The 57,351-nt window shown below is 72.5% G+C and carries 48 protein-coding genes and 1 tRNA gene; 33 read left to right on the top strand and 16 right to left on the bottom strand.

Features of this window, described 5'->3' with window-relative positions; all coding sequences use genetic code 11:
• The first annotated feature begins 22 nt into the window (after window positions 1–22).
• The 11 genes from rplQ to MNZ27_RS07550 all read left to right on the top strand — a co-directional run bounded on the left by rplQ (window position 23) and on the right by MNZ27_RS07550 (window position 8,021).
• Window positions 23–478: a 50S ribosomal protein L17 gene (gene rplQ, locus MNZ27_RS07600; RefSeq protein WP_242393440.1), complete on the top strand. Its 456-nt coding sequence runs from the start codon at window positions 23–25 to the stop codon at window positions 476–478.
• 141 nt (window positions 479–619) lie between these two features.
• Window positions 620–1,222, top strand: a complete 603-nt coding sequence (locus MNZ27_RS07595; RefSeq protein ID WP_242393439.1) for a hypothetical protein — start codon at window positions 620–622, stop codon at window positions 1,220–1,222.
• Window positions 1,223–1,335: 113 nt separating this feature from the next.
• A complete protein-coding gene (gene rpsP, locus MNZ27_RS07590) occupies window positions 1,336–1,602 on the top strand; it encodes a 30S ribosomal protein S16 (protein ID WP_242393438.1) in 267 nt (88 codons plus the stop codon).
• A 7-nt stretch (window positions 1,603–1,609) separates the two neighbouring features.
• A complete protein-coding gene (locus tag MNZ27_RS07585) occupies window positions 1,610–1,840 on the top strand; it encodes a KH domain-containing protein (RefSeq protein WP_242393437.1) in 231 nt (76 codons plus the stop codon).
• 2 nt (window positions 1,841–1,842) lie between these two features.
• Complete coding sequence (rimM, locus tag MNZ27_RS07580; RefSeq protein ID WP_242393436.1) at window positions 1,843–2,334, top strand: ribosome maturation factor RimM; 492 nt, start codon at window positions 1,843–1,845, stop codon at window positions 2,332–2,334.
• A gap of 114 nt (window positions 2,335–2,448) precedes the next feature.
• Entirely contained in the window at window positions 2,449–3,195 is a 747-nt protein-coding gene (gene trmD, locus MNZ27_RS07575; protein WP_242393435.1) for a tRNA (guanosine(37)-N1)-methyltransferase TrmD, read from the top strand.
• Window positions 3,196–3,210: 15 nt separating this feature from the next.
• On the top strand, window positions 3,211–3,612 hold the full coding sequence (gene rplS / locus MNZ27_RS07570) for a 50S ribosomal protein L19 (RefSeq protein ID WP_242393434.1): 402 nt from the start codon (window positions 3,211–3,213) through the stop codon (window positions 3,610–3,612).
• A gap of 155 nt (window positions 3,613–3,767) precedes the next feature.
• Window positions 3,768–5,633 carry a hypothetical protein gene (locus MNZ27_RS07565; protein WP_242393433.1) on the top strand — a complete coding sequence of 622 codons (1,866 nt, stop codon included), beginning with the start codon at window positions 3,768–3,770 and terminating at the stop codon, window positions 5,631–5,633.
• Between the two features lie 3 nt (window positions 5,634–5,636).
• Window positions 5,637–6,041, top strand: a complete 405-nt coding sequence (locus MNZ27_RS07560; protein WP_242393432.1) for a YraN family protein — start codon at window positions 5,637–5,639, stop codon at window positions 6,039–6,041.
• A gap of 3 nt (window positions 6,042–6,044) precedes the next feature.
• Window positions 6,045–6,926 (top strand): 16S rRNA (cytidine(1402)-2'-O)-methyltransferase, encoded by an 882-nt coding sequence (gene rsmI / locus MNZ27_RS07555; protein ID WP_242393431.1) that lies wholly within the window; start codon window positions 6,045–6,047, stop codon window positions 6,924–6,926.
• 198 nt (window positions 6,927–7,124) lie between these two features.
• On the top strand, window positions 7,125–8,021 hold the full coding sequence (locus MNZ27_RS07550) for a transposase (protein WP_242393430.1): 897 nt from the start codon (window positions 7,125–7,127) through the stop codon (window positions 8,019–8,021).
• 265 nt (window positions 8,022–8,286) lie between these two features.
• On the opposite strand, the gene MNZ27_RS07545 is transcribed toward MNZ27_RS07550, so the two are convergent.
• The 3 genes from MNZ27_RS07545 to MNZ27_RS07535 all read right to left on the bottom strand — a co-directional run bounded on the left by MNZ27_RS07545 (window position 8,287) and on the right by MNZ27_RS07535 (window position 13,785).
• Complete coding sequence (locus MNZ27_RS07545; protein WP_242393429.1) at window positions 8,287–9,642, bottom strand: hypothetical protein; 1,356 nt, start codon at window positions 9,640–9,642, stop codon at window positions 8,287–8,289.
• A gap of 370 nt (window positions 9,643–10,012) precedes the next feature.
• Complete coding sequence (locus MNZ27_RS07540) at window positions 10,013–11,425, bottom strand: sigma-54-dependent transcriptional regulator (RefSeq protein WP_242393428.1); 1,413 nt, start codon at window positions 11,423–11,425, stop codon at window positions 10,013–10,015.
• 107 nt (window positions 11,426–11,532) lie between these two features.
• The gene (locus tag MNZ27_RS07535) at window positions 11,533–13,785 is read right to left on the bottom strand and encodes an ATP-binding protein (RefSeq protein WP_242393427.1); all 2,253 of its coding nucleotides are present in this window, start codon (window positions 13,783–13,785) and stop codon (window positions 11,533–11,535) included.
• A 171-nt stretch (window positions 13,786–13,956) separates the two neighbouring features.
• On the opposite strand from MNZ27_RS07535, the gene MNZ27_RS07530 reads away from it, so the two are divergent.
• The 6 genes from MNZ27_RS07530 to MNZ27_RS07500 all read left to right on the top strand — a co-directional run bounded on the left by MNZ27_RS07530 (window position 13,957) and on the right by MNZ27_RS07500 (window position 20,386).
• A complete protein-coding gene (locus MNZ27_RS07530) occupies window positions 13,957–16,299 on the top strand; it encodes a transglycosylase SLT domain-containing protein (RefSeq protein WP_242393426.1) in 2,343 nt (780 codons plus the stop codon).
• A gap of 114 nt (window positions 16,300–16,413) precedes the next feature.
• Window positions 16,414–17,007 carry an HNH endonuclease gene (locus MNZ27_RS07525; protein WP_242393425.1) on the top strand — a complete coding sequence of 198 codons (594 nt, stop codon included), beginning with the start codon at window positions 16,414–16,416 and terminating at the stop codon, window positions 17,005–17,007.
• 30 nt (window positions 17,008–17,037) lie between these two features.
• Window positions 17,038–18,042 (top strand): P-loop NTPase, encoded by a 1,005-nt coding sequence (locus MNZ27_RS07520; protein WP_242393424.1) that lies wholly within the window; start codon window positions 17,038–17,040, stop codon window positions 18,040–18,042.
• On the top strand, window positions 18,039–18,995 hold the full coding sequence (locus MNZ27_RS23470) for a helix-turn-helix domain-containing protein (RefSeq protein ID WP_308197924.1): 957 nt from the start codon (window positions 18,039–18,041) through the stop codon (window positions 18,993–18,995). Before MNZ27_RS07520 ends, MNZ27_RS23470 begins: the two co-directional genes overlap by 4 nt.
• A 93-nt stretch (window positions 18,996–19,088) precedes the next feature.
• Window positions 19,089–19,355 (top strand): hypothetical protein, encoded by a 267-nt coding sequence (locus MNZ27_RS07505; protein WP_242393422.1) that lies wholly within the window; start codon window positions 19,089–19,091, stop codon window positions 19,353–19,355.
• Window positions 19,349–20,386 (top strand): RluA family pseudouridine synthase, encoded by a 1,038-nt coding sequence (locus tag MNZ27_RS07500; protein WP_308197925.1) that lies wholly within the window; start codon window positions 19,349–19,351, stop codon window positions 20,384–20,386. Before MNZ27_RS07505 ends, MNZ27_RS07500 begins: the two co-directional genes overlap by 7 nt.
• Window positions 20,387–20,568: 182 nt before the next feature.
• Here MNZ27_RS07500 and MNZ27_RS07495 read toward each other — a convergent pair whose 3' ends face one another.
• The 4 genes from MNZ27_RS07495 to MNZ27_RS07480 all read right to left on the bottom strand — a co-directional run bounded on the left by MNZ27_RS07495 (window position 20,569) and on the right by MNZ27_RS07480 (window position 25,609).
• The gene (locus MNZ27_RS07495; protein ID WP_242393421.1) at window positions 20,569–21,933 is read right to left on the bottom strand and encodes a YML083C domain-containing protein; all 1,365 of its coding nucleotides are present in this window, start codon (window positions 21,931–21,933) and stop codon (window positions 20,569–20,571) included.
• A 128-nt stretch (window positions 21,934–22,061) separates the two neighbouring features.
• Window positions 22,062–22,925, bottom strand: a complete 864-nt coding sequence (locus MNZ27_RS07490) for a hypothetical protein (RefSeq protein ID WP_242393420.1) — start codon at window positions 22,923–22,925, stop codon at window positions 22,062–22,064.
• 228 nt (window positions 22,926–23,153) lie between these two features.
• Entirely contained in the window at window positions 23,154–23,732 is a 579-nt protein-coding gene (locus MNZ27_RS07485; protein ID WP_242393419.1) for a class I SAM-dependent methyltransferase, read from the bottom strand.
• Window positions 23,733–23,740: 8 nt separating this feature from the next.
• Complete coding sequence (locus MNZ27_RS07480; RefSeq protein WP_242393418.1) at window positions 23,741–25,609, bottom strand: ABC transporter ATP-binding protein; 1,869 nt, start codon at window positions 25,607–25,609, stop codon at window positions 23,741–23,743.
• Window positions 25,610–25,699: 90 nt separating this feature from the next.
• Between MNZ27_RS07480 and speA the strand changes: the two genes are divergently transcribed.
• Entirely contained in the window at window positions 25,700–27,679 is a 1,980-nt protein-coding gene (gene speA, locus MNZ27_RS07475) for a biosynthetic arginine decarboxylase (protein ID WP_242393417.1), read from the top strand.
• Between the two features lie 135 nt (window positions 27,680–27,814).
• Window positions 27,815–28,018: a dodecin gene (locus MNZ27_RS07470; RefSeq protein WP_242393416.1), complete on the top strand. Its 204-nt coding sequence runs from the start codon at window positions 27,815–27,817 to the stop codon at window positions 28,016–28,018.
• A gap of 46 nt (window positions 28,019–28,064) precedes the next feature.
• Here MNZ27_RS07470 and MNZ27_RS07465 read toward each other — a convergent pair whose 3' ends face one another.
• Window positions 28,065–28,505 (bottom strand): GNAT family N-acetyltransferase, encoded by a 441-nt coding sequence (locus MNZ27_RS07465; RefSeq protein ID WP_242393415.1) that lies wholly within the window; start codon window positions 28,503–28,505, stop codon window positions 28,065–28,067.
• A 10-nt stretch (window positions 28,506–28,515) separates the two neighbouring features.
• On the bottom strand, window positions 28,516–29,061 hold the full coding sequence (locus MNZ27_RS07460) for a metal-dependent hydrolase (RefSeq protein WP_242393414.1): 546 nt from the start codon (window positions 29,059–29,061) through the stop codon (window positions 28,516–28,518).
• Window positions 29,062–29,375: 314 nt separating this feature from the next.
• On the opposite strand from MNZ27_RS07460, the gene MNZ27_RS07455 reads away from it, so the two are divergent.
• From MNZ27_RS07455 to MNZ27_RS07440, 4 genes are all read left to right on the top strand, one after another.
• Window positions 29,376–29,999 carry an MBL fold metallo-hydrolase gene (locus tag MNZ27_RS07455; RefSeq protein ID WP_242393413.1) on the top strand — a complete coding sequence of 208 codons (624 nt, stop codon included), beginning with the start codon at window positions 29,376–29,378 and terminating at the stop codon, window positions 29,997–29,999.
• 218 nt (window positions 30,000–30,217) lie between these two features.
• Window positions 30,218–31,240, top strand: a complete 1,023-nt coding sequence (locus MNZ27_RS07450) for an SDR family oxidoreductase (protein WP_242393412.1) — start codon at window positions 30,218–30,220, stop codon at window positions 31,238–31,240.
• Window positions 31,241–31,476: 236 nt separating this feature from the next.
• Complete coding sequence (locus tag MNZ27_RS07445; RefSeq protein ID WP_242393411.1) at window positions 31,477–31,884, top strand: cupin domain-containing protein; 408 nt, start codon at window positions 31,477–31,479, stop codon at window positions 31,882–31,884.
• 655 nt (window positions 31,885–32,539) lie between these two features.
• Window positions 32,540–32,857: a hypothetical protein gene (locus MNZ27_RS07440; protein ID WP_242393410.1), complete on the top strand. Its 318-nt coding sequence runs from the start codon at window positions 32,540–32,542 to the stop codon at window positions 32,855–32,857.
• 162 nt (window positions 32,858–33,019) lie between these two features.
• Here MNZ27_RS07440 and MNZ27_RS23465 read toward each other — a convergent pair whose 3' ends face one another.
• On the bottom strand, window positions 33,020–33,142 hold the full coding sequence (locus MNZ27_RS23465; RefSeq protein ID WP_277957700.1) for a hypothetical protein: 123 nt from the start codon (window positions 33,140–33,142) through the stop codon (window positions 33,020–33,022).
• A gap of 150 nt (window positions 33,143–33,292) precedes the next feature.
• On the opposite strand from MNZ27_RS23465, the gene MNZ27_RS07435 reads away from it, so the two are divergent.
• On the top strand, window positions 33,293–37,741 hold the full coding sequence (locus MNZ27_RS07435) for an RHS repeat domain-containing protein (RefSeq protein ID WP_242393409.1): 4,449 nt from the start codon (window positions 33,293–33,295) through the stop codon (window positions 37,739–37,741).
• A 666-nt stretch (window positions 37,742–38,407) separates the two neighbouring features.
• Here MNZ27_RS07435 and MNZ27_RS07430 read toward each other — a convergent pair.
• Window positions 38,408–39,307 carry a transposase gene (locus MNZ27_RS07430; protein ID WP_242393408.1) on the bottom strand — a complete coding sequence of 300 codons (900 nt, stop codon included), beginning with the start codon at window positions 39,305–39,307 and terminating at the stop codon, window positions 38,408–38,410.
• Window positions 39,308–40,179: 872 nt separating this feature from the next.
• On the opposite strand from MNZ27_RS07430, the gene MNZ27_RS07425 reads away from it, so the two are divergent.
• Both MNZ27_RS07425 and MNZ27_RS07420 read left to right on the top strand, forming a co-directional pair.
• Window positions 40,180–41,145, top strand: coding sequence for a peptidylprolyl isomerase (locus MNZ27_RS07425; RefSeq protein WP_242393407.1), 966 nt, complete (start codon window positions 40,180–40,182; stop codon window positions 41,143–41,145).
• A 62-nt stretch (window positions 41,146–41,207) separates the two neighbouring features.
• On the top strand, window positions 41,208–46,544 hold the full coding sequence (locus MNZ27_RS07420; protein ID WP_242393406.1) for an Ig-like domain-containing protein: 5,337 nt from the start codon (window positions 41,208–41,210) through the stop codon (window positions 46,542–46,544).
• 253 nt (window positions 46,545–46,797) lie between these two features.
• On the opposite strand, the gene MNZ27_RS07415 is transcribed toward MNZ27_RS07420, so the two are convergent.
• Window positions 46,798–46,893: transfer RNA gene (locus MNZ27_RS07415), tRNA-Sec, on the bottom strand.
• Window positions 46,894–47,014: 121 nt separating this feature from the next.
• Window positions 47,015–48,679, bottom strand: a complete 1,665-nt coding sequence (locus tag MNZ27_RS07410; RefSeq protein WP_242393405.1) for an HAD-IG family 5'-nucleotidase — start codon at window positions 48,677–48,679, stop codon at window positions 47,015–47,017.
• A gap of 124 nt (window positions 48,680–48,803) precedes the next feature.
• Between MNZ27_RS07410 and MNZ27_RS07405 the strand changes: the two genes are divergently transcribed.
• Window positions 48,804–49,004: a hypothetical protein gene (locus MNZ27_RS07405; protein WP_242393404.1), complete on the top strand. Its 201-nt coding sequence runs from the start codon at window positions 48,804–48,806 to the stop codon at window positions 49,002–49,004.
• 233 nt (window positions 49,005–49,237) lie between these two features.
• Here MNZ27_RS07405 and MNZ27_RS07400 read toward each other — a convergent pair whose 3' ends face one another.
• Window positions 49,238–49,483: a helix-turn-helix domain-containing protein gene (locus MNZ27_RS07400; protein WP_242393403.1), complete on the bottom strand. Its 246-nt coding sequence runs from the start codon at window positions 49,481–49,483 to the stop codon at window positions 49,238–49,240.
• Between the two features lie 262 nt (window positions 49,484–49,745).
• On the opposite strand from MNZ27_RS07400, the gene MNZ27_RS07395 reads away from it, so the two are divergent.
• From MNZ27_RS07395 to MNZ27_RS07385, 3 genes are all read left to right on the top strand, one after another.
• Window positions 49,746–51,032 carry a M16 family metallopeptidase gene (locus MNZ27_RS07395; protein ID WP_242393402.1) on the top strand — a complete coding sequence of 429 codons (1,287 nt, stop codon included), beginning with the start codon at window positions 49,746–49,748 and terminating at the stop codon, window positions 51,030–51,032.
• Window positions 51,029–52,348, top strand: a complete 1,320-nt coding sequence (locus MNZ27_RS07390; RefSeq protein WP_242393401.1) for a M16 family metallopeptidase — start codon at window positions 51,029–51,031, stop codon at window positions 52,346–52,348. Before MNZ27_RS07395 ends, MNZ27_RS07390 begins: the two co-directional genes overlap by 4 nt.
• Before the next feature lie 187 nt (window positions 52,349–52,535).
• A complete protein-coding gene (locus MNZ27_RS07385) occupies window positions 52,536–53,231 on the top strand; it encodes an RluA family pseudouridine synthase (protein ID WP_242393400.1) in 696 nt (231 codons plus the stop codon).
• 148 nt (window positions 53,232–53,379) lie between these two features.
• Here the strand turns inward: MNZ27_RS07385 and MNZ27_RS07380 are convergent, their stop codons facing one another.
• Window positions 53,380–54,159 carry an SH3 domain-containing protein gene (locus MNZ27_RS07380; protein WP_242393399.1) on the bottom strand — a complete coding sequence of 260 codons (780 nt, stop codon included), beginning with the start codon at window positions 54,157–54,159 and terminating at the stop codon, window positions 53,380–53,382.
• 117 nt (window positions 54,160–54,276) lie between these two features.
• A complete protein-coding gene (locus tag MNZ27_RS07375; protein WP_242393398.1) occupies window positions 54,277–54,705 on the bottom strand; it encodes a hypothetical protein in 429 nt (142 codons plus the stop codon).
• A 288-nt stretch (window positions 54,706–54,993) separates the two neighbouring features.
• On the opposite strand from MNZ27_RS07375, the gene MNZ27_RS07370 reads away from it, so the two are divergent.
• From MNZ27_RS07370 to MNZ27_RS07360, 3 genes are all read left to right on the top strand, one after another.
• Entirely contained in the window at window positions 54,994–55,746 is a 753-nt protein-coding gene (locus MNZ27_RS07370; RefSeq protein ID WP_242393397.1) for an MlaE family ABC transporter permease, read from the top strand.
• 4 nt (window positions 55,747–55,750) lie between these two features.
• Window positions 55,751–56,503: an ABC transporter ATP-binding protein gene (locus MNZ27_RS07365; RefSeq protein WP_242393396.1), complete on the top strand. Its 753-nt coding sequence runs from the start codon at window positions 55,751–55,753 to the stop codon at window positions 56,501–56,503.
• Window positions 56,504–56,528: 25 nt separating this feature from the next.
• On the top strand, window positions 56,529–57,351 hold an 823-nt coding region (locus tag MNZ27_RS07360), incomplete at its 3' end, for an MlaD family protein (protein WP_242393395.1).

The raw sequence follows: 57,351 nt of genomic DNA, 5'->3' as shown, positions 1-57,351 counted from the left end.
GCAGGGACAGGAGACCAACCAGATGAAGCACCGCGTCGTCGGCCGCCGGCTCGATCGCACCACCGAGCACCGCACGGCCATGTTCAGGAACATGGTGACCAGCCTCTTCCGTCACGAGCGGATCGAGACCACCACGCCCAAGGCGAAGGAGCTGAAGCGCTTCGCGGACAAGGTGATCACGCTCGCGAAGCAGGGGACCCCGCACTCCCGTCGCCGGGCGAACCGCGACGTGCGCGACGTCGAGGTGCTGAACAAGCTCTTCGGCGATCTCGCTGGCCGCTTCCAGAAGCGGTCGGGCGGCTACACCCGGATCGTCCGCGTCGGCCGCCGCGCCGGCGACAACGCCGAGATGTCGATCATCGAGCTCGTCGAGCGCGCCGCTCCCGCCGCCGAGGTCGAGGGCGAGGGGAAGGCGGCCGGGAAGAAGGGCAAGGCCGCCGAGAAGGCCGCCCCGGAGAAGGCCGAGAAGGCCGGGTAGCCGTTCGAGCCGGGCGTCTCATCGGGGGCCGCGTGCGCGACCGCACGCGGCCTCCGTTCGTTTCGGCGCTCGCTCGCCCGCGCACCTGGGGGCCGCGCACCCTTTCCGCCCCCCGGGGGGCGCTGGTACAAGAGGGCCGCGATGCCGCCTTTCTACCCGGAGCCACCGCTCGACGCGCTCGCCGCGGCGGGCGCGTCGCGCTGGCTCGACGTCGCGCTCGTCGTGGCGACGGTGGCCTGTGAGCCGTGGGCGCTCGCGCTCATCGCGCTCGCGATCTACTCGTGGCTCGAGCGGGAGGTCCCCGCGGTGCTCAAGGCCTCCGCGCCCCTCTTCGCGGCGCTCGCCGCGGGCGGCGGCATGGCGCTGCTGGCGCACGCCTCCTGGACCGCGCCGCACCTCGCCGGCGCGGGGACGGTGGTCGGTCCGTTCCTGCACCGCGTGCTCCCGGGCGCGCAGACCATCGCGCTCGGCGCGTTCGCGGCGTACTCGCTCCTCGCCTACGGACGCCGCGCGGCGCCGCCGGTGTTGTTGCTGGCCGTGGTCGGCGGGGCGGCCCGGATCTGGGCCGGTCCGCACTGGATCTCGGATCTCGCGGGGGGAGGCGCCGCGGGCGTGCTCCTCGGAGCGCTCGCCCACCTGGTCGCCCTCCGGCTCTTCCCGGGGGGGCACCTCGCGCAGCTCCGTGCCTCCCGGCGCGGAACCCGGGCGGACGCGGACGGCGGCGCGGAGCATCCAGTGCCTTGACACGGTTGCTAAGGTAGCGTAAAGGAACCCACTTTTCGTGGTGGGCTTCCGGCGCGTCGCGCCGAGAGAAGTCACCACGTTTCAAGGGTTTGGTTTTCGAGGAGGCAGACTTCATGGCGGTGGTTCTTCGGCTGTCGCGCGCGGGCACGCACAAGGCGCCCTTCTATCACCTGGTGGCGACCGACTCCCGCAACCCGCGGGACGGCAAGTACATCGAGGACGTCGGCCTCTACGATCCGACCCTGCGGCCGGAGCGCATCGAGCTCAAGACCGAGCGCATCGAGCACTGGCTGAAGGCCGGCGCCCGCCCGAGCCAGACGGTGGCGATGCTCCTGAAGCGGGCCGCCAAGGCCCAGCCGGCGGCCGAGAAGAAGGCCTAGGCGTCCCGTGCGCGACCTCGTCCTCTGGCTCGCCCGCGAGCTCGTCGAGAACAAGGACGCCGTGAAGGTGGACGCCCTCGAGCGCGATCGCTCGAGCGTCTACGAGCTCACGGTGGCCCCCGACGATCTCGGGCGCGTCATCGGGCGGGGCGGCAAGACCGCCAAGGCGCTCCGCACCGTCCTCGACTTCGCCGCCCGTCGCGACGGCAAGCGCGCGGTGCTCGACATCCTCGACTAGCCGTGGCGCTCGTCCGGATCGGCAAGGTGGTCCGGGCCGTCGGGCTCAAGGGCCACCTCGGGGTGGCCGGCTCGGAGGGGACGCTCGGGGCGCTCGAGGTCGTCTCGCTGCGGACAGGGACCGGCGAGCCGGTCGCGCGGCGGGTGCTCGAGGCGAGGCCGCAGGGCCGGCTCTGGGCGATCCGGGTCGAAGGGATCGTCGATCGGAGCGCGGCGGAGGCGGCGGTCGGGGCGGAGGTCCTCGCCGAGCGCGAGGCCCTCGGCGACGCGGGCGAGGCGGCTCACTGGTGGTCCGACCTCGAGGGCTTGCCGGTGGTGACGGTGACGGGCGAGGTGGTCGGGACGGTGACCGGCCTGTACGACACCGGCGGGGTGGACGTGCTGGTGGTGACCGGCGAGCGGGGCGAGAAGCTGGTGCCGCTCGCGCCGTACGTCGAGGTGGATCGCGCGGCGGGTCGGATCGTGGTGGATCCGCCGGAAGGGCTCTTGGACTGAACGGGTGCTGGATCAGGGAGACGGAGGAGACCGCGACAGGACGGACGGGCCGAGGGGCCGACGGGCGCGCGTGACCCGGGCAGGCTCGGGCGCGCGGGCGATGGGTGTGCGGACATGAGCGGCAAGCTCGAGGTGGACATCCTGACGCTGTTCCCGCGGATGGTCGCGGGGTACCTCGAGGAGAGCATCCTCGGGAAGGCGCGGGAGAGCGGGCTGCTCGAGGCGCGGGTCACGGACATCCGGGCCTACGCCGCGGGGAAGCACAAGGTGGCGGATGACGCCCCCTACGGCGGCGGCGCCGGGATGGTGATGAAGCCGGAGCCGCTCACCGAGGCCATCGAGGCCGCGAAGGCGCGGATGCCCGGCGGGCTGGTGGTGCTGGCGAGCCCGCGGGGCGAGCGGCTCGACCAGCGGCTCGCCCGGCGGCTGTCGGAGCACGGGAAGCTGATCCTGGTGTGCGGTCGGTACGAGGGAGTGGACGAGCGGGTGATGGCGGTGGTGGACACAGAGGTCTCGCTGGGAGACTTCGTCCTCACGGGCGGTGAGCTGGCGGCGCTCTGCGTCGTCGACGCGGCCGCGCGGCTGGTGCCCGGCGTCCTCGGCAACACGGCCTCGGCTGAGGCCGAGAGCTTCGCGGGCGAGGACGGGCTCCTCGAGCACCCGCAGTACACCAGGCCCCCGGAGTACCGGGGGATGAAGGTTCCGGAGGTCCTCACGTCCGGGGACCACCGGCGGATCAACCGGTGGCGGCGCCGCGAGGCGCTCCGCGCCACGCGGGACCGGAGGCCGGATCTCTTCGCGAAGCTCGCGCTTCCGGAGAGCGACCTCCGGCTCATCGACGCCGGAGACGACGAGCTGTAAAAGAGAGGAAGACCCATGCTGCGCAAGGCGATTGCCGATATCCAGGCGAAGTACGTCCGCAACGACATCCCCGAGATGCGGTCGGGCGACTCGGTGCGCGTCCACACCAAGATCAAGGAAGGCGACAAGGAGCGCATCCAGCTCTTCGAGGGGGTGGTGATCGCCTACCGGAAGGGCCAGCCGGGCTCCTCGATGTTCACGGTCCGGAAGGTGAGCTACGGCGTGGGCGTCGAGCGCATGTTCCCGGTCCACAGCCCCAAGATCGAGAAGATCGAGGTGCTCGGCCACGGCGAGGTCCGGCGCTCCCGCCTGTTCTACCTGCGCGAGCTGCAGGGGAAGGCCGCCCGCCTCCAGCAGGAGGAGCACGTCGCGGCCGAGGTCCCCGCCGCCCCGGCGGCTACGCCGACCCCGGCGTAGCGCCGCGCCGCGCGGCGCGCGATCCGGACGACTGGTGGCGGTGGCGGGCGCTTCGCCCGTCCCGCCATCGGTGCGTCCGGGCTCCGCTTTCGACCGCACTCTTCTTCCAGTCTCCGGTTCCCCCCGCGCGGGGGGTCCGGTAAGATCCCGTCGCCGTGATTCTCCTCGAGCTCGCAGCGCAGGGGGTCCGTGGCGTGGCGCCTGCTGGCGGCCGCGCGACGCTCCGCCCGGGCTACAACGTCGTCGCCGCGGACGGCGCGGCGCTCCGGCGGCTGCTCGAGGCGATGCTCTACCCGGCGCAGGGCGACGCCGAGGCGCTCCCGCGGGGCGCGGGCGCGCCAGCCGGCGGGCCGCTCCGCGCGGGCCTCACGCTCGTGGGGAACGACCGGGTCACGTACCGTCTCGTCCGCGACTTCGCGGCGGGGGCGATCCTCCAGCGGTTCGACGCGGAGAAGCGCTCCTTCGCCCCGGTCGCGCAGGATCTCGCGGCCATCGGGGCGTTCCTCCAGAAGGCCGCCGGCGCGCCGCCGGCAGAGCGCCTCTCCACGCTGCTCTCGATCTCCGCGGCCGAGCTGCCGTCGCGGCACGGGGGGATGAGCGCGGTCGCTGCGCTCGCGCCCGCGCGGCAGGCGCTCGCCCCCGAGCAGGCGCGGCAGCGGCTCGCGCAGCTCCGCGACGAGCTCGAGAAGGCGAAGATCGCCGAGCGGCTCCAGGCCCAGGCGGACGCCCTGGCGGCGCGGGCCTCCCGGCTCGACGAGACGCTCCGCGGCGGCGCGAAGCTCCCGGACGGCCTCGCCACCGCGGAGGCGGCGCGGGCCGAGCTCGCCAAGACCGCCGAGGCGGCCGCCCTCCTCGGCGACGATCCCGCGGCCCGGCTCGCCCGGCTCGCAAGGTACGAGCGGGCGAGCGGCAAGCACGAGCAGGCGGTGGCGAAGGTCGCCGCGGAGCGCGAGGCGCTCGACGGGGCCGAGTCGCGCGGCGCGCCCGTCCCGTTCTGGCAGGACCCCGTGTTCTGGGGCGGGGTGGGCGCCGGCGTGGTCGTCGCCCTCGGCGGTGCGCTCCTCGCGGGGGGGACCCCCGGGGCGCGTTACCTGGCCCTCCTCGACATCCCCGCCTTCGGCGCGTCCGCGTGGGTCGCGCTCCGCTGGGTGGGCGCCCTCGAGGCCTGGGAGCGCGTCGCGCGGCGGCGCCGGGTCGTGGACGATTGGGAGCGTAAGGTCGAGGGTCAGTACGAGCGCGACGCGGCCGACGTGCGCGTCGCGCTCGAGCTCGCCGCCGTCCGCAGCGTCGCGGAGCTCCGGGACGCGCTCGGCCGGCTCGCGGACGCCGACGCGGTGGTCGCGGAGTGGCGGCGTCGGCTCGAGGAGTGGCAGCGCGACGCCCAGGTCCGGGCGGCCGCCCAGGAGCGTGCGAAGGTCGAGGAGGAGCGGCGCGCCATCGACGCGCGCCTCACGGAAGAGGTTGGCGGGTTCGTGCGCGACGTCCGCTCGGTCGAGCAGGACATCCAGCGGCTCGAGGCCGAGCTCGCCGCCACGCCCCCCGCGGCGCCCGCCCCGACCCCCTGCCCGACCCCGGTGCCCGGCGGCACCATCGAGCCGCTGCGCGGGCTCCTGGAGCGCGCGGCGGCGGAGCTCGGGGGGAGCGCGGCGGGCGTGGGGCGGGGGCTGGCGCAGAAGGCGTCGCAGCTCGCGACCGGGCTCACGTTTCAGCGGATCACCGCGGTGCAGGTGGACGACCGGGGAGGGATCCACGCCGTCATCGGGGGCCGCCCGGCGCCGGCGATGACCCTGGCTCCCGCCGATCGGGACCTGATCTTCCTCTCGCTGAAGCTCGCGCTCGTCGAGCAGACGCTCGCCTCGGGCAAGCTCGTCGCCGTCCTCGATCACGAGGCCTTCGCGGCGCTCTCCGACGGCGCGCGGCGGTTCGCGGCGCGGTACCTGAAGCAGATCGCCCGCCCGGGGCAGATCGTGCACGCGACCACCGATCCGGCGTTCCGCGCCGCGGCGGATCACGCCGCCTGAGCCATGGCCGGCCCCGGCGACGACGCGGCGCGCAAGGCCCGCGGGCGGGCGGCGGAGCGGCTCGCGGCGGAGTACCTGGAGGAGCGTGGGCTGCGGGTCGTGGACCGGAACCACGCCATCCCGCGCGGCGAGGTGGATCTCGTCTGCGAGGAGGGCGACGGCGACGTCCTCTGCTTCGTGGAGGTGCGGAGCCGCTCGTCGGAGGCGCAGGGCGGCCCGGAGGAGACCGTGGACCGCCGGAAGCGGCGGCGCGTCGTGGCCGCAGCGGTGGACTGGGCGATGCGGCATGACGCGGCCGAGCGCACGATCCGGTTCGACGTGGTGGCGGTGACGTTCGGGGATGGCGCCCCGCGGATCGAGCACTTCCCGGCGGCGTTCGACGCCGACGCGGAGCCGTGGCACGGGTGAGCGATGACGACGAACGGGGGGACGGCGAGCGGCGGGGCGGGTGGGGTGGGGACCCTCTACGTCCTCTCGACGCCCATCGGGAACCTCTCCGACCTGTCGCCCCGCGCGGCGGAGGTGCTCCGGGGCGTGCAGGCGGTCGCCGCGGAGGACACCCGCCGGACGATCAAGCTGTACGCGCACCTCGGGGCGCCGGCGCCGGCCCTCGTGTCGCTCCCCGCGTTCGACGAGCGCGGCCGGGTCGAGGCGATCGTCGAGCGGCTGCGGGCCGGTGAGGCGATCGCCCTCTGCACGGACGCCGGCACCCCGGGCGTGTCCGACCCCGGCGCCGCCCTCGTCGCGGCGGCGTGGGAGGCCGGCGCGCAGGTGGTGCCCATCCCCGGGCCGAGCGCGGCGCTGGCCGCGCTGGCCGCGTCCGGGTTCTCCGCGGATCGGTTCGTGTTCGCCGGATTCCTCCCGCGCAAGGGCGGTGGGCGCGTCGAGACGCTCGCCTGGCTCGCGGCGACGCCCGCGACCCTCGTCCTCTACGAGGCGGGGAACCGGACCCACGACACGCTCCTGGACCTCGCCGAGGCGCTCGGAGACCGCCCCGCGCTCGTCGCCCGCGAGCTCACCAAGCTCCACGAGGAGCTCGCGCGCGGGCCGCTCACCGCGCTCGCAGCGCGGTTCGCCGGCGAGGTGCGCGGCGAGGTGACGCTGGTCGTCTCGAGCCCGCCCCCCGGCGCGCCGCCCCCGCGGGCCGCCGAGGCGGAGCCGGTCGAGGAGGAGCTCCGCCGCCGGAGCGCCGCCGGCGAGCCCCCGTCCGCGCTCGCCCGTGAGGTCGCGCGCGCGCGCGGCCTCAAGCGCGCCGACGTCTACGCGCTCCTGGAGCGCCTGCGCCGCCGCTGAACCCGACCGAGAGAAGTTTTCCCGGACCGGGCGTCCGCCGCGCGGACGGCGAGCTCGCGCCGAGGTCCCGGATTTCCGTGAACCCGACCGAGAGAAGTTTTCCCGGACCGGGCGTCCGCCGCGCGGACGGCGAGCTCGCGCCGAGGTCCCGGATTTCCGACGATCCTCCTCGGCACGCCGGTTGCCCAGTGCGCTGGCATGACCGCACCGCGGCAGATTCTCGAGGGCGTCACCTACCTCGTCACGCGCCGCTGCTCGGAGCGCCGCTTCTTCCTCCGGCCCTCGAAGGACACGGACGCGATCTTCCGGTACGTCCTGGCCGTGGCGGCGAACCGGTACGGCATCCAGGTGCACGCGTACTGCGTGCTCTCGAACCACTTCCACCTGGTCGTGACCGACCCGCAGGCCCGGCTCCCCGAGTTCCACCGGTACCTCGATGGCCTGGTCGCCCGGGCGATGAACTGCTCCCTCGGCCGGTGGGACGGCTTCTGGGAGCGCAACAGCTACAGCGCGGTGAAGCTCGAGACCGACGACGCGGTGCTCGAGAAGATGGTCTACGTCCTCGCGAACCCGGTGGCCGCTGGCCTCGTTCGTCGTGGGCGGGAGTGGCCGGGGCTCTGGTCCGATCCAGGCTTGATCGGCGGAGAGCCCATCGTTGCCGAGCGGCCGACGGTGTTCTTCCGCAACCTCGGCCGAATGCCGGCGTCGGCCAGCCTCCGGCTTTGCAGCCCTCCCGGCTTCAGCTCCGATGACGTCTTCGCGGCGCGTCTCCGCGAGGCGCTGAACGAGGCCGAGGACCGTGCCGCGTCGGAGCTCGAGCAGGGAGGGCGGTCCTTCCTCGGAGTGGCGCGCGTCCTCGCCCAGAAGCCCCGCGCGCACCCGTCCTCCGGCGAGCCGCGGCGGGGGATCAACCCTCGGGTCGCGTGCAGGAGCAGGTGGAAGCGAATCGAGGCGCTGCAGCAGCTGAAGGAGTTCGGGCGGGCGTACGCGAGCGCCTTGGCGAAATGGAGAGCTGGCCTCCGGAACACCATCTTCCCGCCCGGCACCTGGCTGATGCGCGTCCAGCACCGGGCGCGCTGCGAAGCGGCGGGGTGACATCCGTCAAAGCTCGGTCACGTCGGACCGCCCCGTCGAACGCTCTCCGGGCGACGCACACGCGCGCGCTCGGTCCGGCCTGGCCGGTCCGCCGCACGCCAGTGATGATGGTTCGCCCGGTTGCGGTCCAGCACCGTGCGTCATTTCGAGGGCGCTTGCGTCGCAGCGCCGCACCCGGACGATCCTGACGACGCTCTCGGTACATGCCGCAGGCGCCATGACGAGCCAGCTGCGCGCCGCACGGCGAAACGACTCTCGGTCGGGTTCAGAACGTCAGCACGCCGGCGACGCCGACCGAGAACACGCTCACCTCGGAGATCCGGAACCGGTTGCCGGGCGCGTCGTAGCGCCAGTCGAAGTTCGGGTTCAGGTCGGCGCACGCGCTGGCGCCGGAGAGGTCCGAGCACGCAGGGACGCTGCCCTTGCCCTTGCCGAGGGACTCGCCGGACAGCCAGTGCGAGGTCTTGGTCGCGAGCGAGGCGGTCGCCTGGAGCGACACCCAGCGCGAGGCCTTGAGGTAGACGCCGGCGAAGCCGCCCATCGTCAAGTACGCGTCGGTGTAGTGCAGCTTGCCGGAGGCGTCGGTCAGCTCGTTGTAGAAGCGGCTGCTCGAGGTGTAGTCGGCGAACGCCCGGAAGTCGAAGGAGACCTTCTGCCCCTCGGCCGTGTCCTCGAAGGGCACCAGCTCGGTGCCGAAGGTGAGGCCCGCGACGAACGGGAGCTTCGCCTTGGCGTCGTCCTTCCACTTGGAGGACGAGCAGTTCGTGATGGCGGCGAGCGTCATCTGCGCGGGGGCGCCGTTCGCGGGGATCGCGAGGTCGCCGACGTGATCGCAGTTCGAGTAGGTCGAGGACGAGGGCAGGACGGCGGTGACGTGCGCCTTCACGTAGGGGTCCACCGGGCCGATCCGCTTGGACAGCGCGGTGTAGAAGTCGTACCGCCACACCTTCTCGCCAGAAGGCGCGCGGTTCGAATCCACGGCGTTCGGCGACTGCCACAGCCCGTTCCGCCCCGTCGCGGGGTCGTAGAGGGTCGCGGTGGGGAAGGTCACGTCGAGGCCGACGAGCCAGGTGGGCTTCGTGTCATCGCGCCGGTCGTTGAAGATGGCCCAGGCGAGGCCGGCGCGGAGGTCGCCGAGCTTGCCGCCGTGGAAGACGGTGGTGTCCTTCCCGCTCACCGGGAAGAGCGGGCAGGGGGACACCGCGCAGGCCTGCCCCATGGCGTCGATGCCGTTCGTGGCGATCGAGGACGTCGACGCGCTCACCGGCATCCCGTTGCGCGTCCCGAAACGCCACGCCACGTCGTCCGTGAAGGAGTAGGGCAGCTCGGCGTGCAGCTCGACGTCCGTGTAGAGCGCGAGCGCGACGCGCGTGACGAAGTCGTTCTGGACGCGCGAGTAGCGGAGCTCGTTCAGGTCCTCGGTCGTCGCGGCCGGCGCGTAGGCCTGCTCGCGGGAGATCGTCGCCCGCTCCTGCGTGTGATCCCAGCGCACCGAGATCTGGAGCGCGAAGGGGTCGTCGGGCTCGGCGCTCTGGATGCGCGTCAGCTCGGCCGCCCCGGCCGGGCCGGTCATCGCTGCGAACAGGATCGCGGTGGTCAGGCCCTGGCGAAGCCGCCCCATGCTTTTTCTCCGACGTGGGCGAAGGGTGCGAAAACGCGGCAAAAGAACGAGCCGACGCTAGCAGCGCCCCCCGGATCGGTCAAGCGAGCGGCCCCCTGCCAGGTAGTCAGGCGTACGCCTCCCGAGAAGCGGATCGCTCCGGCGCGAGGGAAGCCCCGGTCGGGGGGACCGGAGGCCGGGAAACTTCTCTCGGTCAGGCCCGGCGCCGGTCGGGCAGGCCGGAGGCCGGAAAAACTTCTCTCGGTCAGGCCCGGTGGGCCCGGTGGGCGCTCGGTCAGGCCCGGAAAAACTTCTCTCGGTCAGGCCTGGTGGTCAGGCCTGGTGCGGCGGCTCACCGCGCCACCGCCTCGTCATCGGGCGGCGGACGGCCTCATGACTCGTCCTCGGCGGATCCCCGGAGGCCGAGCTCCTTCATCTTCACCTGGAGCGACTTCCGGGAGATCTGGAGCCGCTTCGCGGCGCGCGTGACGTTCCCGCCCGTCTCCTCGAGGGCGCGGCCGATGAGCTCCTTCTCGAGCTCGGCCTGCGCGTGGCGGACGATCTCCTTCATGGAGGCGCCGCTCGGGGCGGCGATGGCGCCGAGCGGACCGACCGCCGCGATCGGGAGCGGCGGCTGGGGCCCCTGCTCCCGGAGCGAGTCGGGGAGGGCGCTCGCCTGGATGAGCGGTCCATCCGCGAACAGCACCGAGCGCTCCATGAGGTTCTCGAGCTCCCGGATGTTCCCCGGCCACGAGTAGCTCATGAGCAGCTCGAGGGCCTCGTCCTCGATCCCCTCGACCTTCTTCCCGAGCCGTTGGTCGTACTTCTCGATGAAGTGCCGGACGAGGGCGGGGATGTCGTCGCGCCGCTCGTGGAGGGGCGGCAGGGCGATCGGCACGACGGCGAGCCGGTAGTAGAGATCCTCGCGGAACTTCCCCTCGGCGATGAGCTGCTTGAGGTCGCGGTTGGTCGCCGCGATGAGCCGCACGTCCACGCGCAGCGTCTTGATCCCGCCGACCCGCTCGAACTCGGACTCCTGGATCGCGCGCAGGAGCTTCACCTGCATCTCGACCGGCACCTCGCCGATCTCGTCCAGGAAGAGCGTGCCGCCGTCCGCGAGCTCGAACCGCCCCGGCTTCGACCCGACCGCGCCGGTGAAGGCGCCGCGCTCGTAGCCGAAGAGCTCGCTCTCCACGAGGTCCTTCGGGATCGCCGCGCAGTTCACCTTGATGAGCGGCTTGTCCCGCCGGGAGGAGCCGCGGTGGAGCGCCTTGGCGATGAGCTCCTTGCCGGTCCCGCTCTCGCCCGTGATGAGCACCGTCGAGGGCGAGTCCGCCACCCGCGCGATCATGTCGTAGATCGCGCGCATCGCGGGGGAGTCGCCGACGAGGAACGGGCGGTCGCCCTCGCTCAGGAGCCCGTGCAGGTTCTGGCGCTCGAGATCGTGGGCGCGGGCGGCCTTCGCGATGACCTTCTTGAGCTCGTCCTGCTCGAAGGGCTTGGTGATGTAGTCGAAGGCGCCGGCCTTGAGCGCCGCGACGGCGCTGTCCACCGAGCCGTGGGCGGTGATGACGATCACCGGGATGTCCGGGAGGTCGGCCGAGACGCGGCGGAGCAGCTCCATCCCGCCGAGCTTCGGCATGACGAGGTCCGTGACCACCACGTGCACGGGCGTCTTCGACAGCGCGGCGAGCGCCTGCTCGCCGTCCGCGGCGGTGGTGACCTCGTACCCCTCCCGCTTCAGCATGGCGGCGAGGACCCGCCGGATGTTCACCTCGTCGTCTACGATGAGGACGTGGGCCACGGAGCCTCCTTAGCACGCCGGCACGCTCCATGGGGCCGCCGCGTCGAGGCCGGCGCCCCGCGCGGTGCTCGGCCTCGCTCGCCTCGCCACGGCGCACACGCACATGGTCAGACCTCGTGCTTCTTCTTCCGCCGCCGGCGGCGGAGCCGCGCCGCGGCGCTGGCCCGCCGGCGCGCGCGGGCCCGGGCGCGCTCCTCGTCGTCCACCGGCGGCGGCGTCACCGCCTCGGGCGGCCGCTCCTCGTGCATGCCGGGCAGCGAGATCAGGAACTCCGCGCCCGCCCCCTGGGGCGGTGAGTGGACGACGATCGTCCCCGCGTGCGCCTTCACGATCCGCTGGCAGATGGCGAGCCCGAGGCCCGTGCCCTTCTCCTTGGTCGTGTAGAAGGGCACGAAGATCGAGTCGCGCACCTCCTCGGGGATGCCGGGGCCGGAGTCCGCGAACCGGATCTCGACCACGTCGGCGCGGCGCGCGCCCTCGCGCCAGAAGGCGAGCTCGTCGCGGGCGAGGCGCGTCGAGACGGCGAGCCGTCCGCCGCGCGGCATCGCCTGGAACGCGTTCAGCGCCAGGTTCAGGAACACCTGCTTGAGCTGCTCGGCGTCCGCCTGCACGTGCGGCAGCCACGCGGCCAGGTCCAGCTCGAGCGCGACGCCCTCGGGCACCTCCGGCTGGAGCAGCCGGAACGTCTTCTGGAGCACCTCGTTCACGTCGGTCGGGGCCAGGGACGGCTTGAGCGGGCGCGAGTAGTCGAGGAACTGGGTGACGACGCCGTTCAGGCGGTTCACCTCCTCGATCATGATCTCGAGGAACTCGCGGTCGTCCTCGGGGAGCTTCCCGGGGTCGAGGTACTGGATGGCCCCCTTGATCGCGGCGAGGGGGTTGCGGATCTCGTGGGCGAGGCCGGCGGACATCTCGCCGATCGCCGCGAGCCGGTCGCGCTCCTTCATCCGCTGGTAGAGCTTCGAGTTCTCGATGACGAGCGCGCAGCGATCCGCCACCTCGAGGAGGGCGGCGATCTCGTCGGACGCGAACGCCTCGGTGACGCGCTCGTCCCAGCACGCGAGGAAGCCGACGACGCGGTCGCCCGCCAGCAGGGGCATCGTGATGCCCGCCTTCATGAGCGCCATCACGCCCCGCGCGTCCGAGAGCCGCTTCAGCTCCTCGGCGATCGCCGCCGGCGCGCCGCGCCCGGGGCCGCCGGTGCCCGGGCCGGCCGGCAGCAGCGCGCGCACCTCGGAGACGCGCCGGTCGATGTTCTCGAGCAGGATCGCCTTCTGGCCGGACGAGGCCGCGGCGAGGAGGGCGCGCGCGGTGGCCGGCTCGAGGAAGGGCGCGGGGGGCGGCCCGCGGAAGTCGAGGAGGCGGTAGCCGGGGCGGTCGTCGGCGAGGAGCCAGAGCGCGCAGTGGGTCACCCGCCGCGTCTCGACCAGCCCGTCGAGCACCACCGCCGCCAGCCCGGCGGGCTCGATGACGTTGCCGGTGCGGTCCCGCAGCGCCTCGAGGCGCCGCACCAGCTCGTACCGTTCGTGGAAGAGCGTCGCGACGACCCACTCCTCGACCCGCTCGCGCATCGGCTCGAACAGCGAGAGGATCACGAACGAGGCCACGACGGTGTTGAAGTAGAAGAGCTCGGTCCGGGTGCCGACCCAGGACACGAGCCCGCCGTAGATCGCGACGAGGACGAGCCCGAGCGCGGTGACCACGACGATCTTCCCGAGGAACTCGTGCAGATCGAGCAGCCGGTGCCGCTGCAGGGTCTGCGACAGGAAGAACATGAAGATGGTGAGGCTGATCGAGCCGAGCCCCTCCGGCGGGTAGGGCAGGCCGAGGCGCGGCGTCATGTCGAGGGTCGAGAGGGAGACCGCGACGAGCGCGCCGATGAAGAGGTACTGGAGGCGCGCCCGCTCGACCTTGGTCTGCGAGGCGTGCATCTTTCCCCAGAGGGTGGAGAGCACCACCACCAGGCCGCCGAGCACGTAGGCCGTCACGAGCAGCTTGGCCGGCTTCACGTTCACGAGGGGCGTGACCGCCACCACGAGGCCGGTCAGCGAGCCGGCGAGCATGGTGTTCCGGGCGCGGCGGGCAGGGCGGCGCGCGACGCCGAGGAACTCGAGGAAGAAGGCGAGGGACGAGGCGGGCACGAGCGCGCCGGAGGCCACCGCGAGCCGCTCCCACCAGACGACGCCGAACGCCCTCGACCAGCGCAGGAAGAACAGCGCGAGCGAGAAGAGGAACAGGTCCGCCGCGAACAGGGCGAACAGCGTGAAGACGCGTGGCCGGTTGTCGCGCAGGAGCGCGGCGACCGACAGGGCGAGGGTCACGATCGCGGCGAGCAGGGCCGCCTGGGTCCGGATGTCCACCGGGGCCGATCCTAAACCGTTTCGGGGCCGGGTACCGCACGGGAGCGCCCCCGGGAATCGGGGCGGCGGGCCGACGGTTCTCCGCAGCGCCCCTTCTTCGAGGGCCTCCCGCCGGGCGAGCGGGCGGACCTTGACCTGGCGAGCGCCCCGGCCCCAACCTGCTCCCGTCCCATGCGTTCCGCAGCGCTCGCCGTCATCCTCGCAGCCCCCCTCGCCGCCGTCGCGGCGCCCGCCGGCGTCGGACCGGGGCTCCTGCAGCCCGCTTCCCTCGCGAAGCCGCTCCACCCGAAGCCGCCCACGCTGGCCCCGGACGACCCGGCGCGGCTCGTCCGCGAGGCGGATCTCGCCCCCCTGTTCGCACGCGGCCCGGCCGCCGAGGGGAAGGCCGCGTACGACGCCGGCCGCTTCGACGAGGCCGCCGCGCGGCTGGCGAGGAGCCGGCTGCCGGAGGCGCGGTACCTGCGCGCGCTCGCGCTCCTCGCGCGCTCGCGGGCCGGCGAGGCGCTCACCGCCCTCGCGGGGCTCGAGGCGAAGCTCCCGGACCTCGCCGACCGCGTCGTCTTCGCCCGCGCCGAGGCCCTCGCCGGCGCGCGCCGCCCGCAGGAGGCGCTCGCCGCCTGGGCGTCGGTCCCGGACAGCTCGCTCCTCGCCCCGGACGCGCGGCTCGCCCGCGCGCGCCTGGCGCAGTCGCTGGGCGAGCGCGAGGCCGCCCTCGACGCGATCGCGCCGCTCCTGTCGGCCTCGCCGTCGGCGCTGCCGAGCCACGCGGATCTCTCCCCGACCGCGCTGCTCCTCGCGGGGCGGCTGCGCGCCGAGGGCTCGCCGCCGGACGCGGCCGCGGCGCGCCGGGAGCTGCTCGCCTGCTGGACCGATCACCCGCTCGCGCCGGAGTCCGCCGACTGCCTCGCCGCGCTGCGCGCGCTGCCCGGCGACGCGGGGGCCGCGCCGGAGCCCCCCGCCGTGCTCCGCCGCGCGGAGCGGCTCCTCGACGCGAACCGGAATGGGCAGGCGCTCGTCCTGCTCGAGCCGCTCCTCGAGGCGGTGCCCCCCGCCGCCGCGCGATCGCCGTTCGCGTGCGAGGTGCAGGCGGCGGTCGGGCGGGCGCAGCGGAAGGAGCGCAACTTCGCGCAGGCGATCGCCGCGCTGCGCCCCGTGGTGGACGGGTGCGCCGATCCGGACGTGCGGGTCCGGTCGCTCTACCTGCTCGCGAGCGCGACGTCGATCGGCGGCGACCGGGACGAGGCGGTGAACCTGTACCGGCGGCTGGCGCGGGAGTTCCCGGCGCACTCGTTCGCCGATGACGCGCTGTTCTTCGAGGCGGACCTCCTCGCCCGCGACGGGCGCGTCGCGGAGGCTCGCGAGGCGCTCTCCACGCTCGTGCGGGAGCAGCCGCGCGGGGACTACCGCGACGAGGCGCGCTTCAGGCTCGCCTGGCTCGCGAAGCAGGCGGGGCAGACGGACGACGCGATCGCGCAGCTCCGCGCGATCGAGCAGGAGAAGGACGGCCGCGATCCCTTCGAGCACGCGCGGGCGGCGTACTGGCGCGCGAGGCTCCTCTCGGAGAGCGGCGACGCCGGGCGCGCCATCGCGCTGGCGACGTGGGCCGATCTCGCGGCGCGCTACCCGACCGATTACTACGGCCTGCTCGCCCGCGCGCGGCTCGCGGCCGCGGGGCGGAGCGTGCCGGCGCCCGCCTCCGTCGTCCCGGCGGCCGTCTCCGCGGCGTACGATCCGGGCCCGCTCCGCGCCGACCCGCACTTCCGGGCCGGCGTGCTGCTCCTGCGCATGGGGCTCGCCCGCGCGGCGGCCGACGAGCTCACCGCGTCGTTGCCCGCGCTGCGCGGCGCCGGCGACGCGGCCGATCCGATCCTGCTCGTCGCCGATCTTCTGGACCGCGCGGGGGACCACCGGATGGCGCACGGCCTGCTCCGGACGCGTGCCCGGAACGCGCTCCGCACCCCACCGGCGGCGGACAACGTGCGCGTCTGGCGGATCGCCTTCCCGCCGGCGTACCGCGACGACGTGAAGCGCTGGGCGCCCCCCGCGCACGTCCCCGTCGATCTGGTCCAGGCGCTGATGCGCGAGGAGAGCGCGCTCGACCCGCGGGTGATCTCGCCCGCGGGCGCGATCGGGCTCACCCAGCTCATGCTCCCGACGGCGCAGTCGGTCGCCCGCGAGCTGCGGCTCGGCCGCCCCTCGCGCGGCGACCTCATGGGGGCCTCGCTCAACATCCGCCTCGGCGCCCGCTACCTCGGGTCGCTCGTCCGCCGCTTCGACGGCTCCGTCGCGCTCGCGGTCGCCGCGTACAACGCCGGGGGCAACGCGGTGAGCCGCTGGCTGCAGGCGCGCGGCGATCTCGACGTGGACGAGTTCGTCGAGGAGATCCCGTTCCAGGAGACCCGCGGGTACGTGAAGCGCGTCCTCCGGTCCTACGCGACGTACCGGCTCCTCTACGGGGGACCGTCGGAGTCGCCGTCCTCCGGCCTGCTTCGGCGCGAGAGCGAAAAGACCTGATCGCGGCTCCCGCCCGCGTCGCCCACGTCGAGCCCCCGGCGCCGACGACCGAGCGACGCAGCCCAGCCTCCGACGTGCGACGGAGGGACGCTGGCTCTATGATCAATCACCTCGATGCTCGACACCGGCGTCCTCGTCCTCAACAGGGTCTACCAGCCCGTCCACGTGACGTCCGTCCGCCGGGCCTTCTCCTTGCTGTACCAGGGGATGGTCAAGGCGATCGACGAGCAGTTCCAGCTCTTCGACTTCGCGAGCTGGGCCGAGCTGGCCGCGGCGGAGCACGACTCGATCGGGACCCCGAGCCGGCGGATCCGGGTCCCGCGGGTCATCGTGCTGCTGGCGTACGAGCACCTGCCCAAGACGCGGGTGAGGTTCTCCCGCTTCAACATCTACGCTCGGGACGACAACACCTGCCAGTACTGCGGCCGGCGGTTCCGCCGCTCGGAGCTGAACCTGGACCACGTGGTCCCGCGCTCGCGCGGGGGCTCGACGAGCTGGGCCAACGTCGTCTGCTCGTGCATCCGCTGCAATCTGCGGAAAGGTGGGCGCACGCCGGAGGAGGCGGGGATGCGGCTTCTCCGCGCACCTGCGCGGCCGCGGTGGACGCCCCTGTTCCGCAGCGCCACCCGTCGCGCGTTCTACAGCGAGTGGCGGCCATTCCTGTCGCTCGCGGACGCCGCCTACTGGAACGTCGAGCTTTTGGAGTGAGCGCTCGTTCGGTCTAGGATGCGTCCCGCGATGGGTGACGTTCCGACGCTCAAGCTCGTGAGGCCCCCCCCGGCGGAGCCGCGCTCGCCCGCGCGGCCGGTCCTCGCCCGCAAGGTGGCCCGGGCGCGTCGCGTGGTGTCGATCGGAGGCGGGAAGGGCGGGATCGGCAAGAGCCTCGTCTCGGCCAACCTCGGGATCGAGCTCGCGCGCCGCGGCAAGCGGGTGGTGCTCGTGGACGCCGACCTCGGCGGCGCGAACCTCCACACGACCCTCGGCCTCGACGTCCCCAAGCGGACGCTCTCCGACTTCATCGAGCGCAAGGTCGCCACCATCGACGACGTGGTGACGCCGACGGGGATCCAGAACCTCGGGCTCATCTCCGGCGCCCTCGACCACCTCGACGCCGCCAACCCGCGCCACGCCCAGAAGATGCGCCTGCTCCGCCACGTGCAGCAGATGGACGTGGACTACGCCATCCTCGACCTCGGGGCGGGCACGCACGCGAACGTCCTCGACTTCTTCCTGGTCTCGGATCACGGCGTGCTCGTGCTGGTCCCGGAGCCCACCGCCGTCGAGAACGCCTACCGGTTCGTGAAGGCCGCGTTCTGGCGCCGGATGAGGAACATCGCGCAGGTGTACGGGTACGAGGGGCTGCTCCGGTCGGTCATGGACGGCGGCACCTTCCGGAGCCCCGTCGAGCTGGTGTCCACGGTGTCGGAGCGCGATCCGGAGGCGGGGGCGAACCTCGCCCGCCAGCTCGCGACGTTCCGCCCGCGGCTGGTCGTGAACCAGGCGCGCACGGCCCAGGACGCCGAGATCGGGCGCGCGGTGGTGGCGGCCTGGCGGAAGTACTTCGGGCTCGAGATGGACTATCTCGGGTACATTCATTACGACGACGCGATGTGGCGCACCCTCAGGGCGCGGAAGCCGCTTCTCGTCGAGCGGCCGGACGCCCCGGCCGCGAGGGCCTTCGCCGGCGTGGCCGACGCGCTCCTGGCGCTCGACCTGGTGGCGGAGGCCGGGGAAAACCGGTGAAGCGGCTCGCAGACCAGACCCTGTACGAGATCCTCGAGGTCCCACCCGACGCGAGCTCGGCGGCGATCGCCGCCGCGGTCGATCGCGCCCAGGCGCTCTTCGGGCCGGGCTCGCTCGCGACGTACACGCTGATGTCCTCCGAGGAGGCCGAGCTGCTCGCGCGACGGATCGAGGACGCGCGGACGACGCTCCTCGATCCGGCCGCCCGACGGCGCTACGACGAGCAGCTCGCCGGCGCCCGGGCCGAGGCGCGCGCGTCGCGCGCGGCGACGCCCGTGCCGCGGGCCGAGGTCCCGCCGGTGATCCCCGCGCGGCCGCTGGCGCTCCGCGAGGCGACCGGAGAGCAGGGGGCCGGCGGGCGCTCGCCGACGCCACCGCCCGTGCCTCCGCCCGTGCCTCCGCCCGCGCCGGCCGCCGTCCCCGCGGCGCCGCAGCCCATCCTCCTGGACCACGCGGTCGCCGCGCCGTCCGCACCCGGGGCGGTCCCGCCGTCTCCACCCGACGCGCCGATCCCGCTCACGGTCTCGCCCGCCGTCGCGCCCCCGCCGCCCCCCGCGGCGGCGGCGCCCCCCGCTGCGACGCCCCCCCCGATCCCAGCGGCGGCGTCGACCGCGACCCCGGTGCCGATGAACCCGCCGCCGGCGCCTCCGGCTCCGCCCCCGCTGCCCGACGCGACCGCCTGGACGGGCGAGGTGCTCCGCCAGCTCCGGGAGGCCCGCGGCATCACGCTCCAGCAGCTCTCCGAGCGCACCAAGGTGACGCGGCACCACATCGAGAACATCGAGGCGGACCGGTACGCGCTGCTCCCGGCGCCGGTCTACCTCCGCGGCATCCTGCTCTCGCTCGCCCGCGAGCTCCGGCTGGACGGCCAGAAGGTGGCGCGTTCGTACCTCGAGCGCTTCGCGGCGGGGACGGGGCAGTCGTCCGCGACGCCGACGCCGAAGCCGCGCTGAACGGCCCCCCTCGGCGAGGGTGCGGCGAGCGGGGCCGGTCCGGGCGGCCGGTTCATTGACCGACCGCACGTCCCGCCGTAGGATTTGCCGCGTATGCCGCTCATCGAAGCACCCGAGGCCGCGATGCGCCTCGCCCGGGCGATCTGCTCCGACGTCTCCCTCTACAACGAGGAGAAGATCGTCCGAGGGATCGAGCATGACAACTTCTTCGACTCGCTCCAGGAGGAGCTCGAGGAGGGGCGTGAGCTCTACCGGTCGCGAGTCTCTCCGGAGCTGTACGCGCAGACGAACTTCTACGACCGCGCCATCGTGGACGTGATCCTCCGGTCGAAGGGTCACGTGAAGTCCCGCATCTGGTAGCCGCGTCGCCGCGTCCGGAGGCGGCCCTGCCCGATCGCCTCGCGTTCGTCGCCCCCGTCGAGCTCGCCGGCTGCCGGCTCGACGTCGCGCTGGCGCGCCTCGCACCGGAGCTGTCGCGGGCGCGGGTCCGGCGCCTCGTGGACGACGGGCGCGTCACCGTCGCCGGCCACGCCGCGAAGGCCTCGGCGCGGCTCCACGGCGGCGAGGAGATCGAGGTCGAGCTCCCGCCCCCCGAGCCGTCGGGCCTCGTCCCCCAGGCGCTCCCGCTCTCGGTGCTGCTCGACGATCCCGAGCTGCTCGTCCTCGACAAAGCGGCCGGGATGGCGGTCCACCCGGCGCGCGGCACGCCGCACTCGACGGTGGTGAACGCGCTGCTCCATCGCCTCACCGTCGAGCCGGGGTCGGCGCCGCGCTCGCGGCGGGCGCCCGCGCCGCCCGTCCCGGCGCTCCCCCGCATCGGCCTCGTCCACCGCCTCGACAAGGACACCTCCGGCTGCCTCGTCGTCGCGAAGACGGAGGCCGCCCTCGCGTCGCTCCAGGCGCAGTGGAAGGGGCGGACCGTCGAGAAGGTCTACCTCGCGCTCTGCCACGGGGCGCTGCCGGACGAGGGGCGGCTCGACACGCCGTACGGCCGCCACCCGCGCGACCGCACGCGCTTCACCGGGCGCGTGAGGGCGGGCCGCCGCGCGATCACCGAGTGGCGCGTGGTCGAGCGCTTCGGGACCTCGGCCACGCTCGCGGAGGTGACGCTCCACACCGGCCGGACCCACCAGATCCGGGTCCACCTAGCCGAGGCGGGCCATCCGCTCCTCGGCGACGCCGTGTACGGCGGGACGCGCCGCGAGGCCCGCCTCCCCGCGGACGATCCCGCCCGGCGCGCCGGGGCGGCCGTCGGGCGGCAGGCGCTGCACGCCGTCCGGCTCGCCTTCGATCATCCACGCACGGGACGGCGGATCACGGTGGAGGCGCCCATCCCGGAGGATCTCGGCCGCGCCCTCGCGGTGCTGCGCGCGGCGCGGTCCGGGCGCTGACGCGCTGCCCGGTCGTCGTGTGCCCGCTCGGCGAGGGCCGGGACAGGTAGGTGTGGGCGACCGCGGACGATGAGGGTCAGCCCGTCGTACGCCATGAAGCCGAGCTGCCCCAGGCCAGAGTCCTCCGCCTCGCCACGCTCGACGCAGGCTGGTGGCGCCGTGCCGTCCCCGGGCGTACGGCTTCAGGGTGATAGGCCGGACGCGAGCGGCTCGGCCGATCGAGACGGCGTGGCCCGGGCCGCGGTGGCCGTGGAGACGGCCGGGGAGGGGGCCGGCGCCCTGGTGAGCACGGGGTTCTCGTTGCCCTGGAACTGGACCTCGAGCCTCAGCGTGACCCCGAACGCGCGGTACCGGCCCGTGTCCACCGTCCAGGGCCACGCGACCTCCGGCTCGAGCTCCACGAACAGCCAGCGGCGCCACACCTCCCGGCGCAGGCGCGTGTAGATCCGGTACCTCGACACCGTGACCGGGTCGCTGGTGGCGCCCTGCATCGCGGCCCCCACCGAGATGGCGCGGCGCGGGCCGATCGTGCGCAGGAACGCGAGCTCGGAGCCCCACTCGCCGCCGTGGCTCCGCTCCGACAGCTCCACCCGCCCGCTGACGCGCGCGAGCGACATGGGGCCGAGCGGCCGCTCGACGGCGGCCTCGCCCGACGTCCCGAACCCCGTGTCCGTTCGCCAGAAGCCCGTGGCGGCGTAGCGGGTCAGGAACCAGCCGTCCACCGGGATCGTGAGGCGGTACCTCACCCGGGTGAACGCGCCCGGCGGGATCTTCACGAGCACGCCGGCGCCGAGATCGACGTGGGTGAGGACGCTGTCCCAGAGCCTGTAGCGGAGCTCGGCGTTCACCCGCCGCGAGCCCGGGAGCGGCGACGCGGTGGGATCGTTCGGGAAGAGCGGGGTCTGGGTCTCCTCGCTCTCGCCGGCGATGACGAGCCGGAACCGCTCGAGCCGCTTGCCGAGGCCGGGGAACCGCAGGTCCGCGCGGAGGCTCACGCCGAACTGCGGCGCGCCGTCCTCGCGGAACTTGACCTCGCTCCGGAGGCGCATGAACGACCGCGAGCGCTCCGCCTCGAGCTCGCGCTCGTCCGAGAAGAACCGGTCCAGGCGGTTCACCGGCGCGAACATCTTCTCCTCGAGGAACGCGTGCGTGGCGTCCCACCAGGTCTCCTCGGGCTTGAACGGGGATGGCGGCCCGGCGGGCGTGGCCTGCGACGGGGAGGGGGGACCCCGCGGGAGGCCGGCCGGCGGCGGCTGACCCTGCTCCGGTGGCCGCGCGAGGGTGGCGGGCGGGGTCGGTTGCGACGGCGCCTGCGAGGGCGGCGGCGACGGCTCGCCCGGCCGCTCGGGCTGCGCCTCTCCGGGCGGGACGAAGCAGGGAGGCGCGAAGCAGGGCGGGACGAAGGCGGGGGCCTCGCCCGGCGGGCGCTCGTCCTCCTGCCGTGGCTCCTCTTCTGGATCGCGGCCCTCGGAGGTCGGCTGCGCCAGCGGAGTCGCCGGCGCGGCGGCTGCGAGGAGAGCGGCGAGAAGGGCGATCGACCGGGGCACGGACGCCAGGACGTTAACCCGTGCGGTTGCGGCAGGACAGCGGCGGCGCTCCTGCTCCCGTGCGCCGCCGGGGACCGCGGCGCCCCGCCAGAGAGAGAGGCGGGGGCGCCGCGGCGGATCAGCGCGACCTAGAAGAACTTCCGGAGGAAGACGGTGAGCTCCCGCTCGTCGGCGGTGTTCTCGTCGCCGAGGAGGTTGTCGAAGGTGAACTCGGCGCCGAGGTCGAGCTTCGGGGCCGGCTCGTACTCGACGCCGAACGTGACCGGGATGAGGTAGTCGGGGAGGAAGGCGAAGTTCTCGTCGATCGGCTTCGTGAAGCCGATGCGCGCGAACATGGCGAGCCCCTCGGCGGCCTGGAGCTGACCCTCGGCGGCGAGGGCGAGCTGCTCGTTGAAGGGCCGGACGTCGCGCTTGTTCAGCCCGATGTCGAGATCGGCCTCGAGGACGAAGGCGGCGTTGCCGACCGTGCGCTTGTACGCGGCGCCCACCGACGCGTTGTAGAGATCCTCCGAGAAGCTCTCCGCGAAGAGGGACGCGCGCACGGCGAGCTGGCTCGCCTGGTCGCGGAAGAGGCCGAGGGTCGCCCGGGCGCCGAGATCGTCGTACACCTCGCGGCAGCCGTGGCTCGACCCGGCGAGGCAGATGCCGTGGACCGGGTGGAAGAGGCCGACGGTGAGATCGTCGGTGAGTCCGAGGTCGATGGAGGGCGTGATGAACCACGGCTCGCCGACCTGGTCCTTCGAGAGGTTGATCCCGACGGGCACGTCGAGCTGGAAGAGGCCGGCCGAGAGGGTGAGCGGACGCTTCACCAGCTCTGCGTACGGATACTGCTCCTTCGGGTAGACCGTGCCGGCGGTGCCGCCCGCGACGGCGGCGCCCTCTGCTGCGGCGCCAGCGGCGTTCTCCTCCGCGGCGCGCGCGGAGAGCGCTGCGACCGCGCACGCGGCCGCGACCGCGGACAGCGCGGTCCGGACGAGGCGATTCTGGTTCACGCGAGACCTCCCGTGTCGAGCGCGCGGAAGTGCGCGCGGCGGGAGGATGCCACTTCCGGGGTGGCCCGCAAGGGGAGGATGTGGGCGAGGACGACGCGGTGCGGCAGGGAACCATGCTCGGAAAACAGGGCCCACGGGCCACGGGACCCGACTCACGGGTCACGGAGAAGCCGGTGACGGTGACGGGCACGGTCCACGGGCACAGCGCGGGCCGTCGGCCCGGGCCTGTCACCGCCGGGCGGTGAGCCGCCTGAGGACGCCGCGGGCACGGCGGGAGACGGGATCGACGTGGAAGCCCGCCGCCTCGACCGCCCGCTCCGTCTCGCGGTTCGGGTGGCAGCCGCCGGTGAGCCTCGTCCAGGCGGGCTGGACGAGATCCTGGAGCTCGCCGGCGGCTCCTCCGGCGCGGACGTGCTCGAGGAGCCGGAGCGTCCCCTCCGGCGCGAGCACGCGCCGGATCTCGCCGAGCGCGGCGGCGGGATCCTCGACGCTGCAGAGCACGAGGCCGCCGAGCACCGTCTCGAACGCGCCGTCGCGGAACGGGAGCGCCTCGGCGCGCGCGAGGACGAGGGGGACCGCCGGCCCGCGACGGCGGGCCCGGGCGAGGTTCTCCCGGCGCGGGTCGATGGCGACGGCCCGGCTCCCGGGCGGGAGGTGCAACAGGTTGCGGCCGGTGCCGGTCCCGAGGTCGAGCGCACGGCCGCGCGCGCCGCGGACGAGCCACTCCCGCCAGCGCCGGAGGCCGAGCGCCTCGGCGACGTCGAGCCCGAGGTCGTACAGCCAGGGGATCTGCTCGAGGCCGCGCATGTCCGCGATCAGTCCAGGTAGCCGCGCGCCTGGAGGTTGAACAGGTGCGCGTAGCGACCGTCCAGGGCCATCAGCTCGCGGTGCGAGCCGAGCTCGTCGAGGCGCCCGCCGTGGAGCACCGCGATCCGGTCGGCGAAGCGGACCGTGGAGAACCGGTGCGAGATGACGAGGGCGGTGCGGTCGGCGGCGAGCGCCCGGAAGCGCTCGACCAGCTCGTGCTCGGCCTCCGCGTCGATGGCCGCGGTGGGCTCGTCGAGGATGAGGAGCTCCGCCTGGTCGCGCATGAACGCGCGCGCCACCGCGAGCTTCTGCCACTGTCCGGACGAGAGCTCCTGACCGGACTCGAACCAGCCGCCCAGCACCGTGTCGTAGCCCATCGGCAGCGCGGTGATGACGCCGTCGGCGCCGCCGCGCCGGGCCGCGTCGACCACCCGGTCGCGGTCCGTCACGCGGGCGGGGTTCCCGAGCCCGATGTTCTCGGCGGCGGTGAACTGGTAGCGGACGAAGTCCTGGAACACCGCGCCCACCCGGCTCCGGAGGTCCGCCGGGTCGAGGTCGCGCAGGTCCACGCCGCCGTACCGGATCTCGCCCTCGGTCGGGTCGTAGAGCCGGAGCAGCAGCTTCACGAGCGTGGACTTGCCCGCGCCGTTCTCGCCGACGAGCCCGAGCTTCTCGCCCGGCGCGAGGGTGAGGGAGAGGTCCCGCAGCGCCCAGTCGCGCTGGCCGGGGTAGCGGAAGGAGACGCCGCGGAGCTCGAGCGCCTGGGGGCGGCCGCGCGCGACCGTGCGCGCCGGCTGGAGGCGCGGCGCCTCGCCAGCGGTGGGAATCCCGAGGTACTCGAACAGGTTCGACATGAAGAGCGCGTCCTCGTACAGGCCGCCGACCGCCTGGAGGACCGACTGCACCGCCGCCTGCCCTTGCCGGAACACCGTGATGTAGAGGGTGAGGTCCCCCAGCGTGATGGCGCCGCGCGCGGCCCGGCCCGCCATGAGGGCGAGCATCCCGTAGAACGCGCCGAGCGAGACGAGCCCGAACCCGATGCCGGCGCGGAGGCGCCGCACCGCGATCCGGCGGTCCTCGTCGAAGAACTTCCGGAACAGCCGCCGGTAGCGCCCGAGCACGAGGGGCCCGAGGCCGTAGAGCTTCACCTCCTTCACGTGGCTGTCGCGGGTGAGGATCCACTCGAGGTAGTCGAGGCGGCGCCCCTCGGGCGCGCGCCAGGTCCAGACGCGGAAGGACTCGCCGGAGAGGCGCGCCTCGGCGAGGAAGGCCGGGACGGAGGCGGCGATGATGACGAGCACGCTCGCGGGGGAGATCCGGAGCAGCAGCCCCGACAGCGCGATCAGGGTGACGGTGTGCTGCCCGATGGCGAGGGCCTGCATCGCCAGGGAGAGGGGGCGCGAGGAGGCCTCGCGCCGGGCGTTCTGCATCTTGTCGTAGACGTCGCTGTCCTCGAAGTGCCGCAGCTCCAGCTGGAGCGCCTTCTCGAGGATCCGCTCGTTCACGAGGTTCCCGAGGGCGCCGCGGAGGAGCTCGCGCCGGAGGCCGACCAGGCGTCCGCCGGCAAGCTGGATCGCCATGAGCCCCGCCTCGCCGGCGACGAGCCAGAGCACGCGCGCGCGGGCGGCCGCGTCGCCGCTCCGGGCCGCGAGGACGACGCCGTCCACGACGAGCTTGCCGAGCCAGGCGATCGCGGCCGGGAGCAGCGCGAGGAAGATCGTGAGCGCCACGATCACCACGGCGCCGCCGCGGTCGGCATCCCACACGAGCCGGAGCGTCCCCGGGAGCTGCCGGAAGACGACGCGCGCGCCCGCGAGCCGCTCCTTCAGCGACGCGCCGGGGACGGGCGGACGAGGTCTCGGATGGTGGCGCGTCACGGTGCAGAAGCTCCTAACGGACCCGGCCGCGGATGTCGACGGCGGGCACCCTCGATTTCTCGGCCGCGGTGTCGTAGATCACCACGCGACATGAGCATCCCCGAGCAACGCGTCCCGGAGCAGCGGAGCGACGCGACCACGGCCATGGCCCCCGCGGACTGGTCCATCGAGCGGGCGGCGCACTACTACAACCTGAACGGCTGGGGCGCGGGCTTCTTCTCCGTGAACGACAAGGGGCACGTCGTCGTTCACCCGATGGGGCAGCCCGGGCCGGTCATCGACCTCATGGACGTGGTCGAGGACATCCAGGAGCGGAAGATCGGGTTCCCGTGCGTGGTCCGGTTCCAGGACGTGCTCCGCGCCCGCGTGAAGCAGATCAACGAGGCGTTCGGGAAGGCCGTCGCCGAGATGGGCTACGGCGCGCGCTACTACGGCGTGTTCCCGGTGAAGGTGAACCAGATGCGCGAGGTGGTCGAGGAGATCCTCGACGCCGGCGCGCCGTACCACTACGGCCTCGAGGCGGGCTCGAAGGGCGAGCTGCTGGTCGTGCTCGGCATGAACGCCGACCCCGAGGCGCTCACCATCTGCAACGGCTACAAGGACGAGGAGTTCCTCCGGCTCGCGCTCCTCGGGCGCAAGCTCGGCCGCAAGGTCATCGTCGTCATCGAGAAGCTCTCCGAGCTGCCGCACCTGCTCCGCCTCGCCGACGAGATGGGGGTGGAGCCGATGATCGGGCTCCGCTCGAAGCTCACCACGCGCGGCACCGGGAAGTGGGAGGGGTCGTCCGGCGACTTCGCCAAGTTCGGCCTCACCGTCCCGGAGCTGATCCGGGCGGTCCGGATCCTCCAGGAGGCGGGCAAGGAGCACTGCGCCAAGCTGCTGCACTTCCACGTCGGCTCGCAGCTCACCGAGATCCGGGTGGTGAAGGACGCGGTGAACGAGGGGGCGCGGGTCTACGCGAAGCTCCGGAAGATGGGGCTGCCCATCGAGTACCTCGACGTCGGCGGCGGGCTTGGCGTCGATTACGTCGGCACGCACACGAACGGCTGGACGTCGTCCGTCAACTACTCGATGGACGAGTACGTCGGCGACATCGTCTACAACGTCCAGCGCGTCTGCATGAACGAGGGCGTCCCCGAGCCGCACCTCGTCTCCGAGTCCGGCCGCGCCGTCACCGCGCACCACTCCTGCATCATCATGAACGTCTTCGGCCACATCGAGATCGGGTCGGCCGAGGAGATCGAGCACGCCTCCACCCCCGAGCCGAACGAGCCGAAGGTCGTCCGGGAGATGCGCGAGATCGTCGCCTCGATGACGCCGCGCAACCGCGCCGAGGCGTACCACGACGCGGCGGCGAAGAAGGAGGAGGCGCTCCAGATGTTCAAGCTCGGCATCCTCGGCCTCGAGGAGCGGGCGGTGGTGGAGAGCCTCTTCTGGAAGCTGGTCCGCGGGATCGCCGACCTGAACCGCGGCAAGAAGCGGCTGCCGCGCGAGACGAAGGACCTCGGCGACAAGATCGCGGACCAGTACATGGCGAACTTCTCGCTCTTCCAGAGCGCGCCGGACCACTGGGCCTTCGATCAACTCTTCCCCATCGTGCCCCTGCACCGCCTGGGCGAGGCGCCCACCCGCGACACCACCATCGTGGACATCACCTGCGACTCGGACGGCAAGATCGATCGCTTCATCGAGGGCGAGGGCGTGGACGAGACGCTCTCGCTGCACGCCCTGTCCCCCGGCGAGCCGTACTACCTCGGCATGTTCATGACCGGCGCCTACCAGGACATCATGGGCGACATGCACAACCTGTTCGGCCGGGTGAACGAGATCCACGTCTTCGTGGACGACGAGGATCCGGAGGACTTCTACATCGAGGAGGTCATCCCGGGCGACAACATCGCGCGGGTCCTCTCGCGCGTGCAGTACGAGCCCGCGGACCTCTTCCGCCGCGTGAAGAGCGCCGTCGATCAGAAGGTGAAGGACGGCACGATCCGGCCGAAGGAGGGCGTCTCGCTGGAGGACTTCTACGAGTCCGTGATGCGGGGCTACACCTACCTCGGCGGCGTCTAGCCGGTACCGTCGCGGGCCGGCGTCGCAGGCCGCGACGGAGCGCAGCCCCGAGAGGGTGGGGCCGGGCGAGCCTCGCGAGCGCAAGATGGTGACCGGAAGTCAATCCGGTGGAGCGCACGCGCGAGGAGGAGCCCGATGCCCGGCGTCTACAAGAAGATCGAGGTGGTGGGGACGTCCCCGACGAGCTTCGCGGAGGCGACGCGCATCGCGGTCGAGGAGGCCTCGAAGACCGTCCGCCACATGGGCTGGTTCGAGGTCACCGAGATGCGCGGCGCGATCAAGGACGGGAAGATCGCCGAGTTCCAGGTCACCGTGGAGATCGGGTTCAAGCTCGAGTAGGCGCGCGAGCCCCCGCTGCCGCGCGCGACCTCCCGGCCGGGCGTGATCAGCGGGCGAGGGCCTTCTTCATCCGCACGTGCGGGACGCCCTGGTCCTGGAACGGTTCGCCTTCGCGGACGTAGCCGCGGTTCCGGTAGAACGGCTCGGCGGGGAGCTGGGCGTTCACCGTCAGCTCGCGAAGGCCCTGGAGCTTCGCCATCCGCTCGAGCGCGTCGAGGAGCGCGGCGCCGATCCCCGTCCGCCGGAGCTCCGCCGGGACGGCCTCGCGGCCGAGCACGCCGGTGCGGCGGTCGAGGCGCACCAGACGGCCGGTCCCGACGCAGCGCCCGGCGTCGTCCCAGGCGACCACGTGCGAGGCGCGATCGTCGAAGGCGTCCCGATCGAGCGGGCGCGGCACGCCCTGCTCGACCTCGAACACGGCGCGGCGGAGCGCGAAGGCGGCCTCGAGATCCCGCGGGCTCGAGGCGAACCGGACGAGGGTGGCCATGCCGCGCATCCTACCGTGCAGAGCGCTCCGCGGCGGAGGGGCTCGCGCGGATGACCCCGTCCGGCCAGAGGGCGTACACGAGGAACGGCAGGAACAGGATGACCTCCGTCGCGAGCACCTCGAAGCCGCGGTGGGACAGGAGCCGGGCCCCGATCGGAGAGGCGGGCAGGAGCGTCCACGCGGCGTGGGTGCGCGCCGCGCTGAACGGCCAGAGCAGCATCACCCCGGCGCCACCGCCCGTCAGCGTGTCGAGCAGCCCGTGCGACGTCGCGGCCACGGCTCCGGTGAGCGCCATCCGGAGCCGGGACCGTCCCAGGCCGCCGACGATCAAGGCGACGAGGACGGCGGCGCACGCGGCGAACGTGAGGGAGTGCAACGCGCCGCGGTGCAGCCACGGTGAGCCGTGACCTGCCCCGAGCCTCCGCGCGAGCACGTCGAGGTCCGGGAAGGTGGCAAGGGCGGTGTACAGCGCGGTGGCGACGAGACGGCGACGGCCGTCCTCCGCGTGGAAGCGACCGGCGGCGAGGCCGATCGCGACGTGACCGAGGGAGGGCATGGAGCGGAGACTTGCAAGCGCGGGGCCGCGCGCGGGGGTGAGCTCCCGGCGGGGATCTCGCGCGGGAATCTCGCCGTGGGGCCCTCCGAACGCGTGTACCGGAGGACGCGGGCGTTGCCGGGACGACACACCCGCCTCAAGCCGGCCTGAGGCCCGCCGGCACGCGCCGGTGGTCCGCGCCCGTCCCCCCACCGCGCGTCCGCTCGCCCGAGCTCCGAGCGCCTCACGACGCGGTGGCGCGCCCTGGCGCTGCGCGACCGTGAGGGACGTGCGCCGGGCCCCGGCGAGGGAAAGATGGGCGCCGGAGGTGGCCCATGTCCGAGCCCAGCCATCCCGCCACGCGCGTGTCCGAAGTCCGTCCCGGCCTGCTCCACTGGACGCTCCACGACGATCGGATCGACGCCCGCAGCGACGCGTGGGCGCTCGTCGAGCCGGAGGGGACGGTGCTCGTGGACCCGCTCCCCCTCACCGACGAGGCGCTCGACGCGCTCGGTCGCGTCGAGGCCATCGTGCTCACGATCCAGTCTCACCAGCGCTCCGCGTGGCGTTACCGCAAGCGCTTCGGCGCGAAGGTCCACGCGCCGGAGGGCGCCCAGGGGCTCGAGGAGGAGCCGGACGCGTGGTACGGCGACGGGGCGTCGCTCCCGGGCAGGCTGCGGGCGATCCACGCTCCGGGGCCGTGCGAGGCGAGCTACGCGCTCCTGCGGGCGGGCGAGGACGGCATCCTGTTCCTCGGGGACCTCGTGGTGCGCGGCGCGCGCGGCGCCTTCTCCTTCGTGCCCGACGCGTACCAGGACGACCCGGCGCGGACGCGCGAGAGCGTGCGGCGGCTGCTCGGTCTCCCCGTGGCGGTCCTCTGCCCCGGGCACGGCGCGCCCGCGCTGAAGGGCGGCACCGCCCCGCTCGCGGACGCGCTGGCGGGGGGCGAGGAGAAGTGATCGCCGGGACCGGGCCGGAGAAGTGATCGCCGGGGCCGGGCCGGAGGAGTGACGCGCGCGGACGCGCCGGCGAGCGCCCCCGGCTCGGCTCCACGGCGCTCGACGCGCCGCCAACGCCGCCGGCGGCGGGGCCAGCGGCGCCGCGGCGGGCGGTCCGCCCGCGGTGGCCCAGGGCTTCGTGGCGCTTCGTGGCGTCCCGGTGGCCGAGGGCGACGCACGTGATCATCCATGAAGTCGGGATGGCGCGGAAGAGCAGGGGGCGGGTGGTGGTCGTGACGGGGGCCTCGGCGGGCGTCGGCCGGGCGGTGGCGCGCGCGTTCGGCGAGCAGCGCGCGAAGGTCGGGCTCATCGCGCGGACGCGCGAGGCGCTCGAGGACGCGGCGCGGGAGATCGAGCGCGCCGGCGGAGAGGCGTTGGTGCTGCCGCTCGACGTCGCGGACCCGGCGGCGGTCGAGGCCGCCGCGGACCAGGTGGTCGCCCGGTGGGGGCGGATCGACGTCTGGGTGAACGACGCGATGGTCAGCGTCTTCTCCCCGGTGAAGGAGACGAAGGCGGAGGAGTACCGGCGCGTCACCGAGGTGGACTACCTCGGGTTCGTGCACGGGACCCAGGCGGCGCTGAAGCACATGCTCGCGCGCGACGCCGGCCACGTCATCCAGATCGGCTCGGCGCTCGTCTACCGCTCGATCCCGCTCCAGAGCGCGTACTGCGCGAGCAAGGCGGCGATCCGGGGCTTCACGGACTCGCTCCGCTGCGAGCTGTACCACGACCACAGCCACGTCCACCTCTCGATGGTGCAGCTCCCTGCCGTCAACACGCCGCAGTTCGACGTGGTGCGCTCGCGGCTGCCAGGGCACCCGCAGCCGGTGCCGCCCATCTTCCAGCCGGAGGTGATCGCGCGCTCGGTGCTGTGGGTGGCGGATCACCCCGTGCGCGAGCTGTGGGTGGGCTGGCCGGCCGTGAAGGCCATCCTCGGCCAGAGGCTCATCCCGGGGCTGCTCGACCGTTACCTCGGCAGGACCGGCTACGCGGCCCAGCAGACCGATCAGCCCGTGGCGCCGGGGCGCCCCGACGACGTGGACCGGCCGCTCGCCGGCGACCGCGGCGCGCACGGGGACTTCGACGTGCGCGCGCGGGGCTGGAGCGCCGAGCTCTGGTTCCGCATGCACCGGAGGCGGATCGCCGCCGCGGCCGCGGCGCTCGCGGCGGCCGTGGTCGGGTACCGCGCGCTCACGGCCTGAGCATTGGCAGGCAACCCGCCGCTTCTGGCGGCGTGACTCGAAAACGCGCTGCCGTCCCGGCGAGATGAGGGACGGTCTCCTTCGCGCGGACCTGGCCGTCCGCGCGCCGCCGGCTCTGCCGGCGGTAGCTGGCTGCTCGGCGTTCGAGCGTGCGCACCCGCCGCCGCTCGCGTACCCGAGAATGCCGCTCCCGCGCCGGCGGCGCCGTTAGCTAGCCGATGGGGGAGGGACGGCACATGGCGAAGATGACGGTGAAGAAGTTCTCGTCTCCCGACGAGACGCGGTCGTTCCAGGCGAAGGGGCGGATCGACCTCGTCAAGGTCGGAGACGCCACGGTCGGCCGCGGCGTGTTCGAGCCGGGCTGGAAGTGGTCCACGCACGTGAAGCCGATCGCGAAGACGGAGAGCTGCCAGGCAACGCACTCGGGGTACGTCCTCTCGGGGCGGATGCACATCGTGATGGACGACGGCCTGGAAGCCGAGATCGAGCCGGGCGACTACGTCTTCATCCCGCCCGGACACGACGCCTGGACCGTCGGGAACGACGCCTGCGTGCTCCTGGACTTCTCGGGGGCGGAGCATTACGCCCGCGCCGGACGCGAGGCGCAGGCGGGCGCCGGCGGGAGGCAGCCGCCCGCGCACTGATCGCGACGCCTGCTGGCATCGAGCTGCTGCGACGCACGCTGCCCGTCTGCGCGGAGCAGGCGGGCAGCGTGCGCTGTTCGCGTCATGCGACCCAGAGCTCCGTTGGTCGGATTGCCCACACGACACGGCTGTCCTGTTGGGGCTTCCCATCACCCGCATCCGAACGCGGTGATCACGTAACGGCCGCTCTCGTCCAGGGTAGGATCCTCGAGAGAAGGTCGGACCGGTGGGAGCATGGTTCAGCCTGATATCAAACGAAATGGCTGAAGCGGTCATGCGAGGTGACGTGGGCGCCGGATCACCCCGATGCCGTGACAGCGACGGCGAGAAGAAGCTCACCCCCGCGCGAGCAGGGATCGGGCTCTGTCGTCGATCGTGGCCGCGGTGAGCGGGCAGGATACGAACAGCTCGAAGAGCAGCTCGTGTTCGACCGATGGTGCGCGGAACGGAAAGTGTAGCGATTCCGTGGCGCTCTGCGTTTCTCGTTGACGGACCGTGATCTCCTTGGCAGGCTCGTCGACCAACACGGCACGACAATAGCGACCTCGACCGCGAGGCGAGCGAGCAATAGCCCGGACCCACGCGGCCCTAGGGCGTACCGAAGGCCGGCGAGTGTGTCTCACACCCTCCGGACGTGCTTCTCAGGGGGAGAGCCGTGCGCACTCGCTTGCTGCGCGCGTTTCACGCATCGCTCACGCTGCTCGTCATCGCTGCGTGTGGGTCCTCGTCCTCGGCCAAGAGCTCACCGTTCGCGCTGGAGGCCCGGGTCGGGGTCTACGACGACGGCTCGGGTCGGCTCGGAACCGCGCTCGTCGCGACGCTCCGTGATGCGGGAGGGGCGGGGCCGAGCTCACCGTGGACCATCACCGTACGCGACGGCTCGGGGATCACCGTCGCGACGCTCCAGTCGGTGACCGGCCCGGGCGCGTACATGGCCTCGTGGTATGCGCGACGCCGCGCCCAGCCCGGGTAGCTATCAGGTCGTCGCGGAGAGCGGGCAGGACTCGGTCCGCGCGAGCGTCTCGCTCGATGTCGCGAGCAGCAGCCTGCCGCTCCCGGCGCCCGTGGTCGCGGCCGACGGCTCCCGGATCGACTGGGCGCCGGTTCCGGGCGCGATCGCCTACATCTGTCGCGTCTATGCCGCCGGAGCGTTGCAGCTCGATACCGCGGGGAGCGGCACGAGCTGCGATCTCTCCGCGCTCCCGTCGGGCGCGTACAGCGCGTCGGTGCTGGCGGTCTCGGCCGATCTCGCGGCCATCGCGGCGAGCTCCGCGATGGTGCCGCCCCTGCCGCCGACGTTCGACGTCTCGGAGGCGCGCCTCGGCCTCGCGCGCGTCGCCGGCGCTCCGCCGGTCGTGCTCCGCGCCGTGGGGGGGGGGCGTACGACAACGGCATCGGCGCACGGTCGTTGGCGGTCTGGCTCTCCATCTCCGCCGCCGATGGATCGGCGACCACCTCGACCTGGGAGGTCCAGGTGGTCGGCCCGAACCTGCCGGCGAGCGCGCCGCTCGCGCTCACCTACTACGCCAATTTCCCCCGCACGCTGACCTGGGCGCCCGGGATCCCGGCTGCGCAGGGGACGTACACGGTGACCGCGCAGTCCGGGGCGACCGCGGTGGTCGGCCAGTTCACGGTGGGGTCGCCACCCTGGCTGGATCAGCCGCTCGGGCTCGTCGCGAGCGACGGGAGCCTGGGTTCCGCGAGCGCGTCTTGGAATCCCGTCGTCGGCGCGAAGAGCTACCTGCTCGCCGCCTACGACGGGGCCGGGGCGCTCGGACGAGCCGCTGCCGGTGAGCCGGGGCACGATCTCGAGACCAAGTACTCGTACAAGAACGGCCGCTACGACCGCATCGAGCGGGAGTTCCTCGGTTTCGAGAAGGTCACGCGGACGAACCCGGACGGGACGACGCTCGAGCAGGTCTTCAGCAACGCGAACGCCCTCACGAAGGGGCTGCTCGTCTCCGAGCGCGTGCTCGGCAAGGACGACCGGGTATGGGTGGAGACGGTCAACTCCTGGAGCGATCCGCTGCTCCAGACCACGCCCGCCCAGGGCTGCTCGAGCAATACGCCCATCCTCCTCGATCCGCGGTCCTACTGCGGGTCCTTCTTCACCAAGCTCGCCGCGGTCGAGAAGCGGTCCTACGAGGGGCAGCCGACCGCCGGCCTCGTCACGCGACAGGAGTTCACCTACGACGAGACGGGGAACGTGATCGCGTTCCACGACTTCGGCGACGTCGCCGATCCCGCCGACGATCTCCTCGCCACGATCCGGTACGCGACCGACTCCGCCGCAAGCGCGCTCTACTCGATCGCGCGCCCGGAGTCCGTGGTCGTCACCGACCTGAGCGGCAAGGTGCTGAGGTCGCGCTCGGCCATGTACGACGGCGCCGGGAATCTCCAGAAGTTCGTCGCCGACCTGGGCAACGGCCAGAGCGCCACGACCGATCTCCACTGGAACGCGAACGGCACGCTCGACTGGGTGCAGGGACCGGAGAACGAGAGCCGCCTGCGGTACCAGACGAACTACGGGTACGACGGCGTGACCGGCTCGTACGTCACCTCGATCACCGACTCGCACGGCTACACGTCGACGGCCGACTACGACTTCCGCTTCGGCGAGGCGACGACGACCACCGACGTGAACGGGAAGGTGACGGCGCGCGCGTTCGACGCGTTCGGCCGGCTCGAGCGGCTCGCGGGCCCGAAGGACACCCTCGCCGCGCCGACGGTCTGGATCACCTACGCTCACGACGCGGCGCCGGCCTACGCGTGGACGCACAACCGGTTGCCGCGCAGGGCGGGCGACAGCCGCGGGAGCGTCGATACCGTAATCGTCATGGACGGGCTCGGACGCACGATCCAGACGAAGAAGACGGCGGAGATGGCTACGTCGGAGCAGACCAAGGGGATCGGCTGGTCCGTCAGCGGTCACCAGGTCTATGACGCGATGGGGCGCGTCGCGCTCCAGGGCCAGACCTTCGGCAGCTTCAGCTCCCGTCCGGAGTACGTCCCCGGGACGCCCCGGAACCCGACCCGGTTCCTCTACGACGACCTCGGTCGCATGATCGAGACAGTCGAGCCGGACGGGTCCATCACCCGCGTCGACATCGGCTTCGGGATGCCGGCCGGCTCGGTCACCCGGCGCTACCGGACGGTCGCCACGGACGCGGAGGGGCACGCGAAGGCGACGTACAAGGACGCCGCCGACCGCGTCGTCGCGGTGGAGGAGCGGATCGAGGGGCGCACGCCCACCACGTCTTACGAGTACAACCCGGTTGGCGACCTGAGGAAGATCGTGGACGCCGCCGGGAACACCACCTGGGCCGAGTACGATCTCCTCGGTCGGCGGACGAAGCTGGTGAACCCCGACACGGGGGCGCTCCGGTTCGACCTCGATCCGGCCGGCAACGTGATCCGGAAGTACGACCCGAACCTCGACCAGGCCGGCCGCTTCATCCACTACGTCTACGACTACGACCAGCTGGTCAAGATCGAGTACCCGGACTCGAGCCGGAACGTGACGTACGTCTACGGCAAGCTCGCGGACGCGGACAAGAACGGCGTCGGGCGCATCGTCGAGGTGCAGGACGACGCGGGGGTCGAGAAGCGCAGCTACGACGAGCTGGGCTCGCTGGCGTCCACGACCCGGGTGCTGAAGGCGATGCCTCCGTACTACCGGACGCAGACCTTCACCACGTCCTTCACCTGGGACTCATTCGGTCGGATGATGAGCATCACCTATCCGGACATGGAGACCGTGGGCTACCAGTACGACGCGGGCGGGTTGCTCGAGAGCGCGACGGGGCACCGGCCGGCGGGCTCGAGCGTACCGGGCGACGAAGTCTACCTCGCGTCGCTCATGTACGACGAGTTCGGTCAGCGGGTCCGGATGGTGCTCGGAAACGGGGTCGTCTCGAGCTATGGCTATGAGCCGCTCACGCGACGGCTCCACAGGCTCACGACGGTGACGCCGCTCGGGCGGACGCTCCAGGCGATCACCTACGGTTACGACCGGGTGGGCAACGTCAAGTCGATGGTGAACGCCCTGGGGGAGCCGGTCGGTGACCGGTCGGGCGAGGTCCGGTACGAGTTCCAGTACGACGACCTCTACCGGCTGAAGATGGCGCACGGCGAGGCGAAGTCGCGGCCGCGCACCATCGACCGGTTCACGGCGACGTACGCGTTCTCCGATATCCACAACATGACCGCCAACGTGCAGGTGCACGAGGTCGTGCACGGCGACGCGAGCGTGTCCTACGAGCGGCCGCCGCAGACGAACCACGAGTTCGCCTACGCGTACGATCCGGCCCATCCGCACCGGGCGACCCGGATCGGCGACACGTTCGTGGTTTTCGACGCGAACGGAAACACCGCCGCCGAGTGCCGGGACCAGGGCGATCCCACCTGCACCGCGACCGCGGATCACCTGCGGCGGTTCGGCTGGACGGAGGAGAACCGGCTCGACCACGTGATCGAGGGCGGTGGTCGGAACATCACGCGGTTCGTCTACGACGCGGCGGGCGATCGGGTGGTGAAGCTCGGCCGGGGAGGGGAGAGCATCACCATTGGGCAGTTCTGGTCGCTCAAGGGGCGGCGTGCCGCGACGAAGCACGTCTTCGCCGGCGCGACGCGGCTCGCCTCCAAGCTCCTCCCGCCGCCGGGCTGGACCGGCGCGCCGACCGCCACCGTGACCGCGACCCTCGCGGCCACCTCGAGCACGGCGAACGGCACGCAGAACGACAACGGCTGCGATCCGTCCAACTACCAGCCCCAGAAATGCCCGGTGCTACCGGGAGGCGAGCCGTCGGTGAACCACCGGTTCGACGACACCACCGTACGGCCGGAGACCTACTACTACCACCCCGATCACCTCGGCTCGACGAGCTGGGTCACCGACCAGAACGGGCGGGTGCACGAGCACGTCGAGTACTTCCCGTACGGCGAGGTGTGGCGGGATCCGCAGAGCGACGCGGACGGGGCCCCGGTGAAGGGGCAGAGGTTCCTCTTCACGAGCAAGGAGTTCGACGAGGAGACGGGGCTCTACTATTTCGGCGCCCGGTATTTCGATTCGGTGAGGGTGAGGTGGAAGAGCACCGATCCCATTGTGCAACGCTGGACCGACGCTCCGGATCCGAGGAAGCTTTCGCTCTTCGCCTACGCGCTGTGGTCCCCTCAGCGTCTTATCGATCCCGATGGAGAGGACCCGGTCGAAAGCCGCATCCTGGAGAATCCGATCTCTGCGGATTACCTGGAGCGCTCTGGCCTCTTGGACAAGGTTAGCCCCGAGTATCTCTCGCAACACGGACTGCTGCGCGACGCGATAGCCCCTTACGGCGCCCGGCTGCCGGGCCTCCAGCGATCCGAGCAGGATCTCCTGGATGTCGAGAATGCGTTCGTCTTCCAGGCCCTTCCCGTTCTCGTGGGTGTCGGCCTGACCGCTGGCGAAAAGGTGGCGACGCCAAGGCGCGCACCTGCGGCCGACCCTGTCGCGCTTGACCCGCGCAGTATCCGATATTCGCAGCGGACTGTGAGTGGCGTCGAGGAACTGGTGAAGAGCATGGAGAAGAAAGGGTGGAAGGGTCCGCCTGTCGACGTGGTCCGCATGCCCGATGGCACGTTAGTTACGGTCGACAATACGCGCCTCCTCGCCGCTACTCGTACCAACACTCCTGTTCCTGCCGTGGTGCACGAGGCCGGCGAATCTCTCCCGGCAGGCCAGGTTGAGCGGTTCACGTCACGAGCAGGGGTGAAGCCCCAAACGTGGGGCGATGCCGTGAAGAACCGGATAGATGGGCAGGGTGCGGGCTTCCGCACTGCATATCCGAACGGATCCCCCGAGCCTCCAAAGAGTAACTAAGCCATGACGATTCGCGTACTCGACGACTCTCAGTGCCCGCCGTGGTTCACTTATCCGCGGGCCTACCTCCGGTTGGTGGAGCAGGGCATCGTGGACCTGACTCCCTGGTATCTGTTGGACGCAGAGCGGGTCACACGCTACGCGGCCGAGCTAGTTCGGCGGTATCCAGGCACTGAGCGCCTCCCGTTCGCTCGACGGCAAGACAACGACGACGTGGCGTGTTTCGACCGGTCGCGGCCGGGGCAGGTTGTGCTGCTCCATGATGGAGCAACACCCGGAACAGAACAAAGAAGGGTGTTTCCCGATGTGTGGGCATGGTTCCGCTTCGCCGTGGAACAGATGATCGAATGGGAGCCCTAGAACACCGAACCGGTTGAAGCCGATCTGATGGAAGAGTGCTCATCAGGAAGCAGCAATGGAGTGCCCCGACCGAGAGTAGTTGCGGGGAGGGGATGAGGGATCGAGCGTCGACCGGTAGGAGCGGCCTTTCGAGGCCGGAGTGGTGAGGCAAGGACGCCATGGAGAGCGCAGCGACAAGCGCGGCGAGACGCAGAGAGTGGGTCACTGTGCGCGAAGACCAAGGTGGTGGCGTGAGCGAGCCCTCGGCATCTCACCGGGAGAGCCGGCCGAACGTGTCTGGACTGACGGAGCGATGAAGCAATGATGCTATCCGCACGCTTCGCCGCACAGGGCGGAATGCTGCACGCGCATGAGCCACGTGCCGGGAGGGAAGAGGACGTCGCGAACGCCAGTCCTCCAGGACTCGAGCGCGGCCTGATAGGCCCGTCCGAACTCCTCGAGCCGCTGGAGCGCCTCGATCCGCTTCCACTTGGCCCTGCAGGCGACCCTGGGATTGAGCCCTCTTCGCGGTTCACCGGGGGCAGGGCGGGCGTGGGGCTTCTGCGCGAGGACCCGGGCTGCGCCGAGGAAGGAGCGGCCTTCGACTTCGAGCTTCGCCGCGGCGCGGTCCTCGGCATCGCGGAGCGCCTTGCCGAGCCGCCGGGCGAAGGCGTCGTCCGACTCGAACCCGGGAGGCCTGTGGAGCTGGAGGTTCGCCGAGGCCGGCATGCAGCCGAGCTTGCGGAAGAATTTCGTCGGCCGCTCGGCGACGATGGGCTCTCCACCGATCAAGTTCGGATCGGACCAGAGCCCCGGCCACTCCCGGCCGCGGCGGACGAGGCCGGCGGCGACTGGGTTGGCGAGGACGTAGACCATCTTCTCGATGATCGCGTCGGCAGTTTCGAGCCTCACCGCGCTGTAGCTGTCGGGGCCCCAGAAGCTCTCCCACCGCCCGAGGGCGCAGTTGATCGCCCTGGCGACGAGGCCGTCGAGGTAGCGGTGGAACTCGGGGAGTCGGGCGTGCGGGTCGGTGACGACCATATGGAAGTGGTTCGAGAGCACGCAGAAGGCGTGGACCTGGATCTGGCACCGTTCCGCTGCGACGGCGAGGACGTAGCGGAAGATGGCGTCGGTCTTGCTCGACGGGCGGAGGAAATAGCGGCGCTCGGAGCAGCGGCGGGTGACGAGGTAAGTAGTGCCCTTGAGGACCTGGCGCGGCGCAGTCATGCCAACGCCCAGGGCAACCGGCGTGCCGAGGAGGGATCGCCGGAAGTGCGGGAGTTGTGCAGCGGCGGCCGTCCGCGCGGCGGACGCATGGTCCGCGAAAACTTCTCTCGGTCGGGGCGCTGAAGAGGATGCCATGTCCGTAACGGAGTCTTGTCTCCTCGCCTTCTTGAGGACTGGTGTTCTTCGTGAGGCCGTACTCGGGATGAGTGCGGGCGAGGTGAGAAGCGCCTTGGGGGAACCGGATGAAGTGACGCGCCGGCGTGGAATTGAGTTGTGGACTTATGAGCGCAGGCTTGTACAGGTGTCGTTTTATCGCCGCAAACTTCGGCTTATTGGCATCTATTTTAGATACGCGCGCGAGCCTTGCTCGTGGCTATTCTCGGGTGTCCTTCCGCTCGGAAGAACGACGACCCGGGCGCAACTCCGGTCATGGTCGGAACAGCATGGAATACGATGGTTCACTAACTCAGAACTTCCTCAAATCGATGTAATAGGTGACGCTAACGTGAATGCGGTTTTTGCTGATGACGGAAACCTGGACAGCTTTCAGGTTGCCGTCCCAGCGTAGCGCCTGCCGCGATGGAGTAGCACGACGAACTATCGCGTCAACGTCAACGCCCCGAACACGCCCAACGCCCCGACTGAGAGTAGTTCGGGGGAGAAGATGAAGTAGCTGCACGATGAGTGGACAGATATGGGCGAGGTTCTGGGAACCGGCGTGCCGGACGCGTGTCAGCGGGCCGTTGAATTCGTGTTCGGTGGGGCCAACCATTCCGGAATTCTTGAGCCGCTGGAGCGCGTCGATCCGCTTCTTGCTGCTCGGGCCACGGTCTCTGCGTGGATATGTGGAACGAAATCTGTAGGGAGAATCGATGAGTAATCAGGCGAAGGTGCTCGTGCTCGCCGCGATCGTGGCGTCGTTTCTTCTCGGTCGCCTCACGGCGCCAGACAGCCTCCTCTCGCGGACCGGCCCGGCCGGGAGCAAGATCGCGAGATACTCCGGCGGTGCCCTCGGCGCCGACGACGTTCGAGACGCCATCGCCGGAACATCTGATGCGCGCCAGCGGCGGGCCGCAGTCGAGCAGCTCGTGAGGGCGCGACTCCTGGCGGAACGCGCGGAGGCCGCCGGGCGCGAGCGGACGCCCGACTTCCTCCGCCGCTACTCGGAAGAGCTCGCGCGCCTCGAGATCGAGAAGTCTTTCGACGAACCGTTCAAGAAGCAGCTCCCGACCGATGCCGAGATCCGGAGCTTCTTCGACGAGCACCAGGCGCAGCTCGGCCGGCCGGAGCGCGTCCGGCTCGCCCATGTTGCGCTCCTCGCGCCGGCGTCGGATCCGGAGGCGCGCGCCCTCAAACGCAAGGAGGCGGAGAAGGCGCTCGGGACCGTGCGTCGCTCGAAGGACGACTACGCCTTCGGCCGGCTCGCGCTCACGCTCTCCGACGACCCCCGCAGCCGCCCGGCGGCGGGCGAGCTGCCGTTCCTGACCCGGGAGGAGATCGCGCAGCGTCTCGGGCCGGAGGTGGCCGAGTTCGTCTTCGGCGCCTCGCCCGCGGGGCTCGTCGATCACGTCGTCGAGAGCGCGGCGGGCTTCCAGCTGGTGAAGGTGCTCGCCCGCGAGGAGGGGCGCGAGGCGCGCTACGACGAGCTTCGGGACGCCATCAAGGCGCGGATCACCGCGGACCGGCGGGAGAAGGCGTTCAAGGAGTTCATGGACCGGCTCTGGGCGAGCGGGGACGTGAAGATCGACGAGGCGGCGCTCGAGCGGATCGGTCGCGAGCAGGGCGCCCAGGCCCCCGAGGATCGCGGACCGCACAAGCCCGTCGCGGTCGCGAAGTAGCTGCACAGCTGTGGTGGGACGGCCCCGGCGGGGCCAGCCGCGAAGAGCGGAGGGAGTCATCTATGCGCGCGCCTCGGACGATCGTCTTCTTCGCGGCCCTTGCCACGGCCTGCTCGGGGTCTCATCCGGCCTCGTCCGGTCCGGATCGGAGCTCGAAGCTCCTCCGCGCGGCCGAGCCGATCAGCGGCCAGTACATCGTCGCGCTCGCCTCCGGGAGCACCGAGGCGGACGCGAGCGCCCTGGCGGCGCGCCACGGCGGGACGGTCCTGCGCTGGTACGGCCCGCCACAGACCGCGGTCGCGGTGAAGCTCCCGCCGCAGAACGCCGCCGCCCTCGCCGACGAGCCCATCGTTCGCTATGCGGAGGAGGACTCCTACGTCCACGCCGCGTCGGTGGAGTGGAACGTCGACCGCGTCGACCAGCGCGCGCTCCCCCTCGACGGTCTCTACGCGCCGCCCGCGAGCGGGCAGGGCGCGCACGTCTACGTGGTCGACACCGGCATCCTGCTCGATCACGCGGAGCTCAGGGGGCGCGCGACCGCGGACTTCTCGGCGATCGCCGATCCGTACGACCAGACCGACTGCAACGGGCACGGGACGCACCTCGCGGGCGTGGCGGCGGGCGCGACCGTGGGCGTCGCTCCCGGGGCGGCGGTCCACTCGGTCAGGGCCCTCGATTGCAGCGGGGTGGGCGGGGTCTCGGCATTGATCGCCGCCCTGGAGTGGATCCAGGAGAACCACCAGGCTCCGGCGGTGGCCCTCGTCGGGGTCACCGCCGGGCTCTCGAAGGCCCTCTCCGATGCGATCGCCAACACGATCGCCGCGGGCGTTCCGGTCATCGCGGCGGCGGGGAACTCGGGGATCGACGCCTGCGGGACGCTCCCTGCGGCGGCTCCCGGCGCGATCGCGGTCGGCGCGACCGACGGGCAGGACGCGGCGGCCACCTTCTCGAACCAGGGCTCCTGCGTCTCGCTGTTCGCGCCCGGCCAGGACGTCTCCTCCGCCTGGAGCGACGGCGGCTACCACACCGCGAGCGGCACCTCGCAGGCCGCCGCCCAGGTGGCGGGCGCGGCGGCGCTCTTCCTCCAGCTCCATCCAGACGCAGCGACCAGCGCGGTGCGCGACGCGCTGGTCGGGAACGCGACCCTTGGGGGCCCGTCCGGCCGGACCGCCGGGTCACCGGATCGGTTCCTCTACGTCGGCTTCGTCGCGCCGCTCGATCCCGGCGCCGCGAAGCCCGCGATCCAGCTCTCGTATCCGGCGGCCGGCGCGACGCTCACTGGTAACGTCGCCATCGCCGCCTCGACCACCGGGCCCGTGGCGTCGGTGGCCTTCTTCGTCGACGGCGCCTACGTCGGCGCCGATGCGGACGGCTCGAACGGCTGGACCGCAGCCTGGAACAGCGCCACCGTCGGCGATGGCGTTCACACGGTCCTCGCCCGGGCTTATGACGTGGCAGGCAACGTCGCCGAGGCGTCGGCCTCCGCGACGGTCACCAACCCCGGGAACGCCACGTACCTGGCGACGCTCGGCGCGCCCGCCTGTCTCACGGCGGGTGTCCGCTGCGCCACCGGAGCGCTCGAGGTGGGGCGCGGTCCCGTGGGCCCGGAGCCGAACTTCCCGAACACCCTGCACGGAGCGTGTGCCGACGGGGCGGGCGGCGTTTTCCACCTGGACGAGTCGATCGACGCGCTCGAGGTCCACGTCGCCGACGGGAGCCCGGTGCTCGCCGAGGGGACCCTGGTCGAGGTGGTCGTGAAGGTGTGGGCCTACCCCGATTACGGCCCCGACGTGGTGGACCTGTGGTCCGCCGCAGACGCCGGCGATCCGCCGCTGTGGCGCTACGTCGGCTCGGCGGACGTCCCGGGGGCCGGCCTCCAGACGGTCCGGTTCACCACGTACCGGCTGCCCGCGTTCCCAGCGACGCCGGCGAGCGCCCTGCAGGCGATCCGCGCCACGGTGCGCTACGGCGGCGACCGCTCCGAGTGCACGACGGGCCCGTACGACGACCACGACGACCTCGCGTTCTTCGTCGCCTCGGGGAACCCCGACACGACGCCTCCGACGGTCGACATCGTCTCGCCGGCGAGCAACGCGGCGCTCTCGGGGACCGTGACGCTCTCGGCGGCCGCGCATGACGATCGGCAGGTGGTCACCCGCGTCGAGTTCCACGCGGACGGCGCGCTCGTCGCGACGGCGACGACCTCGGATGGCTCCGGCGTCTTCTCGGCGAGCTGGAACGTGGATCCGATCGCGCTCGGCGCGCACGCGCTCACCGCCGTCGCCTACGACGCGAGCGGCAACTCCAGGACGAGCACGCCGGTCGCGGTGACGGTGAGCGATCTCGCCGCGCCGTCGGTACGGCTCACGCTCCCCGACCCGGACGCGATGGTGGGCGGCGTCGTTCACGTCGAGGCCGACGCGACCGACAACCGGTCGGTGGCGAAGGTCCAGCTCGTCGCCGGCGGGAAGGTGCTCGGCACGCCGACGACGCCTCCGTATGCGGTGGACTGGGACACGACCGGCCTCTCCGGCTCCGTGGCGCTCTGGGCGGAGGCGTGGGACGGCGTGGGGCTGCACGCCGTCTCGGCGCCCGTCACCGTCTTCGTGGACAACGTGAAGCCCGCGGTCGCGATCTCGTCGCCCACCGCCGGCGCGCCGGTTCAGGGCGTGGTGGCGCTGGCGGGCACCGCCTCCGACGACGACCAGGTGGACCGCGTCGAGCTCTTCGCGAACGGCGCCTACGTGGGCAAGGCAGCCTACGACCCCGCCGGGCGCACGTGGAGCGCCTCCTGGAGTAGCGGAGGCCTGACGAACGGCCCGGCCACGCTCGTCGCCCGCGCGTACGACCGCGCCGGGAACGTGGGGGAGGCCTCGGTCGCGGTGGCGATCGCCGACACCATCCCGCCGACGGTCTCGATCTCGCAGCCCGCGGCGGCCACCCCGGCGCCGATCGTGAAGGGCTTCGTGCAGCTCGTCGCGAACGCCCAGGACAACGGCGCGGTGGCGAAGGTGGACTTCCTCCACGACGACGCCACCGTCGCCGGCAACATCGTCGCGTCCGCGATCGCCGCGCCGTTCGCGGTGGCCTGGGACACGCGCGCCCTCGCCGACGGCTCGCACGCGCTGTACGCGACGGCGTACGACTTCGCCGGCCTCAGCGCGACCAGCGGTGCCCTCGCCGTGCGCGTGGACAACCTGCCGCCCGTCGTGTCGGTGCAGCAGCCGGCAGCCGGCGCGGTGAGCGGCGTCATCGACATCACCGTGAAGGCCACCGACCTCGTCGGCGTCGACCACGTGAGCGTCTTCGCCGACTCGACGTTCGTGGGCACGGCGACGGTCGATCCCCTCGACTCGACCCTCTACCACCTGAGCTGGTCCACGACCTCCATCGACAACCGCACGTTCGCGCTCGTCGCGGTCGCCTACGATCTCGGGCTCAACCTCGCGAGCAGCGCTCCGGTCGAGGTCACCGTCTCGAATCCGACCACGGCGGTCTACGCGCCCGACCTCGAGGTGCCGCGTTGTACCTCCTCGGGCGCGTGGTGCTGGTCGGGCACCTTGCTCGACGGTCCGGGCTCGAGGGAGGTGAACGCGCCCAACACGCTCGCCGGGAGCTGCGCGGACGGCACCGCCGGCGCGTATCACCAGCAGGAGTCGGTGGACGCGATCCAGGTCCGCACCGCCGACGGCAGCACCCTCGCCGCCGGCAAGCAGGTCTACGTGGACGTCTGGTACTGGGCCGTGCAGGCGAACGAGGGCGACCAGATCGACGTCTACTACGCCGAGGACGCCACGAACCCGGCCTGGATCCTCCTCGACACCATCACGCCACCGACGACCTCCGCGGCCAGCCAGAACCAGGATCTGGTCTGGACGCTGCCCCAGCCGCTGACGCTCTCGACCGGGCCGCTGCAGGCGGTCCGCGCCGCCTATCGCTTCGCCGGGACCGGGCCGACCCCGTGCAGCACCGACGGCTTCACCACTGCGCAGCTCGCCGCGTCCTACGACGACCACGACGACCTCGCGTTCGCGGTGGGGAGCCCCGCCGACACCAACCCGCCCTCCGTGTCGATCGTCTACCCCGCGGACGGCGGCGTCGTGAGCGGAGATGTCGAGATCCGCGCCGCCGCCTCCGACGACGTGGGCATCGCGCAGGTCCAGTTCATCGTGGACGGCGTGCTCCTCGATCGGGCGACGGTGCCGCCTTACGCGACGCTCTGGCCCGCCGGCCTCGTCGCGGACGGCACGCACCAGCTCCAGGTGCGCGCGTACGACACGAGCGGAAACCACACGGACGCCGGGCCGATCACGGTCACGGTGCAGAACGTCCCGAACGCCGCGTTCGATCCGGCCTACGGCATCCCGGTGTGTTCGACCGCCGCGAGCTTCTGCGACTCCGGGGCGGCGCTGCTCGACGGGCGGGGCGCGTCGGAGTCGAATGCGCCCGACACGCTCGGGGCGTGCGCGGACGGCGGGGCCGGCACGTACCACGTGGACGAGTCGCTCGACGCGTTGGCGGTGTCGAGCCTGGACGGCTTGACGTTCGTTCCGGGGAGCCGCGTGCGGGTCGAGGCGCGCGTCTTCGCGTACAGCGGCTTCACGGACGATGCGCTCGATCTCTACTACGCGCGAGATCCCTCGGCCCCCGTCTGGCGCTGGTTCGCGACGCTCCACCCCAGCGGCCCCGGAGCGCATGTCCTCTCGGCCGAGTTCGCGCTGCCGCCCAGCGCGTTCCAGGTCGTGCGCGGGGTCTACCGGTATGGCGGGTCCGCCTCGACCTGCCCGACCGCGGAGCTCAAGCCCGACGAGCTCGCGGCCTCCTACGACGAGGCGGACGATCTCGCGTTCGCGGTGAGCGTCCCCGCGAACGCGAAGTTCGACGCGACGGTGGGCGCCCCGCGGTGCGGGACGGGCTGGTACTGCGACTCCGGCACGCTCCTCGACGGGCGCGCACGGCTCGGGCCGGAGGCCAACGCGCCGAACACGGTGGACGGCTGCGCCGACGGCACCGCGGGGACGTACCACGTGGACGAGTCGATCGATCGCGTGAGGGTCCTCGCCGCCGATGGCGTTCCCCTCCAGGCCAACACGACGGGGACCCTCGAGGTGACGGTGTTCGCCGGGCAGAGCTGGAGCAGCGATCGCGTGTACGTGTACGTGTCGGACGGGGTCTCTCCCGCGGCCTGGAAATATCTCACCACGCTCTACCCGACCAAGGCGGGCGCGCAGGTGCTCGCGGCGTCGCTCCCCCTCGGCCCGGCCGGGGTGAAGGCGGTGCGGACTCATCTCGTCAACGTCTCCGGGATCGCCTCGCCGACCCCCTTGGCGTGCGGAACGGCCTCGAACACGAAGGTGGTGGACGATCAGGACGACCTCGTCTTCCAGGTCTCGCCTTGACCGGAGGCCGGACTCATCGTCAGTCGTCGTGCATCAGACGGCGCCGGTCACCGCGCGGCCCATGCGCCTCTCGGTGAAGCGAAGGACATCCACCGGCGCGTCCCGCCGCGGTGGCCGCGGAGCTACGAGGCGGCAGGACCACGCAGATCGGCCCACTGGACCGAGGTGTCGCCCTCGGTGGTGTGGTGATCGCGTCCGACCAGGGGGCGAACCGGAGAACCTGCTGGAAACGTAGGGGGGACGAGAACCGGCACGGCAGAGCAGGGGAATCGAACCCCCCAACAGCGCCTCTCAGCACCATTCACCGGTTTTGAAGACCGGGCCCGGCACCAGCCTAGGACGCTCTGCCGCGAACGGGTTTACGTGCGCCGCGGGGCGGGGTCAAGCGGCGTTCGGCCGCCGGGAGGCGATCGTCGGGGAGGGGGCCTGCCGCGGGCGATCCCCGCGGGCCAGCGGGCCTCGGGGCGGACCTACCGGGACGCCTTCGAGGCCTTCGAGGGACGGTCGCCGGCGACCGGCGCGCCGTGCTCGTCGCCGTACGGCGAGATCCGGATGGGCGCGCTCCGCTCGTGCGGCATCGCCGCGCGCGGCGACCGGAAGTACTGCATCGGCGAGTAGAAGACGAAGTTCGAGGCGCGGCTCGTGTAGAGGCAGGCGTAGACCTCGGTCTGCTCGCCGAAGCGCGAGGTCTCGTTCCCCTCCTTGAAGGTGAGCCCCCAGTACGGGTTGAAGCCCTCCTCCACGGTCCGCTCGAGCGCCTCGACCCGCGCGTTCGCGTCGCGGAGCGCCCGGCGGAGCCCCTCGAGCTCGCGCTTCGTCCGCTGCCGCTCGTCCTCGAGCTCGTCGCGATCCTCGGCGTGGGGCGCCTCGCGCTCGAACCGGCGATCGAGGACGTTCAGCGCCGAGCGGTGCACCGCGACCTCGTCCTCCACGCGGAGCCGCAGCTCCTCGAGGCGCGCCAGCTCCTGGAGCGCGTCCTGGTGCTGCTCGAGCCAGGCGAGCTCGGCCTCGATCTCCTGCACGACCATGCAGGTGCGCCAGAGCGAGCTCTTCTTCGAGCGGAGGATGTCGCCGTAGATGTGATCGCCGACGTACAGGACCCGGTCGCCGCCGATCCCCATGAGCCGCTCGAACGCGGGGAGGTTGCCGCCCTCGTACCACCGGTCGCGCTCGAGCGAGGTCGCCTCGCCGAGCGGCTCGCCGTGGGGCCCGAGGGCGAGCAGCGGCCGGCGCTCGGAGAAGAAGGCCGGCTTCGCCGCGCCGGTGATCACCGCGTCGAAGTAGTTCCGCCAGCTCGGGTACTCGGCGAGCACGCCGTCGAGGACGAAGGACATCACCGCCGCGGTGTAGTCCCAGAGCGAGTTGGTGAGGAGGAAGAGCTTCTTCCCGCCGGAGCGGAGCCGGTGGAGCGCCGGGCCGAGGTCCGGGTCCTTCACCAGGTAGCGATCGAGGTCCTTCTTCACCTCGGCCTTGAGGGAGCCGTCGCGGTGGACCGTGTCGATCGCCTCGCGGATGTCGTCGAAGAGCCGGTGGTAGTCCACCTGCCGGCCCTGGCCCTCGAGCAGCTCGATGATGAGCGCGAAGAGGCAGGCCTCGGGCAGCGCGAAGAGCGTGTCGATCCAGGCGAAGCGCGGGAGCGAGAGGTGGATCTTCTCGTCGCGGTACAGCCTGCGCACCTCCTCGAGCGGCACCGGCCGCCGGCCGTGGTACGCGCGCCCGACGTGGTTGTGCCGGTCCATCTTGAAGATGTTGCCGTGGAGCTTGTCCACGACGAGACCGCGGATGACGAACCCGGGATCGTACTGGAGCCCGCCGATCTCGGGCGGGTAGCCCATGGCCTCGATCATCCGGGCGAGCGTCATCTCGAACGCGAGCGTCTCCATCTGGCGCAGGTGGTAGATCGCGAGCGTGTAGTCCATGTCGAAGCCGACGAGCTCGATCCGGTCCATCCGGAGGTTCCGGTTGACGAAGATCTCGCGTTCGTGCGGCACCTCGCGGTGCGCGACGCGCGGCGTCTCGAGCAGCGACAGGATGCGGGGGTCCTCGAAGGCAGCGCCGTCCCGGAAGGGTGCCCGGGGGGCCGGCTGGGTCTCGATCGGGGGAGCGGGCGCGCGTTGGCCTCTCGGCGTCTCCATCTCGGCCGCAGATAACACGGACGGGAGGGGGCCTCAACGCGCCCGCGCGGGCCGCCGCGGAACTTGACCGGCGGGCGCGCCGTGGCACGCTCGGCGCGCCGTGGTTGCCACCAGACGTCCCACCGTGAAGGAACTGCTCGCGCGGCTCGCGTCGCTCGAGGCGCGCGTCGCGCGGCTCGAGGCGGGGCGGGCGCCCGAAGGGGACGGGCGCGCGGCGGCGCGGCGGCGCGAGCCGTCGGTGAAGCGCTGCCCGGGCTGCGGCCTCCCGCTCCGCAGGCGCGCGGGGCGCTGCGCGGCGTGCGGCCGGCCGATCGACTCGCTGTGAGGCGGTGGCGGAAAACCACCGCGCGCTGCCCGGGGCCCGCTGGCCGTCATAGCGCCTCTCGGTTGGGTCGGGCCCGTCGCGAGGCACACGATGCCGTCGCCGAGCCGGGGCACACGACGACGGAGCAGCGCAGGCGTGCCTGGAAGGCACGTCGAGCAGCGGACGGAGGAGTCTGCCCGGCGCAGGCAGGCAGCGTGCGCCGCAGCAGGGCTCAGCCCAATCGAGCGGCGCTGTTAGTCTTCGGCGACGATACGGGCCGGCGGGACGCCGAGGGCGCGCGCGATGGCCACGACGGTCGTGTAGGGCGGGTTCCGGCCGCCGCGCTCGATGAGGCTCACGTAGGCGACCGAGAGGTCGAGCGCCTCCGCGAGCGCCTCCTGGGTCATCCCGCGGGTACGGCGGTGCTCACGGACGCGCTCGCCGAGCCGGCGGAGCTCCTCGCGGCGCGGATCGCGCTGGGTCTTGGTCTTGTTGGACATGTGGCTGGGGTCTCTCGCTGCTGAAAGCGCTAGAAGAACGAATGGTTCGCCAGTTGGGCGGCGCCGCTTTGTAGGTCCAATCGCGCGGGCCGATCCACCGACCCTGTGTCCTATGTACTGGACGTATAAGAACGGCGCGGCGCCGCGACGGATTCCTCACGCCCGGCGCGGCGATCTCCGCTCGCCCGTGCGCGGCGTCTGGCCGGGCACGCGGCCGAGGGCCTCCGTGGACGCTGCGGCGCCGCGCGGCTATGTTCGCCACGTGTCCGCGCGATCGACGACTTCCGCGGTCCTCGACCTCGGCGAGGTGAGGGCCCATACGCTGCCGAACGGTCTCCGCCTCCGCGTCCTGCCGGAGCGGAGCGTGCCGACGGTGAGCTACTACACGTTCTTCCAGGTGGGCTCGCGCAACGAGCGCCTCGGCACCACCGGCATCAGCCACCTGTTCGAGCACATGATGTTCAACGGGGCCGCGAAGTACGGCCCGAAGGAGTTCGACCGCGTGCTCGAGTCCCGCGGGGGAAACTCGAACGCCTACACGTCGAACGACGTGACCGCCTACTACGAGGACTTCACCGCGGACGCGCTCCCCACGGTGGTGGACCTCGAGGCCGACCGGATGCGCTCGCTGCGGCTCACCGCCGAGGCGCTGGAGCAGGAGCGCGAGGTGGTCAAGGAGGAGCGTCGGCTCCGCACCGAGAACTCGATCTTCGGCCTCATGGAGGAGCAGCTCGAGGCGCTCGTCTTCCTCGCCCACCCCTACCGCTGGCCGGTGATCGGGTGGATGGAGGACATCCAGCGGATCACCCGCGAGGACTGCCAGGCCTTCTTCCGGACCTACTACGCCCCGAGCAACGCGGCGGTGTACGTGGTCGGGGACGTGGACGCCGACGAGACCGTCGCCCTCGTCGAGCGGCTCTACGGCGACATCCCCGCCGGCCCGGCCCCGGCTCCGGTCCCGCAGGGAGAGCCCCTCCAGCGCGGCGAGCGGCGCGCCGTCGTCCGCTACCCGGCGCAGGCCCCCGCGCTGCTCGCCGGCTGGCGCGGCCCGGCGGGCCGGAGCCCCGACTCGGCGGCGCTCGACGTGCTCCAGGTCTGCCTCGCGTCGGGCGAGTCCTCCCGGCTCCGGCGGCGGATGGTGCACGAGCTCGAGCTCGCCGTGTCCGTGTCGGTGAGCTGGGGCTGGCGCATCGATCCGGGGGTGTTCCTCGCGTTCGCGGAGCTCTCGCCCGGCGTCTCCGCGGAGCGGGCGGACGCGGTGCTCCGGGACGAGCTCGCAGGGATCGCCGCGAAGGGCGTCGCCGCGGCCGAGGTGCGGCGCGCGCAGGCGCTCCTCCGCAGCTCGGTCCTGCACGAGCTCGCGACGCACCACGGCGTCGCGCACGCGCTCGGCCAGGCCGAGGCGCTCCTCGGCGACTGGCGCGAGGCGGGGCGCGCCCTCGAGCACTACGCCGCCGTGACCCCCCGCGACGTGCGGCGCGTCGCCGCCGAGTACCTCGCCCCCGCCCGCCGCTGCGTGGTGGTCCTCGAGCCCGAGGAGAGCCGGTGACCGCCCCCATCACGCTGCCCCCGATCCACCGCGAGACGCTCCCGAACGGGCTTCGGGTCATCGTCGCCGAGCGCAAGGGCGTCCCCCTCGTCGCCGCGCGGCTCGTCATCCGGGGCGGCGCCTCGTTCGATCCGGCCGGTCGCTGCGGCCTCGCGCACCTCGTGGCCCTCGCCGCCCGGCGCGGGACCCGCCGCCGGACCGGCCCGGAGATCGACCTCGCCGTCGAGTCGCTCGGCGCCGATCTCGCCGCCGGGGTGGACGAGGACGCCACCTACGTCGGCCTCACCGCCCCGGTCGAGGCGCTGCCGCGCTGCCTGGACATCCTCTCCGACGTGACGGCCGGCCCGACGTTCCCGGCGCGGGAGGTCGAGCGGATCCGCCGGCGCGAGGTGGCGAGCCTCGCCCACGACCTCGACGAGCCCGGCGTGGTCGCCGACCGGGCGATGCTCGCGGCGGCGTTCGGCGATCACCCCTACGGCCACGCGCCGGAGGGGAGCGTGAAGGACCTCGGCGCCGCGCGCCGCGCCGACGTGCTCGCGTTCCACCGCCGCCACTACCGGCCCGCCGACGCGTTCGTGGTCGTGGTCGGGGCGGTCCGCGCGGAGGAGGTCCTCGCCCAGGTGCGGCGCCGGCTCGGCGGGTGGCGAGGCCCGGCCGCGCCCGCCCCGGTGATCGCGCCGCCCGCGCCGCCGCGGGCCGCGGTGGTCGTGGTGGACAAGCCGGACGTGACCCAGACGCAGGTCCGGATCGTCTCGGAGGGGTTCGCGCGCAGCAGCCGCGACTACTTCCCGGGGCTGGTGGCGAGCGCCATCCTCGGCGGCGGGTTCACCTCGCGCCTCATGGAGGCGATCCGCGTGGAGCGGGGGCTCTCCTACGGCGTCCGGAGCCGCTTCGCGACGAGCGGGGCAGGGGGCCTCTTCTTCGTCTCGACGTTCACGAAGGTCGAGACGACGGCCGAGATCGTCCAGGTCGCGCTCGACGAGACCGCCCGCTTCTGCGGGGACGGGCCGACGGCCGAGGAGCTGGAGCGGACGCAGAGCTACCTCTCCGGCCTGTACCCGCTCTCGCTCGAGACGCACGACCAGCTCGCCGAGAAGCTCTCGGACCTCGCGCTGTTCGGCCTCTCCGAGGACGAGGTGACCGGCTTCCGGGAGCGCATCCGGGCGGTGACGACCGAGGCGTGCCGGGTCGTGGCCCGCCGCTACCTGCCCCGGGAGCGGAGCGCCATCGTGGCGGTGGGGCCGGCGAAGGCCATCGCGCGATCCCTCGAGAAGTTCGGGCCCGTGAAGGTGGTGCCCGCCCGGAAGATGGTCTGATGGCGACCCCCACTCGTCTTGAGCTGCTGCGGCGCACGCTGCCTGCCTGCGCGGGGCAGACTTCGCCCTGCGCTGCTCGCCCTTCGACTCCGGCGCGCTCCGCGCGCCTACGCTCAGGGCGAACGGAGCCTCGGATGGCCTGCGCTGCTCGGTCGTCGTGTGCCCACGCTCGGCGACGGTTGGCGCCATGACGATCCCGGTCCTGCTCGAGGACGCCCACCTCCTGGTGGTGGACAAGCCCGCCGGGCGGCTCGTCATCCCGGGGCGGCAGGGCGGCGAGACGAGCCTGCGCGAGGAGCTCGAGGCGGCCCACGGCCGGCTCTGGGTGGTCCACCGGCTGGACCGGGGCACGAGCGGCGTCGTGGTCTTCGCGCGCACCGCCGAGGCCCACCGCACCCTGAACCTCGCCTTCGATCGCGGCGAGCCCCGGAAGCGCTACCTCGCGCTCGTGCGCGGCACCCCCGCCGCCGAGCGCCGGATCGACGTCCCCATCGCGCCGGCGCGGCGCGGGCGGATGCGGCCGGCGCGCCCCGGGGATCCGAAGGGCAAGCCGTCGGCGACCGTGGTCCGGCTCCTGGAGGCCTTTCCGGTCCGGCCGTGGGCGGGCGGACCGCTCGCCCTCGTCGAGGCGCTCCCCGAGACCGGCCGGACGCACCAGATCCGGGTCCACCTCGCCGACGCCGGCCTGCCGCTCGCGGTGGATCCGGACTACGGCGAGGCGGAGCCGCTGCGCGGCCCCGACGCTGCGATCCTGCTCGAGCGCACCCCCCTCCACGCCGCCCGGCTCGAGCTGCGCCACCCCGCGAGCGGCGCGCCCCTCGCGATCGAGGCGCCGCTGCCGGCGGATCTCGCGGCCGCCCTCGCGGCGCTGCGGGGAGGGTAGGGGCGGGGGGGAGGCCTCGGCCTCGGCCCGCGAAACTCTTCCCGTTCGCCCCGAGCGGAGCGCGCCCCACGGGCCGCGCGGAGTCGAGGGGCGGCCCGCGCGCGCGCTTCGACCCTCGGCGAAGTCCTCCGGCTCGCCCGGAGGTCGGCTACGGCCGCGTTCCGCTCTCGGCCGGCGCCGGCGCCGGCACGGGCTCGCCGCCGGCGGGCGCGGCCGCGGCGCCGTCGGCGGGAGCCGGCTCCTCGCCGAGCTCGCGCGCGAGGACGTCCACCAGGGCGACCCCGGCGAAGTTCTCGCGGGCGAGGGCGAGCGCCTGGAGCGCCTCGTCCTTCTTGCCGATCCGCGCGAGCCAGCGGGCCTTCTGCATCAGCTTGGCGACGGCGATCTCCTTGTCGCCGGTCGCGAGCCGCTCCGCGAGCACCCAGGCCGTCTGCGTCCCCGCGACGTTCACCTCGGCAAAGGGCGGCCGCTGCTTCAGGACGAGGACGAGGGTGCCGGGCTCGATCTTCCGGCGGGCGTTCGCGGCGAGCAGCTCGGGACGGTCGAACACGTCCGCCGCGACGAGGACCGTCGCCGGCGAGGCGCCGGCGTCCTCGACGAGCGCGGTCCGCTTGAGCCACCCCTCGTGATCGTCGGAGAGCCGGACCTTCGCCCAGTCCTCCCGCGCCTCGACCACGGTCACCTGCTCGCCGCGGTGGAGCGTCGCGAGGAAGTTGCCCACGCTCTTGCCGGTCGGCCCGGGGACCTTCGCCGCGTCGCTCGGCTCGCGGCGGAGCGCGACGACGGTGCCGACGAACGCGCTCGAGGGCGCACCGGCCGGCGCGGCGGCCGCGGGCCCGGCGTCCGCGGGGCTCGCGGGCGCGGCGGGCTGCGACCGCTTGCAGGAGACGAGGGCGGCGAGGACGGCGACCGCGAGGAGTGCGCGCATGGGATCACCAGCTCCAGCTCCCCTCCGGGGGCGGGGCGTCGAAGTGAGCTACCTACCGACCGTGAACGTACCGGACGGCGGCGCGCCGGGGAAGCGCGGCGCGTGTGCGCCGGCTCCCTACCCGCGGCCGTGGACGAGGATCTTCACGTCGGAGCGGAAGGTGATCTCCACCTTGCCGTCCCGGACCCCGGACACGAAGCCGCGGCCGAACATCGGGTGATCGACGACCTCGTCCATCGCGAACGTCTTCTTCGGCGAGTAGGGCTGCGCCGCGGCGACGTTGCGCCCGCCGAGCAGCTCCTCGAACGAGACCGCGGCGGGGCGCTCGCGCGCCGTCCCGTTCGCCCGCGCGGACGCCGGCCGGCCGTGCGCGGCCTTCGCCGCCGCCTTGGCGGCGCCGATGGGCCCCTTGTACCGGTGCACCGCGTGGCAGGTGTTGCACTCGACCTTCACCGGCCGCTCCGACACCATCGCGTGGACCGTGTGAGCCAGCGTGAGCTGGCACTTCGTGCAGAACGCATCGACCTCGCCGCCGACCTTGACCATGGGGCCGCGCAGTATAGCGGCGGTCCTCCGCGGCCGCACCCCCCCCTGGCTCCTGATGGCGACACCCCCTCGCCTTGAGCTGCTGCGGCGCACGCTGCCTGCCTGCGCGGGGCAGACTCCTCCCTGCGCTGCTCGACGTGCCAACAGGCACGCCTGCGCTGCTCGGTCGTCGTGTGCCCCCGCTCGGCGACGGCATCGTGTGCCTCGCGACGCTCAACGCAAGCGGGTGGCGCCATGACACGTTCGAGAACAGGCGCTCCGGGGGAGGGCGTGCCAGAATGCGGCGCGATGAGGACCCTGCGTGCCGGCATCGAGGACTTCGGGCGGATGCTGTTCTTCGCCACCGAGACCGTCGCCTGGGCGTTGCGGCCGCCGGCGCGGCTGGAGCTCATCCTCGCCCAGATGGCGTTCATCGGGGCGGGGTCGGCGTTCATCGTGGGGGTGACCGGCACCTTCGCCGGGATGGTCTTCGGCCTGCAGATGAACTTCGCGATGAAGCAGTTCGCCGCGGAGGGCTACGTGGGGGGCTCGACCGCCTTCGCCCTCTCCCGCGAGCTGTCCCCGGTGTTCACCGCCCTCATGGTGACCGGCCGGGCGGGCAGCGCCATCGCCACCGAGCTCGGGACCATGCGGGTGACCGAGCAGATCGACGCCATGGAGACCATGGCGGTCTCGCCCATCCAGTACCTGGTCGTCCCGCGGGTGATCGCCTCCATCCTCATGTTCCCCGCGCTCACCATGCTCTTCAACGCGCTCGGCTTCGCGGGCGCGTACGTGATGGGCGTCTACGTGGCGGGGATCCCGGAGGGCCCCTTCATCGCCCACACCCGCGAGATCGTCGGGCCGGACGACATCTTCCACGGGCTCTGGAAGGCGGTCATCTTCGGCGCCATCGTCTCGCTCATCACCACCTGGCGCGGCTACTCGGCCAGCGGCGGCGCGCGCGGGGTCGGCGAGGGGACCACCCGCGCGGTGGTCTCGAGCTCCATCGCGATCCTCGTCGCGGACTACGCCGCGACCGTCCTGTTCGTGGGGACCTGACCCGATGGCCGCGATCGAGGTGACCGACCTCTGGAAGTCGTTCGGGGACAACCACGTCCTGCAGGGCGTGAGCCTCACCGTGCCGGACGGGCAGACCTACGTGGTGCTCGGCGGGTCCGGCTCCGGGAAGACCGTGCTCATGAAGCACGTCATCGGCCTCCTCAAGCCAGACCGCGGCCGGGTGGTCGTGGGCGGGAAGGAGATCTCCGCGCTCGAGGGCAAGGCGCTCACCGAGGCCCGGCAGCAGTTCGGGATGGTCTTCCAGGGGGCCGCGCTCTTCGACTCGATGAACGTCTTCGACAACGTGGCGTTCCCGCTCCGCGAGCGGCGGCGGGGGCAGAAGCTCTCGCGCGAGGAGGTCCGGGCGCGGGTCGTCGAGAAGCTCGCGGTCGTGGACCTCGGGGAGGAGGTCCTCCCGCGCTGGCCCGCCGAGCTCTCCGGCGGCATGCGCAAGCGGGTGGCGCTGGCGCGGGCGCTCGTCTCGGACCCCCAGGTCGTGCTCTACGACGAGCCCACCACCGGCCTCGACCCCATCACCACCAACTACGTGGACGAGATGATCCAGCACGCGAAGGAGCGGCTCGGTATCACCAGCATGGTGATCTCGCACGACATCGCCAGCGCTTTCCGTGTGGCCGATCGGATGGCGGTGCTCTACGATGGCCGCCTCGCGGCGGAAGGCACGCCGGCGGAGGTGCGCGACAGCAAGGACCCGTTCGTGCAGCGCTTCCTCTCCACCTGGTTCCAGAAGCAGTGACCCCAGCCCCCGTGCTCTGCTCACCGTGAAGCCCGCGTTCAACAAGGCCCTCGCCGTGGGCGCCCTGGTCGCCGTGACCGGGCTGTCGCTGCTGTTCGCCTTCACGTTCCTCAAGAAGGGCGGCTTCTCCGACAAGGAGAGCTACCTCGTCGTGGCGCGCTTCTCCGACGCCACCGGCCTCACCTGGAAGAGCAAGGTGCAGATCGCCGGCATCCAGGTCGGCGAGGTGTCGAAGATCTCGCTCGTGGGGGCGAAGGCGCTCCTCGAGATCCGCATCAAGAAGGACGTCCAGCTCCACACCGACGCCTGCCTCACCAAGGTGTTCCCGTCGGCGCTCCTCCCGGACGCCCTCCTCGACGTGGCCCCCGGGTCGGAGTCCAGGCCGCTCCTCGCCTCCCTGCCGGAGTCCGAGCGCGAGATCACCTGCATCAAGGAGGCGACGAGCATCCAGCAGCTCGTGGAGTCGCTCTCCAAGATCTCGAACGACGTCCAGACCGTCACGGGCGATCTCGCCCAGACGGTGACGAGCGGCCGGGGCAGCCTGCGGAACGTCATCGAGAACCTCGCGCGCATCACCCAGCAGGTCGAGGGGATCGTCGACGAGAACAGCCGGAACCTCGCCGACATCCTCGAGAACACCCGCGAGTTCACCAACGACCTGCGCGACATCTCCGGGCGCGACAAGGAGCGGATCCACGCCATCGTCGTGAACGTGGAGGGGCTGACCGCGCAGCTCCGCGCGCTCACCGCGAGCGCGCAGGGCATCCTCGGCGGCGAGCCGGTGCCCGGCGTTCCGGGCGCCACCGGCGGCGCGGGCGCCACCGGCGGCGCGGGCGCGCCTGGCGCCC

Origin of the sequence: Anaeromyxobacter oryzisoli, assembly GCF_022690765.1 — a bacterium.
Taxonomy (GTDB): Bacteria; Myxococcota; Myxococcia; order Myxococcales; family Anaeromyxobacteraceae; genus Anaeromyxobacter; species Anaeromyxobacter oryzisoli.
The sequence above is the reverse complement of the archived record's forward strand: the minus strand, read 5'-3'. Positions and strand labels throughout refer to the sequence as shown.

Coding starts and splice junctions, on each gene's coding strand:
- rsmI (WP_242393431.1), top strand. CDS start 6,045: ATGACGACGAACGGGGGGACGGCGAGCGGCGGGGCGGGTGGGGTGGGG.
- MNZ27_RS07430 (WP_242393408.1), bottom strand. CDS start 39,307: ATGACTGCGCCGCGCCAGGTCCTCAAGGGCACTACTTACCTCGTCACC.
- MNZ27_RS07375 (WP_242393398.1), bottom strand. CDS start 54,705: ATGGTCAAGGTCGGCGGCGAGGTCGATGCGTTCTGCACGAAGTGCCAG.
- MNZ27_RS07455 (WP_242393413.1), top strand. CDS start 29,376: ATGTCCGAGCCCAGCCATCCCGCCACGCGCGTGTCCGAAGTCCGTCCC.
- MNZ27_RS07520 (WP_242393424.1), top strand. CDS start 17,038: ATGGGTGACGTTCCGACGCTCAAGCTCGTGAGGCCCCCCCCGGCGGAG.
- MNZ27_RS07400 (WP_242393403.1), bottom strand. CDS start 49,483: ATGTCCAACAAGACCAAGACCCAGCGCGATCCGCGCCGCGAGGAGCTC.
- MNZ27_RS07470 (WP_242393416.1), top strand. CDS start 27,815: ATGCCCGGCGTCTACAAGAAGATCGAGGTGGTGGGGACGTCCCCGACG.
- MNZ27_RS07385 (WP_242393400.1), top strand. CDS start 52,536: ATGACGATCCCGGTCCTGCTCGAGGACGCCCACCTCCTGGTGGTGGAC.
- MNZ27_RS23465 (WP_277957700.1), bottom strand. CDS start 33,142: ATGGCCGCGAGATCGGCCGAGACCGCCAGCACCGACGCGCTGTACGCG.
- MNZ27_RS07505 (WP_242393422.1), top strand. CDS start 19,089: ATGCCGCTCATCGAAGCACCCGAGGCCGCGATGCGCCTCGCCCGGGCG.
- MNZ27_RS07425 (WP_242393407.1), top strand. CDS start 40,180: ATGAGTAATCAGGCGAAGGTGCTCGTGCTCGCCGCGATCGTGGCGTCG.
- rplQ (WP_242393440.1), top strand. CDS start 23: ATGAAGCACCGCGTCGTCGGCCGCCGGCTCGATCGCACCACCGAGCAC.
- MNZ27_RS07595 (WP_242393439.1), top strand. CDS start 620: ATGCCGCCTTTCTACCCGGAGCCACCGCTCGACGCGCTCGCCGCGGCG.
- MNZ27_RS07530 (WP_242393426.1), top strand. CDS start 13,957: ATGCGTTCCGCAGCGCTCGCCGTCATCCTCGCAGCCCCCCTCGCCGCC.
- MNZ27_RS07465 (WP_242393415.1), bottom strand. CDS start 28,505: ATGGCCACCCTCGTCCGGTTCGCCTCGAGCCCGCGGGATCTCGAGGCC.
- MNZ27_RS07370 (WP_242393397.1), top strand. CDS start 54,994: ATGAGGACCCTGCGTGCCGGCATCGAGGACTTCGGGCGGATGCTGTTC.
- MNZ27_RS07365 (WP_242393396.1), top strand. CDS start 55,751: ATGGCCGCGATCGAGGTGACCGACCTCTGGAAGTCGTTCGGGGACAAC.
- MNZ27_RS07420 (WP_242393406.1), top strand. CDS start 41,208: ATGCGCGCGCCTCGGACGATCGTCTTCTTCGCGGCCCTTGCCACGGCC.
- rpsP (WP_242393438.1), top strand. CDS start 1,336: ATGGCGGTGGTTCTTCGGCTGTCGCGCGCGGGCACGCACAAGGCGCCC.
- rplS (WP_242393434.1), top strand. CDS start 3,211: ATGCTGCGCAAGGCGATTGCCGATATCCAGGCGAAGTACGTCCGCAAC.
- MNZ27_RS07550 (WP_242393430.1), top strand. CDS start 7,125: ATGACCGCACCGCGGCAGATTCTCGAGGGCGTCACCTACCTCGTCACG.
- MNZ27_RS07525 (WP_242393425.1), top strand. CDS start 16,414: ATGCTCGACACCGGCGTCCTCGTCCTCAACAGGGTCTACCAGCCCGTC.
- trmD (WP_242393435.1), top strand. CDS start 2,449: ATGAGCGGCAAGCTCGAGGTGGACATCCTGACGCTGTTCCCGCGGATG.
- speA (WP_242393417.1), top strand. CDS start 25,700: ATGAGCATCCCCGAGCAACGCGTCCCGGAGCAGCGGAGCGACGCGACC.
- MNZ27_RS07545 (WP_242393429.1), bottom strand. CDS start 9,642: ATGGGGCGGCTTCGCCAGGGCCTGACCACCGCGATCCTGTTCGCAGCG.
- MNZ27_RS07380 (WP_242393399.1), bottom strand. CDS start 54,159: ATGCGCGCACTCCTCGCGGTCGCCGTCCTCGCCGCCCTCGTCTCCTGC.
- MNZ27_RS07445 (WP_242393411.1), top strand. CDS start 31,477: ATGGCGAAGATGACGGTGAAGAAGTTCTCGTCTCCCGACGAGACGCGG.
- MNZ27_RS07460 (WP_242393414.1), bottom strand. CDS start 29,061: ATGCCCTCCCTCGGTCACGTCGCGATCGGCCTCGCCGCCGGTCGCTTC.
- MNZ27_RS07485 (WP_242393419.1), bottom strand. CDS start 23,732: ATGCGCGGCCTCGAGCAGATCCCCTGGCTGTACGACCTCGGGCTCGAC.
- MNZ27_RS07410 (WP_242393405.1), bottom strand. CDS start 48,679: ATGGAGACGCCGAGAGGCCAACGCGCGCCCGCTCCCCCGATCGAGACC.
- MNZ27_RS07560 (WP_242393432.1), top strand. CDS start 5,637: ATGGCCGGCCCCGGCGACGACGCGGCGCGCAAGGCCCGCGGGCGGGCG.